The sequence below is a fragment of the Bacillus sp. RO2 genome, assembly GCF_012911845.1.
Classification (GTDB): domain Bacteria; phylum Bacillota; class Bacilli; order Bacillales; family Bacillaceae_I; genus Sutcliffiella_A.
This window is the reverse complement of the sequence record NZ_JAAXCU010000046.1, coordinates 1-54,235: the sequence shown is the minus strand read 5'-3', so window position 1 is coordinate 54,235 and position 54,235 is coordinate 1. Positions and strand designations below refer to the sequence as shown.

At 39.2% G+C, this 54,235-nt stretch carries 70 protein-coding genes and 2 pseudogenes (1 of these 72 cut by a window edge); 49 read left to right on the top strand and 23 right to left on the bottom strand.

Translation table 11 applies throughout. The annotated features are described in order from the left end of the window. A protein-coding gene (locus HF078_RS14120) for a S41 family peptidase (RefSeq protein ID WP_169291736.1) crosses the window boundary here: on the top strand, nt 1–421 show its 3' end. It extends 1,349 nt beyond the left edge of the window; the window shows 421 of its 1,770 coding nt (coding positions 1,350–1,770); its start codon lies beyond the left edge, outside the window; the stop codon is at nt 419–421. Nucleotides 422–480: 59 nt separating this feature from the next. On the opposite strand, the gene proC is transcribed toward HF078_RS14120, so the two are convergent. Then, nucleotides 481–1,320: a pyrroline-5-carboxylate reductase gene (gene proC / locus HF078_RS14115; RefSeq protein ID WP_169291735.1), complete on the bottom strand. Its 840-nt coding sequence runs from the start codon at nt 1,318–1,320 to the stop codon at nt 481–483. A gap of 558 nt (nt 1,321–1,878) precedes the next feature. Here proC and HF078_RS14110 point away from each other — a divergent pair. The 4 genes from HF078_RS14110 to HF078_RS14095 all read left to right on the top strand — a co-directional run bounded on the left by HF078_RS14110 (nt 1,879) and on the right by HF078_RS14095 (nt 5,338). Beyond that, nucleotides 1,879–2,856, top strand: coding sequence for an MBL fold metallo-hydrolase (locus HF078_RS14110; protein WP_240951761.1), 978 nt, complete (start codon nt 1,879–1,881; stop codon nt 2,854–2,856). Between the two features lie 3 nt (nt 2,857–2,859). Next, entirely contained in the window at nt 2,860–3,651 is a 792-nt protein-coding gene (locus tag HF078_RS14105) for an SDR family NAD(P)-dependent oxidoreductase (RefSeq protein ID WP_169291734.1), read from the top strand. 51 nt (nt 3,652–3,702) lie between these two features. Beyond that, nucleotides 3,703–4,302: a DUF3221 domain-containing protein gene (locus tag HF078_RS14100; RefSeq protein WP_169291733.1), complete on the top strand. Its 600-nt coding sequence runs from the start codon at nt 3,703–3,705 to the stop codon at nt 4,300–4,302. Nucleotides 4,303–4,579: 277 nt separating this feature from the next. Continuing rightward, nucleotides 4,580–5,338 (top strand): ankyrin repeat domain-containing protein, encoded by a 759-nt coding sequence (locus tag HF078_RS14095; RefSeq protein WP_169291732.1) that lies wholly within the window; start codon nt 4,580–4,582, stop codon nt 5,336–5,338. Here the strand turns inward: HF078_RS14095 and HF078_RS14090 are convergent. Together HF078_RS14090 and HF078_RS14085 are read right to left on the bottom strand one after the other, a co-directional pair. Further along, complete coding sequence (locus HF078_RS14090) at nt 5,314–5,829, bottom strand: hypothetical protein (protein ID WP_169291731.1); 516 nt, start codon at nt 5,827–5,829, stop codon at nt 5,314–5,316. The genes HF078_RS14095 and HF078_RS14090 overlap by 25 nt on opposite strands. Before the next feature lie 81 nt (nt 5,830–5,910). Next, complete coding sequence (locus HF078_RS14085; RefSeq protein ID WP_169291730.1) at nt 5,911–6,108, bottom strand: YqzH family protein; 198 nt, start codon at nt 6,106–6,108, stop codon at nt 5,911–5,913. Nucleotides 6,109–6,290: 182 nt separating this feature from the next. On the opposite strand from HF078_RS14085, the gene HF078_RS14080 reads away from it, so the two are divergent. Beyond that, a complete protein-coding gene (locus tag HF078_RS14080; protein WP_169291915.1) occupies nt 6,291–7,547 on the top strand; it encodes a Y-family DNA polymerase in 1,257 nt (418 codons plus the stop codon). A 42-nt stretch (nt 7,548–7,589) separates the two neighbouring features. Continuing rightward, entirely contained in the window at nt 7,590–7,913 is a 324-nt protein-coding gene (locus HF078_RS14075) for a YolD-like family protein (protein ID WP_169291729.1), read from the top strand. Between the two features lie 268 nt (nt 7,914–8,181). Here the strand turns inward: HF078_RS14075 and HF078_RS14070 are convergent, their stop codons facing one another. Further along, the gene (locus HF078_RS14070; protein WP_169291728.1) at nt 8,182–8,421 is read right to left on the bottom strand and encodes an HPr family phosphocarrier protein; all 240 of its coding nucleotides are present in this window, start codon (nt 8,419–8,421) and stop codon (nt 8,182–8,184) included. Nucleotides 8,422–8,521: 100 nt separating this feature from the next. Here HF078_RS14070 and HF078_RS14065 point away from each other — a divergent pair, with 100 nt between their 5' ends. Next, nucleotides 8,522–9,349: an SPL family radical SAM protein gene (locus HF078_RS14065; RefSeq protein WP_169291727.1), complete on the top strand. Its 828-nt coding sequence runs from the start codon at nt 8,522–8,524 to the stop codon at nt 9,347–9,349. Nucleotides 9,350–9,380: 31 nt separating this feature from the next. Here the strand turns inward: HF078_RS14065 and HF078_RS21305 are convergent. Together HF078_RS21305 and HF078_RS14060 are read right to left on the bottom strand one after the other, a co-directional pair. Continuing rightward, a pseudogene (locus tag HF078_RS21305) lies at nt 9,381–9,644 on the bottom strand (SunI/YnzG family protein). A gap of 59 nt (nt 9,645–9,703) precedes the next feature. Continuing rightward, nucleotides 9,704–10,195: a hypothetical protein gene (locus HF078_RS14060; protein WP_169291726.1), complete on the bottom strand. Its 492-nt coding sequence runs from the start codon at nt 10,193–10,195 to the stop codon at nt 9,704–9,706. 120 nt (nt 10,196–10,315) lie between these two features. Here HF078_RS14060 and HF078_RS14055 point away from each other — a divergent pair. From HF078_RS14055 to HF078_RS14020, 8 genes and pseudogenes are all read left to right on the top strand, one after another. Beyond that, nucleotides 10,316–10,933: pseudogene (locus HF078_RS14055) on the top strand (HAD family hydrolase). A gap of 243 nt (nt 10,934–11,176) precedes the next feature. Next, nucleotides 11,177–12,049, top strand: coding sequence for a DMT family transporter (locus HF078_RS14050; RefSeq protein WP_169291725.1), 873 nt, complete (start codon nt 11,177–11,179; stop codon nt 12,047–12,049). Between the two features lie 18 nt (nt 12,050–12,067). Beyond that, nucleotides 12,068–13,600, top strand: a complete 1,533-nt coding sequence (gene nikA, locus HF078_RS14045; protein WP_169291724.1) for a nickel ABC transporter substrate-binding protein — start codon at nt 12,068–12,070, stop codon at nt 13,598–13,600. Nucleotides 13,601–13,664: 64 nt separating this feature from the next. After that, on the top strand, nt 13,665–14,615 hold the full coding sequence (nikB, locus tag HF078_RS14040) for a nickel ABC transporter permease (RefSeq protein ID WP_169291723.1): 951 nt from the start codon (nt 13,665–13,667) through the stop codon (nt 14,613–14,615). After that, the gene (gene nikC / locus HF078_RS14035; protein ID WP_169291722.1) at nt 14,615–15,469 is read left to right on the top strand and encodes a nickel transporter permease; all 855 of its coding nucleotides are present in this window, start codon (nt 14,615–14,617) and stop codon (nt 15,467–15,469) included. The genes nikB and nikC overlap by 1 nt, the downstream gene beginning before the upstream one ends. Continuing rightward, a complete protein-coding gene (locus HF078_RS14030) occupies nt 15,466–16,293 on the top strand; it encodes an ABC transporter ATP-binding protein (RefSeq protein WP_169291721.1) in 828 nt (275 codons plus the stop codon). Before nikC ends, HF078_RS14030 begins: the two co-directional genes overlap by 4 nt. Further along, entirely contained in the window at nt 16,290–17,060 is a 771-nt protein-coding gene (locus tag HF078_RS14025; RefSeq protein ID WP_169291720.1) for an ABC transporter ATP-binding protein, read from the top strand. Before HF078_RS14030 ends, HF078_RS14025 begins: the two co-directional genes overlap by 4 nt. A 22-nt stretch (nt 17,061–17,082) precedes the next feature. Further along, nucleotides 17,083–18,414 (top strand): MATE family efflux transporter, encoded by a 1,332-nt coding sequence (locus HF078_RS14020; RefSeq protein ID WP_169291719.1) that lies wholly within the window; start codon nt 17,083–17,085, stop codon nt 18,412–18,414. A gap of 59 nt (nt 18,415–18,473) precedes the next feature. Here HF078_RS14020 and HF078_RS14015 read toward each other — a convergent pair whose 3' ends face one another. After that, nucleotides 18,474–18,686, bottom strand: a complete 213-nt coding sequence (locus tag HF078_RS14015) for a CDGSH iron-sulfur domain-containing protein (protein ID WP_010194231.1) — start codon at nt 18,684–18,686, stop codon at nt 18,474–18,476. 166 nt (nt 18,687–18,852) lie between these two features. Between HF078_RS14015 and HF078_RS14010 the strand changes: the two genes are divergently transcribed. The 12 genes from HF078_RS14010 to HF078_RS13955 all read left to right on the top strand — a co-directional run bounded on the left by HF078_RS14010 (nt 18,853) and on the right by HF078_RS13955 (nt 27,130). Further along, the gene (locus HF078_RS14010) at nt 18,853–19,188 is read left to right on the top strand and encodes an iron-sulfur cluster biosynthesis family protein (protein ID WP_169291718.1); all 336 of its coding nucleotides are present in this window, start codon (nt 18,853–18,855) and stop codon (nt 19,186–19,188) included. After that, nucleotides 19,185–19,433 carry a DUF2552 family protein gene (locus HF078_RS14005; protein WP_169291717.1) on the top strand — a complete coding sequence of 83 codons (249 nt, stop codon included), beginning with the start codon at nt 19,185–19,187 and terminating at the stop codon, nt 19,431–19,433. Before HF078_RS14010 ends, HF078_RS14005 begins: the two co-directional genes overlap by 4 nt. A 393-nt stretch (nt 19,434–19,826) precedes the next feature. After that, entirely contained in the window at nt 19,827–20,192 is a 366-nt protein-coding gene (locus tag HF078_RS14000; RefSeq protein WP_169291716.1) for a cupin domain-containing protein, read from the top strand. A gap of 14 nt (nt 20,193–20,206) precedes the next feature. Further along, entirely contained in the window at nt 20,207–20,875 is a 669-nt protein-coding gene (locus tag HF078_RS13995) for an HAD hydrolase-like protein (RefSeq protein ID WP_169291715.1), read from the top strand. A gap of 96 nt (nt 20,876–20,971) precedes the next feature. Next, nucleotides 20,972–21,592 carry a signal peptidase I gene (gene lepB, locus HF078_RS13990; RefSeq protein ID WP_169291714.1) on the top strand — a complete coding sequence of 207 codons (621 nt, stop codon included), beginning with the start codon at nt 20,972–20,974 and terminating at the stop codon, nt 21,590–21,592. Then, a complete protein-coding gene (locus tag HF078_RS13985; RefSeq protein ID WP_240951760.1) occupies nt 21,585–22,373 on the top strand; it encodes an aminoglycoside adenylyltransferase domain-containing protein in 789 nt (262 codons plus the stop codon). Before lepB ends, HF078_RS13985 begins: the two co-directional genes overlap by 8 nt. Further along, entirely contained in the window at nt 22,370–22,870 is a 501-nt protein-coding gene (locus tag HF078_RS13980) for a GNAT family N-acetyltransferase (RefSeq protein ID WP_169291713.1), read from the top strand. Before HF078_RS13985 ends, HF078_RS13980 begins: the two co-directional genes overlap by 4 nt. A 61-nt stretch (nt 22,871–22,931) precedes the next feature. Then, on the top strand, nt 22,932–23,297 hold the full coding sequence (locus tag HF078_RS13975) for a hypothetical protein (protein ID WP_169291712.1): 366 nt from the start codon (nt 22,932–22,934) through the stop codon (nt 23,295–23,297). A gap of 1 nt (nt 23,298) precedes the next feature. After that, the gene (locus HF078_RS13970; protein WP_169291711.1) at nt 23,299–23,763 is read left to right on the top strand and encodes an NUDIX hydrolase; all 465 of its coding nucleotides are present in this window, start codon (nt 23,299–23,301) and stop codon (nt 23,761–23,763) included. Between the two features lie 63 nt (nt 23,764–23,826). Beyond that, a complete protein-coding gene (locus tag HF078_RS13965; RefSeq protein WP_169291710.1) occupies nt 23,827–24,498 on the top strand; it encodes a DUF421 domain-containing protein in 672 nt (223 codons plus the stop codon). 411 nt (nt 24,499–24,909) lie between these two features. Beyond that, nucleotides 24,910–26,841 carry an endonuclease MutS2 gene (locus tag HF078_RS13960; protein ID WP_169291709.1) on the top strand — a complete coding sequence of 644 codons (1,932 nt, stop codon included), beginning with the start codon at nt 24,910–24,912 and terminating at the stop codon, nt 26,839–26,841. Nucleotides 26,842–26,983: 142 nt separating this feature from the next. After that, nucleotides 26,984–27,130, top strand: coding sequence for a hypothetical protein (locus tag HF078_RS13955; RefSeq protein WP_169291708.1), 147 nt, complete (start codon nt 26,984–26,986; stop codon nt 27,128–27,130). Nucleotides 27,131–27,612: 482 nt separating this feature from the next. Here HF078_RS13955 and HF078_RS13950 read toward each other — a convergent pair whose 3' ends face one another. Next, nucleotides 27,613–29,544: a S8 family serine peptidase gene (locus HF078_RS13950; protein WP_169291707.1), complete on the bottom strand. Its 1,932-nt coding sequence runs from the start codon at nt 29,542–29,544 to the stop codon at nt 27,613–27,615. Between the two features lie 297 nt (nt 29,545–29,841). Here HF078_RS13950 and HF078_RS13945 point away from each other — a divergent pair, with 297 nt between their 5' ends. From HF078_RS13945 to HF078_RS13935, 3 genes are read left to right on the top strand one after another with little or no spacing between them, the layout of a single operon-like run. After that, nucleotides 29,842–30,603, top strand: a complete 762-nt coding sequence (locus HF078_RS13945) for a Nif3-like dinuclear metal center hexameric protein (RefSeq protein ID WP_169291706.1) — start codon at nt 29,842–29,844, stop codon at nt 30,601–30,603. 21 nt (nt 30,604–30,624) lie between these two features. After that, a complete protein-coding gene (locus HF078_RS13940; protein ID WP_169291705.1) occupies nt 30,625–31,050 on the top strand; it encodes an NUDIX hydrolase in 426 nt (141 codons plus the stop codon). Next, nucleotides 31,040–31,780 (top strand): DUF5694 domain-containing protein, encoded by a 741-nt coding sequence (locus HF078_RS13935; RefSeq protein WP_169291704.1) that lies wholly within the window; start codon nt 31,040–31,042, stop codon nt 31,778–31,780. The genes HF078_RS13940 and HF078_RS13935 overlap by 11 nt, the downstream gene beginning before the upstream one ends. A 44-nt stretch (nt 31,781–31,824) precedes the next feature. Here HF078_RS13935 and HF078_RS13930 read toward each other — a convergent pair whose 3' ends face one another. Then, entirely contained in the window at nt 31,825–32,544 is a 720-nt protein-coding gene (locus tag HF078_RS13930; protein ID WP_169291703.1) for a DUF459 domain-containing protein, read from the bottom strand. Nucleotides 32,545–32,667: 123 nt separating this feature from the next. Between HF078_RS13930 and HF078_RS13925 the strand changes: the two genes are divergently transcribed. Then, nucleotides 32,668–33,132, top strand: a complete 465-nt coding sequence (locus HF078_RS13925) for a YjdJ family protein (protein ID WP_169291702.1) — start codon at nt 32,668–32,670, stop codon at nt 33,130–33,132. Nucleotides 33,133–33,173: 41 nt separating this feature from the next. Here HF078_RS13925 and HF078_RS13920 read toward each other — a convergent pair whose 3' ends face one another. Beyond that, nucleotides 33,174–34,655: an esterase/lipase family protein gene (locus HF078_RS13920; RefSeq protein WP_169291701.1), complete on the bottom strand. Its 1,482-nt coding sequence runs from the start codon at nt 34,653–34,655 to the stop codon at nt 33,174–33,176. Nucleotides 34,656–35,193: 538 nt separating this feature from the next. On the opposite strand from HF078_RS13920, the gene HF078_RS13915 reads away from it, so the two are divergent. Both HF078_RS13915 and HF078_RS13910 read left to right on the top strand, forming a co-directional pair. Then, nucleotides 35,194–35,586, top strand: coding sequence for a DUF2085 domain-containing protein (locus HF078_RS13915; protein WP_169291700.1), 393 nt, complete (start codon nt 35,194–35,196; stop codon nt 35,584–35,586). 34 nt (nt 35,587–35,620) lie between these two features. Further along, complete coding sequence (locus HF078_RS13910; RefSeq protein ID WP_169291699.1) at nt 35,621–36,310, top strand: hypothetical protein; 690 nt, start codon at nt 35,621–35,623, stop codon at nt 36,308–36,310. Between the two features lie 20 nt (nt 36,311–36,330). Here the strand turns inward: HF078_RS13910 and HF078_RS13905 are convergent, their stop codons facing one another. The 3 genes from HF078_RS13905 to HF078_RS13895 form a co-directional block, all read right to left on the bottom strand. Beyond that, nucleotides 36,331–37,083, bottom strand: a complete 753-nt coding sequence (locus tag HF078_RS13905) for a hypothetical protein (RefSeq protein WP_169291698.1) — start codon at nt 37,081–37,083, stop codon at nt 36,331–36,333. Continuing rightward, nucleotides 37,073–37,291, bottom strand: coding sequence for a helix-turn-helix transcriptional regulator (locus HF078_RS13900; protein WP_169291697.1), 219 nt, complete (start codon nt 37,289–37,291; stop codon nt 37,073–37,075). Before HF078_RS13900 ends, HF078_RS13905 begins: the two co-directional genes overlap by 11 nt. Nucleotides 37,292–37,414: 123 nt before the next feature. After that, nucleotides 37,415–38,041, bottom strand: coding sequence for an alpha/beta hydrolase (locus tag HF078_RS13895; RefSeq protein ID WP_169291696.1), 627 nt, complete (start codon nt 38,039–38,041; stop codon nt 37,415–37,417). 148 nt (nt 38,042–38,189) lie between these two features. Between HF078_RS13895 and HF078_RS13890 the strand changes: the two genes are divergently transcribed. From HF078_RS13890 to HF078_RS13875, 4 genes are all read left to right on the top strand, one after another. Further along, a complete protein-coding gene (locus HF078_RS13890) occupies nt 38,190–38,684 on the top strand; it encodes a hypothetical protein (protein WP_169291695.1) in 495 nt (164 codons plus the stop codon). A 212-nt stretch (nt 38,685–38,896) separates the two neighbouring features. Beyond that, a complete protein-coding gene (locus tag HF078_RS13885; protein ID WP_169291694.1) occupies nt 38,897–39,352 on the top strand; it encodes a GNAT family N-acetyltransferase in 456 nt (151 codons plus the stop codon). Nucleotides 39,353–39,470: 118 nt separating this feature from the next. Beyond that, a complete protein-coding gene (locus HF078_RS13880) occupies nt 39,471–39,770 on the top strand; it encodes a hypothetical protein (protein WP_169291693.1) in 300 nt (99 codons plus the stop codon). 252 nt (nt 39,771–40,022) lie between these two features. Continuing rightward, a complete protein-coding gene (locus HF078_RS13875) occupies nt 40,023–40,562 on the top strand; it encodes a DinB family protein (protein ID WP_169291692.1) in 540 nt (179 codons plus the stop codon). 49 nt (nt 40,563–40,611) lie between these two features. Here HF078_RS13875 and HF078_RS13870 read toward each other — a convergent pair whose 3' ends face one another. Next, entirely contained in the window at nt 40,612–41,946 is a 1,335-nt protein-coding gene (locus HF078_RS13870) for an alanine/glycine:cation symporter family protein (RefSeq protein WP_169291913.1), read from the bottom strand. A gap of 57 nt (nt 41,947–42,003) precedes the next feature. After that, the gene (locus HF078_RS13865) at nt 42,004–42,633 is read right to left on the bottom strand and encodes a LysE family translocator (RefSeq protein WP_169291691.1); all 630 of its coding nucleotides are present in this window, start codon (nt 42,631–42,633) and stop codon (nt 42,004–42,006) included. Nucleotides 42,634–42,761: 128 nt separating this feature from the next. Between HF078_RS13865 and HF078_RS13860 the strand changes: the two genes are divergently transcribed. Both HF078_RS13860 and HF078_RS13855 read left to right on the top strand, forming a co-directional pair. Further along, on the top strand, nt 42,762–43,838 hold the full coding sequence (locus HF078_RS13860) for a YqcI/YcgG family protein (protein ID WP_205831630.1): 1,077 nt from the start codon (nt 42,762–42,764) through the stop codon (nt 43,836–43,838). Nucleotides 43,839–44,039: 201 nt separating this feature from the next. Further along, a complete protein-coding gene (locus HF078_RS13855; RefSeq protein ID WP_169291690.1) occupies nt 44,040–44,666 on the top strand; it encodes a nitroreductase family protein in 627 nt (208 codons plus the stop codon). Between the two features lie 61 nt (nt 44,667–44,727). Here HF078_RS13855 and HF078_RS13850 read toward each other — a convergent pair whose 3' ends face one another. The 3 genes from HF078_RS13850 to HF078_RS13840 form a co-directional block, all read right to left on the bottom strand. After that, nucleotides 44,728–45,498, bottom strand: a complete 771-nt coding sequence (locus tag HF078_RS13850; RefSeq protein ID WP_169291689.1) for an alpha/beta hydrolase — start codon at nt 45,496–45,498, stop codon at nt 44,728–44,730. Between the two features lie 130 nt (nt 45,499–45,628). Next, the gene (locus tag HF078_RS13845) at nt 45,629–46,051 is read right to left on the bottom strand and encodes a ferritin-like domain-containing protein (RefSeq protein WP_169291688.1); all 423 of its coding nucleotides are present in this window, start codon (nt 46,049–46,051) and stop codon (nt 45,629–45,631) included. A 109-nt stretch (nt 46,052–46,160) separates the two neighbouring features. Next, nucleotides 46,161–47,129: an alpha/beta hydrolase gene (locus HF078_RS13840; RefSeq protein ID WP_481748019.1), complete on the bottom strand. Its 969-nt coding sequence runs from the start codon at nt 47,127–47,129 to the stop codon at nt 46,161–46,163. 81 nt (nt 47,130–47,210) lie between these two features. On the opposite strand from HF078_RS13840, the gene HF078_RS13835 reads away from it, so the two are divergent. Together HF078_RS13835 and HF078_RS13830 are read left to right on the top strand one after the other, a co-directional pair. After that, nucleotides 47,211–47,942 (top strand): nucleotidyltransferase domain-containing protein, encoded by a 732-nt coding sequence (locus HF078_RS13835; RefSeq protein WP_169291687.1) that lies wholly within the window; start codon nt 47,211–47,213, stop codon nt 47,940–47,942. A 34-nt stretch (nt 47,943–47,976) separates the two neighbouring features. Beyond that, nucleotides 47,977–48,375 (top strand): VOC family protein, encoded by a 399-nt coding sequence (locus tag HF078_RS13830; protein ID WP_169291686.1) that lies wholly within the window; start codon nt 47,977–47,979, stop codon nt 48,373–48,375. Nucleotides 48,376–48,382: 7 nt separating this feature from the next. On the opposite strand, the gene HF078_RS13825 is transcribed toward HF078_RS13830, so the two are convergent. Together HF078_RS13825 and HF078_RS13820 are read right to left on the bottom strand one after the other, a co-directional pair. Beyond that, nucleotides 48,383–49,156 (bottom strand): class I SAM-dependent methyltransferase, encoded by a 774-nt coding sequence (locus HF078_RS13825; protein WP_169291685.1) that lies wholly within the window; start codon nt 49,154–49,156, stop codon nt 48,383–48,385. Continuing rightward, a complete protein-coding gene (locus tag HF078_RS13820) occupies nt 49,153–49,689 on the bottom strand; it encodes a GNAT family N-acetyltransferase (protein WP_169291684.1) in 537 nt (178 codons plus the stop codon). Before HF078_RS13820 ends, HF078_RS13825 begins: the two co-directional genes overlap by 4 nt. 130 nt (nt 49,690–49,819) lie before the next feature. On the opposite strand from HF078_RS13820, the gene HF078_RS13815 reads away from it, so the two are divergent. Then, on the top strand, nt 49,820–50,191 hold the full coding sequence (locus tag HF078_RS13815) for a VOC family protein (RefSeq protein ID WP_169291683.1): 372 nt from the start codon (nt 49,820–49,822) through the stop codon (nt 50,189–50,191). A 52-nt stretch (nt 50,192–50,243) separates the two neighbouring features. Here HF078_RS13815 and HF078_RS13810 read toward each other — a convergent pair whose 3' ends face one another. Together HF078_RS13810 and HF078_RS13805 are read right to left on the bottom strand one after the other, a co-directional pair. Beyond that, entirely contained in the window at nt 50,244–50,426 is a 183-nt protein-coding gene (locus tag HF078_RS13810) for a hypothetical protein (protein WP_169291682.1), read from the bottom strand. Nucleotides 50,427–50,454: 28 nt separating this feature from the next. After that, the gene (locus tag HF078_RS13805; protein WP_169291681.1) at nt 50,455–50,802 is read right to left on the bottom strand and encodes a hypothetical protein; all 348 of its coding nucleotides are present in this window, start codon (nt 50,800–50,802) and stop codon (nt 50,455–50,457) included. A 154-nt stretch (nt 50,803–50,956) separates the two neighbouring features. Here HF078_RS13805 and HF078_RS13800 point away from each other — a divergent pair, with 154 nt between their 5' ends. The 5 genes from HF078_RS13800 to HF078_RS20915 all read left to right on the top strand — a co-directional run bounded on the left by HF078_RS13800 (nt 50,957) and on the right by HF078_RS20915 (nt 52,840). After that, complete coding sequence (locus tag HF078_RS13800) at nt 50,957–51,154, top strand: hypothetical protein (protein ID WP_169291680.1); 198 nt, start codon at nt 50,957–50,959, stop codon at nt 51,152–51,154. A gap of 27 nt (nt 51,155–51,181) precedes the next feature. Continuing rightward, nucleotides 51,182–51,511: a hypothetical protein gene (locus HF078_RS13795; RefSeq protein ID WP_169291679.1), complete on the top strand. Its 330-nt coding sequence runs from the start codon at nt 51,182–51,184 to the stop codon at nt 51,509–51,511. Between the two features lie 195 nt (nt 51,512–51,706). Beyond that, the gene (locus HF078_RS13790; RefSeq protein ID WP_169291678.1) at nt 51,707–51,907 is read left to right on the top strand and encodes a DUF6366 family protein; all 201 of its coding nucleotides are present in this window, start codon (nt 51,707–51,709) and stop codon (nt 51,905–51,907) included. A 73-nt stretch (nt 51,908–51,980) separates the two neighbouring features. Then, the gene (locus HF078_RS20920; RefSeq protein ID WP_277350522.1) at nt 51,981–52,505 is read left to right on the top strand and encodes a phosphotransferase family protein; all 525 of its coding nucleotides are present in this window, start codon (nt 51,981–51,983) and stop codon (nt 52,503–52,505) included. Then, nucleotides 52,499–52,840, top strand: a complete 342-nt coding sequence (locus HF078_RS20915) for a phosphotransferase (protein ID WP_346775351.1) — start codon at nt 52,499–52,501, stop codon at nt 52,838–52,840. Before HF078_RS20920 ends, HF078_RS20915 begins: the two co-directional genes overlap by 7 nt. Nucleotides 52,841–53,158: 318 nt before the next feature. Here HF078_RS20915 and HF078_RS13780 read toward each other — a convergent pair whose 3' ends face one another. Next, the gene (locus tag HF078_RS13780) at nt 53,159–53,374 is read right to left on the bottom strand and encodes a hypothetical protein (RefSeq protein ID WP_169291677.1); all 216 of its coding nucleotides are present in this window, start codon (nt 53,372–53,374) and stop codon (nt 53,159–53,161) included. 137 nt (nt 53,375–53,511) lie between these two features. Here HF078_RS13780 and HF078_RS13775 point away from each other — a divergent pair, with 137 nt between their 5' ends. Continuing rightward, nucleotides 53,512–53,847, top strand: a complete 336-nt coding sequence (locus HF078_RS13775; protein WP_169291676.1) for a YnfA family protein — start codon at nt 53,512–53,514, stop codon at nt 53,845–53,847. Nucleotides 53,848–54,235: the final 388 nt, after the last annotated feature.

The window sequence follows — 54,235 nt, the reverse complement described above, 5'->3', positions numbered from 1 at the left end:
TAGTAGGGAGTTTGTCAAGTTTACTAATGGGAGTATCGAGCATCCTGGGCTTTTTACAATGACAGATCCTCTGACAGTAGGAGAAGAAAATAACGAACATTATAAGGGTAAAATTGTCATTCTTATCAATGAAGTCACCCAAAGTAGTGCTGAGTACCACGCGATGGCTTTCCGTACGGCTGAGAATGCAACGGTAATTGGCAGTACTACGGCTGCAGCAGATGGAAATATGTCCTTTTTTACGCTGCCAGGTGGCATAGAAACAGCTATAACGGGCATTGGAGTGTATTATCCGGATGGCACCGAAACGCAACGTGTCGGAATTATTCCGGACATCTATATGACACCGACGATCGAAGGAATAAAAGAGGGAAGAGATGAATTATTAGAAAAGGCTATAGAGATTATTAATGAACAATAAGGTCTTTTTACAGAGAAGCACTTGGAGCAGATACATCTCCAAGTGCTTTTCCTTAATTATTAGCTCGACGCCTTCTCCTTCAATTTCTCCGCCATTTCTTCTCCCATTTCTCTAGAACGTTCTGTCGCTCCTTCGATACAGCTCTCAAATGCTTCGGAGACTTTTCTTTCATCTAGCAATGAAATCCCTCGCTGTGTTGTGCCGCCTGGACTTGTTACTTCTCTTCTTAAGACTTCTGCATCTTTATCTGTTTCTTGCAGCATATGAGCTGCTCCAATCAATGTCTGACTAACAAGTTTTTTGGCAACATCCATATCCAAACCTTGAGCAAAGGCTGCTTTCTCCATCGCCTCTGCAATGTAGTAGATATAAGCAGGACCGCTTCCGGAAACGCCTGTTACTGCATGAAGTTGGTCTTCTTCCACTATGGTGCATAGACCGATTGCGGAGAACAACGATTGTACTAACGCCAGGTCTTCTTCAGTAGCAAAGGAGCCTTTTGCGATCGCAGTCGCAGATAGTCCAATGGCTGCTGACGTGTTTGGCATGGAGCGAATGACACGGAGCTCTTGTTCGAAAAGGTCTTGGATGACTTCAGTCGAAATACCTGCCAGCACAGAAACGATAAGCTGATCTTTTGTTACATAGGATTTTATTGCCTGGATTCCATCTTTTGCGTCCTTAGGCTTCATCGCTATGAAGATCACATCTGCATCTTTCACTACGGTCTCTTTATTTTCCAAAGTGACTACTCCATATTTACTTTCTAGGTTTTCCAGACGTTGTTGATCCTGTTTGTTCGTTACCGTAATATCCTCTTTTGTACAGATCTCCTGTTTCAGCAGTCCGGCCATAATCGCTTCAGCCATAGATCCGGCACCAATAAATGCTATTTTCATCGTTAACACGCTCCTTTTAGAATAAAAAAAGACCTATCTGTCCTGTATAAAAGGACGGATAGGTCTTATCCGCGGTACCACCTTAATTGGTTGGTTGAACCCAGCTTTGATTCCCGTATCGTGGGAGGACGATCAGGTTTACCTGATTGTTCCTGGGTAGGTTCAAAAGTGCAGGGGATGAGGAGGTCTTTCAGCCGGTGAACCTCCATCTCTTGTCATCTTGCAGCTTTCTACTGGTCCCATTCGTCACGTTATCATTTGTAATTTTATACATTATCTATCGGAAGCGGGGGAAAGTCAAGGGGGTATTTGTCATGATTATATAAAATTTTTGGAGAAAATTGCTCCCAAAATCCTAAATAGGGCTTGACGTTATTTCAAAAAAATGAACTGGGAAATTTTATTAGTTATTGAGGAATAACCCTTTCTTTTTTTCCTTATTTAGTGCATTCTATAATTGAATGGTTATTCAATTACTTTTTTGGGTCTATTATTTTGTTATAATTTTATTGTACATTTCATACATATATTCATACTAAAACGAATTAAAAGGGGATTATGATGAACGACGTTTCTTGTAAGCAAGAGATCAAACAAATTACAATCCCGACCCCGTTTGCGGTTGGGGACGTACATACCTATCTTATCATTACGGATAAAGTGACACTGGTGGATGCTGGTGTGAAAACGATGGAAGCTTGGGAAATCTTTCAGCGTGAGTTAAGTAGTCATGGACTGAAGGTTTTAGACATTGATCAAGTGGTAGTGACGCATCATCACCCAGATCACGTTGGGCTATTGGATTATTTTCCTTCTAATATTCCAGTATTCGGGCACAAGCGTGCACATCCTTGGATGACGCAGGATCACCGTTACTTTTCTACTCATGAAGCTTATTATAAAGAGATGTTTGAACGTATGGGTGTCGAGCAACGCTTTTATCCTGTCTTGAATGCTATTGATAAACCGTTACGTTTTGCTTGCCACAGGGGGCTCACTTCTTTCATTGGAGAAGGAGATCGCCTAGACGGCCTGGCAAATTGGAGGATCATAGAAACACCCGGTCATGCAAGCAGTCATCTCGTTCTATTTGATGAAAAGAGTGGAACCTTAATTGGTGGAGATTTAATCTTAGCGGATATCTCACCTAATCCATTGGTAGAGCCGCCTTATGTGGACGAAACGGAACGGAAGAAAGCCATGCTTGAATACATTCACTCTATTGAAAAAATGAGACGTTTGCCAATTCAGCGTGTGCTAGCAGGACATGGAGATATTGTTGAAAATGTCCCGGAGTTATTAGAGACACGATTGAAACAACAGGATAAGCGTGCAAATAAGGTTTTAAAGTTTCTCCAAGCTCAGCCTGCTACTGCCTATGAAATTTGTCAGTATCTTTTTAAATCTGTCTATGAAAAACAACTGCTACTGACACTTTCTGAAACGATTGGTCAGGTGGATTATCTTCTTGAAAAGGGCTTGATTATAGAAGATGCAACATCCAAGCCATATATGTATTCGGCAGGAGGGAAGTAAACGATGGCTAGTCTTCAAGGTAAATATATAGTTATAACCGGTGCTTCTGGTGGGATTGGGAAAGCACTTGCTCTTGAGGTCGCCAAGCGAGGAGCGACACCTGTACTCATGGCACGATCCTTGGATAAGCTGGAACAGGTTGCAGCCCAGATAAAGTTGAATTATCAGATAGAGGCACCTGTTTATCCTCTTGATGTACGTAAACAGACAGATATCGAGCAAACTTTCAAGCAATTATTGACCGAGATTCCTGCGGTTGATGTGTTAGTGAACAATGCTGGATACGGAAAATTTGATGAAATTGCCGACCTTTCTCTTGATGACATGAGTGGAATGTTTGAGGTGAATGTGTATGGATTGATTGCATGTACAAAGATGGTCCTACCGTCCATGCTCGAGCAAAATCAAGGTCATATCATCAATATTGCTTCACAGGCTGGCAAAATTGCCACACCAAAGTCGAGTGTGTATGCAGCAACGAAGCATGCTGTTCTCGGTTTCACTAATAGTATGCGAATGGAGCTATATGATACTAATATTTTTGTAACATCCGTTAACCCTGGTCCAATTAGAACGGAGTTTTTTGATATTGCGGATTCATCAGGTAGCTATAAGCAAAAAGTGGAAAAGTGGATGCTTGAGCCTGAATATGTTGCCAAACGGATAGCAGATGCGATGTTCACTCGTACCCGGGAAATTAATCTTCCTGGCTGGATGAACATGGCCAGCAAACTGTATCAGGTGTTTCCTGGAGTGGTGGAAAAATTAGGTGGCAAGGCTTTCCGACAAAAATAGTGTAACCTTTCTATCCTTCTTTCGTCCAATAGAGCGAGAGGTGAGAAGAAGATGAAAACAGTGAAATTTATGACATTGCTTGCTTGTTTCCTTCTTTTATTCGGTTGTGGAACAGCTGGCGGAAACGACAATAACAGCTCAGGGACCAACACGGATTCCGACGCACCAAATGAAGAACCTGCGGATGACGAGGAACAGGCAGTGGAGGACTTAACCGGGTATATCGTTTCTATTTCAAATAATGGTCAAACACGGATTTTAGTAACGGGACAGCACCCTAGTAGCAACGGTTCAGGCATTTCTGCTACGATTTACACCCTTGAAGAAAGCACGACATTGGAAAACTCGGAAGGAGAACCATTGGAAGCAGCTGATCTTTTAGTGGGAATGAAAGTGACTGTATGGAACTCAGGAATTGTAGCGGAATCCTTTCCGGCCCAGTCTGGTGCCATAAGAGTGGTGGTAGATGCAGACCAGGATGAAATGGAACAAAAGGCTATTGCCAAGGCATTGGAAGAAGTAGAAGCCGGCTATCCGTGGCACGTAGAGGAAGTGACTGAACAGAGTGAGCAATTATATAAGGTAACTTTGAAGAACCTGTTAGATGATAGCGAGCCGGTGGATATTGAGGTGGAAATGAAAGAGGGGTAATGCCTTTGTGAGACGTCTTGTGTGAATAGTGCAGGGCGTTTTTTTGTTTAGGGAGAGGGTTCTCTTAGTGAGGTTGGCTTGTCGAAGTTTGATGTAGTTTGTCGATTGGTATGTATTACCTTGAGTTTGGACAGTAAATGGGTGACTTTGGCTTGTATTCTGAAAGTTTCCGACAGTATTTACCTTAAAACGGACTGTAAATAAGTCTGCTTCGACAGTAAATGGTCTAGGACGGGTATTTCTTGTAACCTTACATATGAAATGGAGGCATATACATATGAATTTTATTTTAGAAGATGAGGATTTAGGTATCGAGGTCATTAAATCAATTAAATCCGGCGATGTTCCAGTGCTTAAACGTTTACTTCATGATCATCCCCACCTTTCGACGGCAAGAATTATCGCAAGAGGTTATCAGGATGAAAATTCTGAAGGATTCGGAGTGTCCCGCACATTGCTTCATGTGGCCACCGATTGGCCGGGTCACTTTCCGAACGGATCAACAATCGTTCGCACATTAGTGGAAGCGGGAGCAGAGGTGGATGCTAGATTTACCGGTCATCACACGGAAACTCCCCTTCATTGGGCTGCCAGCAGTAATGACGTAGAAGTTCTTCAGACGCTTCTGGATGCTGGTGCGGACATAAATGCCACAGGAGCAGTAATCGCGGAAGGCACCCCATTAGACGATGCAGTAGCATTTGGCCAGTGGAATGCAGCCCGCCTGTTAGTAGAGAATGGGGCACAAACCAAGCTCTGGAATTCAGCGGGACTGGGGATGCTGGATGAAGTGAAAGCATACTATGAAGAAAAACATATTCCTTCTTCATTTGAAACCACTCAGGCCTTCTGGTTGGCTTGCCACGGTGGTCAGTTTATGGTGGCAGAGTACCTTCTCGGCCAAGGAGCAAATCTTAATTGGATTGGTTATGACCGACTTACTCCATTGGATGCAGCTGTTCGCAAAAACACAGATGTGAGGCTAATTGAGTGGCTCCGTGAGAAGGGTGCTCACTCTGCAGGGGATATGGTGTAAGGTCTTTCTTGTTCAGGTTCTTTGGTTGAACTCTTACGGACGTACTTCTCCCACAGAGCCTGAAATCCGTACATCAATAAGGCTTTTATTAAAAATAGTCCATATAGCTGATGGCTGTTCATTTTTTTTAACTCAAATATCCCCATATTCTTAAATAATACGTATATTGGATATACAAATATGGCATCTACGACTGCATTCAATAATAAGTACAAGTAAAATCGTCCATATGTTAGACGTAATATCCACAGAGAGCCAGCAAAAAACGGTCCGATTATAAATGCAAACTCATTCACAAAATATGGCGGGATTTTTTTATAAATAGCCCACCATTTATACTTCTCGGCCACAATGCTTTCTAATGCAATTAATATAGACATAAATAATGTTCCGGGCAAAAAACGTTTAAAGTGCTTCCACCCAAGAAAAGGGAGTGTCAGAATGGAGATGAATACCATTATCCATAATACGAGTACAGGCTTTTTCTTCATGATGTCGCTCCTTTTCTAGATGAACTCTTCTTTTATCTTGTGTAACTACATCGGATTTATGAATTATTTTGTCGGGTGCGCTTACCACTTGCTCAAATATTCATACACCACATCATTGACCACATCAAACACATCTGAAGCGGGATTTTCGGCAACTACTCTGCTTACTTCCTCTGCCATTTTTTCGTACTCTCCCTCACTAAGCGGAACAGACTCAAAACCATGCTGATATTGAATAAAGCAATTTCGAATCATTTTTTTTACTAAATTTCTCTCCACGTCGTCACCTCATTTCCTTTATTATAAGGGTTTTACCCACTTAACAAGCATATGAAAAAGACATTTGTCGAAATATGTAGTGGAATTTACCATTGAAACCGAACGTATATTCGCTTATTATTGGGTGTATACTACTAATGCGAACATACTTTCTGTTTTAGTGAGGTGTGAAGGTCGTGGACATGGATTACAGCAAGATGCCAAACAACAAGATTTTATGTGTAGATATGAAAAGTTTTTATGCCAGCTGCTCTGCAGTAATGATGGGTCTTGATCCGCTCACCTGCTATTTGGCAGTGGTTGGGGATACGGAGCGACAGGGGAGCGTTGTACTTGCAGCTTCTCCCATGCTGAAAAAGGAGTTTGGAATTAAGACGGGCTCACGTCGGTTTGAAATTCCGAATGACAAACGCATTCATATTGTAAATCCCAAGATGGCAACCTACCTGCGCATTTCCACAGAAATCACACGACTTTTCAATCGATATGTCCCAAAGGACGCCATCCACACCTATAGTGTCGACGAAAGCTTCTTGCAAGTCGACGGGGTAGAGGCACTTTGGGGAGATGCAACCACGATTGCTGAAAAAATCAAAGAGGACATGGAGCGGGAATTTCAGCTTCCATGCGCCATCGGAATTGGTCCAAATATGCTCATGTCCAAACTTTGCCTGGATCTTGAAGCGAAAAAGAAAGGCATAGCTGAGTGGACCTATGACGATGTAAAAACAAAACTCTGGCCGCTTTCCCCCTTAAGTGAAATGTGGGGAATTGGATCCAGAGTACAAAAAACATTAAACCGAATGGGAATTTTCAATGTTGGACAGCTCGCTAATTACCCCCTCGAGCTGCTGGAGAAAAAATTCGGTGTGATGGGGAATCAGTTGTACCATCACGCCTGGGGGATTGATTTATCAGAGCTTGGCGCCCCCATTATTCAAGGGCAGATCAGCTTTGGAAAAAGTCAGATTTTAATGCGAGACTATACAGACCCAAAAGAAGTGAAACAAGTCATTTTGGAAATCTGTGAGGAAGTCGCCAGAAGAACACGGCATCACCGAAAAGCCGGACGTACTATTAGTCTTGGAATTGGCTACAGCCGCGATGAACTTGGCGGAGGGTTCTACCGCTCCCGAACGATGGAACGAGCAAGCAACGTCACCATGGACTTATATCGTACCTGCCTCGAACTATTTGAGGAAAATTATGAACCAAAAACCGTTCGGAAAATTGCCGTCTCGCTCTCCAATATTGTGGAGGATAGCGAAATGCAACTGAGCCTGTTTGAACTCGAACAGCCGAAAAAACGCGAACTGGGCTATGTAATGGACACCATCCGCGGAAAATACGGAACCAATGCGCTATTGCGGGCTGTGTCCTATACCAATGCCGGAACTGCGGTGCACCGAAGTAGGTTGGTTGGTGGGCATAAGGCGTAGAGAATTTGCTATAGCTAGAAACGTAAGAAAGGATGTTTATGAATGATACGAGATCGCGGAACCATTAAATGGACGTCCATGATGCTGCCGGAGCATGTCAAAATGCTGCGCGATTGGACCAAAGAGGATTTATACCAAACCAAGCCGGAGATTGATGAACAGCGGCTCGAAGAAATGAATGAGCTGTTTTGCGAAGCGATGGAAACGGGTAAAGAAGTAACCATTACCTATTATGAAAAAAGAAGATACCATCTGTTTGTAGGAGCGGTACACCATCTCGATGCCTACCATAGGCGCTTGCATGTGGTGGATAAATTCGGCGAAACAGGCTGTTTATGTGTAGATGACATTTTGGATATTTCTTGATAAAACAGGCTGTTTTCACAAATTTTGTTGCTTTCAAGAAGCTTTATACAGATAAGTGAATTGAAGCGGAAGGCACTCGACTCCGGCGGAAGGTACCGGTAGACTTGAAACCCCTGAAGCATTGTGAGGGAGGTTCAAGCACCGCCCCGCGGAAAGCGAGTGACTGCAGCGAAAAGGAACGGTAAAATTTTATAGCGAACAACATTATTTTTAGAAAACAGCCAAACAAAAACATCCTTCCCAATAAACGAGGAAGGATGATCCATTATTATTTCTTTTCAAAGTACCCAAGCGACAAGATTGCCTCAAATACTTCTTCGCCTTCATCAGAAGTAACTTCCACTTCCTGTCCTGGCTGAAGGGCAAGCGCCAAAACACCAAGCAAGCTTTTTGCATCCACTACCCAATGTTCTTTTTTAAATAAAACCGTTCCAGAATAAGAACTGATTGTATTCACTAGATTGCTTGCAGACTCGGCAAAAATAGGTTTTAAAACTGTAAGTACCATATGTATCTACCCCTTTTGTATTGTAATACTTTTAAGTATAAAGAAAATGATGGAAACAACAAGAGAAAAATATTGATATCATGGAAGAGGGAGAAAAAGGATGAGAGTGGAAGTAACGGAGAAGACCCCACAAAAACTTTTGACGAAAGCGAGCGGCTTTCTGAAAGGCTATACCCACACCCTTAACCCCTATATCGGCTGTGCCTTCGGTTGTTCTTATTGTTATGTAAGGCAAAGCCCTGTTGGTTTGTTCCGCAAACAAGAGTGGGGCACATGGGTGGATGTGAAAAAAGATGTGAAAGAAAAGCTCGCCAAAGAAATGCAGCTTTTAAGGAAAAAAGAGCAGCCCATCAGCATTTTTATGTCATCTAGTACTGATCCTTATCAACCGGTGGAACAAAAGGAAGAGGTTACCCGAACCCTTTTAGAAATAATGACAGAAGAACCTCCTGACTTTCTTTTTGTTCAAACAAGAAGCCCATTGGTGACAAGAGACATCGACCTCCTAAAGAAATTAGGAGACCGCGTAATGGTAAGCATCACGATAGAAACTGACCTAGAAGAGGTACGTAAAAGGTTTTCACCAGCAGCTCCACCCATACCGGCAAGGCTAAAAGCACTAAAAACGTTACATAAGGAAGGTATACCAGTCCAAGTAGCTATTGCACCAGCCTTGACATTTTCCGAAGAATTTGCGTTAAATCTGAAAGGGATAGTGGATAGGGTGTGTGTGGATGATTTTACAGGGGACGGAAGTGGAGGCAAGCGAACGGCCAGATTAGGTGTATATGAGAAATATGATACGGGAGAAAAGGCGAAGTGGGTGGAAGGAAATGTGCAACAGGAGGTTTTCGAGGTAATGCGAACAGTATTTCCTGAAGAACAAGTCATCCGAAGTCCGGAGGGGTTCTTTCCGCCTAAAGTATAGTGGAATTCAAAAGCTTAGGATGACAAGGACCCTAAGCTTTTGATGAAATATAAGACCGAATTTTGTCTCTTAAACCACCGTTACTTGTGAAAATTAAGTAGGTATCCGATTTCGTATGTATCACTACTCTGTCAGTATGACCTGATGGAAACCCGACACGAAGAGCATGTTTATCAGTCCTGCTTTATGTGGGATCATTTTCGACCGATATAATAGAAGAGAGAGGAACATTAATAGTACTAAACTGCCATTTAATGATTAGATCTTCCCCACTTTTGGTAATCTTAACTTCCATACCTAACACTCCAATCTATCTAGTAATTAATACGGAAGACAAGGAGGGAAGTTTCATTTTTATTCATACCCGCCATTTAAATCAGGTAGCTCCTGATACTTCTCCTTGGCTGCAACTAATTTATGTATGTAGTTCTCGAGGTTCATCAGATTTTTAGCGTCTCCATCATACTCACAAAAATTAGTATATGAAAACTCCTTCGTCTCCCCGTTCATTTGGATGTGCCAAGACGTGAATGAAGGAGGTTCTATTGCACACTGAAGCTCCCTACCAATATCCAAATCCCCCATTATGTTTATTTTTAACATTTCATTATAAATAAGCTCTTTCTCTTCGACTGTTAAAGGTATCTCAGCTTCTATGGTGCCGTCTATCACAAGATCTTTAATTATCATATCATTAAAAGTATCCACTTTTTGTTTGCCATAGGTACCGTATATAAGGCTGAATTCAAAATCACAAGGCATGACTTGAGAACTAACATCTTCATCGTAACTGCAAGCAGAAATGAAGAATAAAATTGGCAACCATATAATGTAAATGCGTTTCATTTAATAACCACCTATTCTATACAGACGATAAAATTGGAAGAAGGTTACTGTTATTCGCAGAAAAATGTAAAAATACGATACAATAGAAAAATAGTAATAAGAAAAAAAGGAGGATAACAAATGGACAGCATTATTTTTGATTTAGACGGTACATTATGGGATTCACGCGAAACAGTACTGGTTGCTTGGAATGAGATTCTGAAAAATGATGATAAGATCGAGAAAGAGTTAACAAGTGATGATTTCAAAACAACCATGGGGTTGCAAATGCATGAAATAGAAAAGATTCTCTTTCCAGATATGGAAGAAAAGTATCGTGCTCAATTGTCGAACAAATGTTGCGAAGCGGAGAGAGTGCTTCTAGAGCAAAAAGGAGGTTAGCTCTACGAACAATTAGAAGAAGTGTTAGAGAGCTTATCTCAAAAGTACAAACTTTTTATCGTGAGTAACTGCCAAGAAGGGTACATAGAAGCTTTTTATAACTATCATCAATTGGAGACGTATTTCATTGACTATGAGAATCCAGGAAGAACAGGGCTCTCAAAAGGTGAAAATATAAAATTAATCATAGAACGCAATCAACTTAAAAGCCCTGTTTATATAGGAGATACGCTAGGAGACCAACAGGCAGCGAAGGCAGCTGGCATTCCTTTTGTCTACGCTAACTATGGGTTTGGAGAAGTGGAAGAATATGATTATATCATTCATTCACTACGTGAACTTCAAACAATATTTTAGACGTAAATCATATTAAAACCTTGAGGATGTTCAGTCTTTCAAGGTTTTTTATTATGCATCAATACGTGTAGTTAAAAAATTGTTATTGACGGTTTAAAACGGGAGGTGTATAGTGAAGTTCGTAAATAGTAATCTTTACGTTTTGTAAGGTGAATTTCTGAATAGACCGGATCGGTTTGGTATTTAAATCGTAATAATACCGTTTTGTAGAAATGTGTAAGGGCTTTTCAAGGAGGGGGAGTATTGAACAAAGGGATCCTACTTGCCATTGCATCATCATTAACATTTAGCATCATGAATGTTTTTGTAAAAGCTGCGAGTGAAACCATTCCAGTGTCTGAAATAGTATTTTTTCGTAGCTTTATAGGAGCATTTCTTATTTTTTTCCTTATGAGAAAAGCAGATGTGGCGTTTTCTAAAAGCGGTGTTCCGATGCTGGTGTTACGTGGAGCACTTGGAGCACTTTATCTGTTGGCTTATTTTTTTACCATTGCTCACATTCCTCTTGGGGATGCCAGCATTCTTGCGCATTTATCGCCGTTCTTTGCCATCATACTATCCGGTTATTTTTTGAAAGAGAAAATGAACAGGAACATGTTTATGTTGTTTCCTATATTCATTGTGGGTGCAATGTTTTTGATAAACCCACTTAGTTATGATTCGTACACTGTTTATGCACTAGTCGGTGTTCTTAGCGCTTTTTTAGCGGCATGTGCAGCTACCTCGATTCGTTATTTGAGCACAAGCCATCATAGGTATGAAATTGTTTTTTATTTTCTGGCATCAGGTACACTAGTTTCTCTCCCTCTCATGTGGAATGAGTTTGTGTGGCCGACGCCTCTTGGATGGTTCTATTTACTCTGTATCGGAGTGGTGTCACTAATCGGACAGCTCGTATTAACGAGTGCTTTTACCCATGAAAATATCATGGTAGTAGAGGTAGTTCGATACATAGGAATTTTCTTTAATGTAATGTGGGGATTTGTTTTTTGGGGAGAGACATTAAGTGTTCTCTCATTAGTTGGCGGTGCATTAATCATTGGTGCATCCATTGTGCTTTCAAGACAGAAAATGCCTGAAGCTAAGATCAAACCGAGTCTTGTTAAGGCTGAATAGGTAAAAGGAGAGAAAAATATGAAATCAAAAAAGTCATTGGTATTTTCCATTTTAATCGTCATGTTATTAATCATTACAGGTTGCAGTAGTGCAAATGAAAAGACAACATCAAAAGAATCTAGTGAAAAGTCTGTAACGATGCTATTCAGTTTTGCTTCGGAAACAATGGATCCGCATCAGGATTGGATGGGAGTGCGTGCTGGAGTGGCAGAAACATTGGTTCGAATTGATGACAACCTGGATATTCAGCCTTGGCTGGCAGAAGCATGGGAGAGAAAAGATGAAAAAACCTGGACATTCAAAATTAGGGAAGGTGTCACCTTTCATGATGGGTCACCAGTGGATGGAGAAGCAGTGAAAGCTTCCTTTGAACGGGTGCTGGAAACGAATGAAGCAATTTCATCTAGTTTGAAAATCGAGTCAATGGAAGCGGACGGTCAGGAGATAACGTTCGTCAACACAGATGAATATCCGGCCTTTCTTTCAGAGTTAGTACATACAAATACCTCCATCATTAAAGCGGATGCTGAAAACATTGGGGAGCAGCCGATAGCGACTGGACCATTTAAAGTCGAAAGTTTCATCTCAGAAACGGAAGTGAACTTAGAAAGGTATGAAGATTATTGGGACGGAGCAGCCAAGTTGGAGCAAGTGAAAATCAAATTTAATTCAGATGGAAACGTTAGGGCACTCGCCCTTCAATCTGGTGAAGCAGATATTGCCTATCATCTTCCTCCCGAGTCGTTGGAGCCAATTGAAAGCAACGATAAACTAAGGGTTGAGTCGGTCCCAAGCCTTCGTGTTCATTTTTTACTCTATAACAATACTAACCCTGCATTGCAGGATGTAAATGTGAGAAAAGCAATGGACCTATTAGTGAATCGTCCAGTGGCAGTAGAGGAAATTATGGATGGTCACGCAACAGAGGCGGCTGGCCCATTTAATCCTAACTTTGCATTTGCGGGTGAAATGGAACCAACCAGTTATGACCCTGAAAAGGCGGAAGAGCTATTAACAGAGGCGGGCTATCAGAAGAACGCGGACGGAAAGATGGAAAAAGACGGAAAGGTGCTTACTCTAAAACTGGCCACGTATCCAGGAAGACCTGAGCTTCCCTTGCTTGCTCAATACCTTCAAGGGGAAGCGGCATCTGTCGGGATGAATATAGAAATTGTCACCATTGAAAACATTGATAGTTATTTATGGGAGCAACAAGATGAATGGGATATGGTGACATACTCTAACCTGACAGCTCCTCGTGGGGATGGAGGTTATTTCCTTAATGTAGCTTATCTACCAGAGGGAGCGTTAAATCCTGGCCAAATTAATATTCCGGAATTAAACAAACTAACCCAACAACTAAACACTACAGCAGATTCAGAAAAGAGAATAGAACTACAGAAAGAAGCTGTGAATATCATTCAGAAGGAGGTTCCTCATTCCTTCATCTTGCACCCGCACATTATCGTAGGGGTAAATGATAGAATCAAAGATTGGGAGCCAGGATCAGAGGAATATTATCTAATAACAAACAAGATGGATGTAAAATAAAATGATGAAGTGAAAGTATCCTAGATGCTTTCACTTTTCTTCATGCATAGAAACGGGTGGAAAAATGCGACAGGCAATTTCTATTATCGGTTCAAGGCTGTTTCAATTGATTATTATGATTTTGATTCTTTCCTTCGCAACATTTGTCCTGATGAAAATAACCCCGGGAGACCCGGTAAGGGCATTATTGAAAGTGGATGATGTTATATCCACCACTGAGGATAAGGAAAGGGTTATGAAGGAATATGGATTTGATAAACCGATTGTCATCCAATATGTTCAATGGTTAAGGAATGTAGCGCAATTGGATTTTGGAGAATCTATACTATCCAAACGACCAGTATTGGATATTATTCTAGATAAACTCCCCGCAACTTTCGCTTTGTCCATTGGAGGCTTGATAGCCCTATTTGTAATTGCTGTGCCACTTGGTGTGCTAGGGGCGGTATATGAAGGAAGGTGGCCTGATTATTTTAGCAGGTGGTTTGCCATACTCGGTGCATCTATCCCTAGCTTTTGGCTGGGGTTACTACTCATCTACTTCTTTTCATTAAAGTGGAACCTGTTGCCAGTTATGGGAAGGGGGACACTTGCACACTTTGTCCTGCCTTCTATCACACTGGGGATTGCCATGGCGCCTTTATATATAAAATTACTGAGGGAAAGACTCATTTCTACCTTGCAAAGTACATATATCGAATCAGCTTATGCTCGGGGATTGGGTAAGGGAAGAATCCTTTTAGTTCATGCATTAAGAGGTAGTCTTGTTCCGCTTGTCACTATGTTTGGGTTGAGTATTGGCAGTCTTCTCGGAGGGATCACCGTAATTGAGATACTATTCTCCTGGCCAGGTATGGGAGAAATGATTGTTCAAGCAGTGATGCAACGGGATTATCCGCTAATACAAGGATACATTATCGTGGTAGGTCTCTTAGTGGTCATGACCAATTTAATGGTTGATTTGCTCTATTTGATTATAGATCCACAGATTAGGCATGGAAAGGAGATGAGTTGATGAAAAGCATGACGATAAAATGGAAAAGTACTAGTCTTCTTGGCAATCCTAATCTAGTGATTGGTTCTATTCTTGCGACCATACTGGCTAGTGTCATTTTGTTCGGGAGTACAATAGCTCCCTACGATCCTTTCCAAATAGATATGGGTAATAGGCTAAAAGAGGCTTCATTCATTCATTGGCTTGGAACAGATCAAATGGGCAGAGATGTCCTGTCAAGAATTTTGTATGGAGCCAAGTTAACTATCGGGCTTGGCTTACTAGCGATTTTCCTTGCAATTGTAATAGGAGTTCCAATCGGCCTCATCTCCGGTTATATAGGAGGGAAAGTAGATGCCGTTTTTATGAGAATGATAGATGGAATTTTGGCATTTCCCGATTTTATTCTAGCAATAGCTATAGCCGGCATATTGGGTCCGAACCTGACCAATATTGTGCTTGCCATCATTTTAGTCAGGTGGATTATGTATGCGAGAGTGGTGCGAAGTTTGGTTATGGCAGAAAAGGAAAAAGAGTATATTCTTGTGTCTAAGATTTCTCATTCTAGTACTTGGAAAACCATTCGCATGCATCTTTTTCCTCAGGTATTGTCAGAGATCATTGCAATGGCAGCCGTTGACGTAGGAAAGGTGATACTCATGATTTCTACCTTATCTTACATAGGGCTTGGAGCACAACCACCTATTCCAGAATGGGGGGCAATGTTGAATGAAGGACGAGGATACTTTCAAGCAGTACCTTCCCTAATGCTTTATCCTGGTCTTGCCATCATGGTAACCGTCTTAACATGCAATTTATTGGGAGACGGATTAAAAGATCACTTTGACATTAGAAAGGGCAGTGATAATCAATGAGTGAACCGTTGCTTACTATTGAAGACTTAGTTGTGGAAAAACACAAAGAGTCTAAGGCAATCATCAGCAGATTAAATCTCCAGATTGCTAGAGGAGAAATGGTTGGATTGATAGGGGAAAGTGGTTGTGGGAAAAGCATGACTGCTAGAGCAATCCTGAACCTGCTACCAGGACAGATGAATGCAACAGGGAAGATTCACTATAAAAATAGAAATCTATTAGGTCTGTCGCATCAAGAATACCGTAAGCTGTTGGGGAAAGAAATTGCAATCATCTTTCAGGATTATAGAGGAAGTTTCACGCCTTTTATCCCCATAGGAAAACAAATGGTTGAGACCATACAGGTACATAATCCTCTATCAAAAAATGAAGCAAGAACTGTGGCTTTGGATGTTCTTGCAGAAATGGGACTGGAAGCGGAAAGAGTCTATAGAAGTTATCCTTTTCAATTAAGTGGAGGACAGGTGCAAAGGGCTGCAATAGCGATGTCCCTTGCGTTGAAGCCATCGTTGCTAATTTGCGATGAGGTGACGACTGCCCTTGACGTTATGAGCGGAGAAAAGGTATTGAATTACATTGAAAAAATGAGAAAAGAAACGGGGTGTGCCGTTTTGATGATCACACATGATCTTACCCAAGCATACAAGCGGACGGACAAGATATATGTGATGGAACGGGGTGAGATAGTAGAAAGTGGAACTCCTGAAGTGATTCGCTGTTATCACCAGCACCCATATACGAAAAAATTATGCGGTTGTCTATTGGCTCTACCAGGAGAAGAAAGCGAGTCGAAGCCAACTAACGAGAAGGTGATATCCATATGAGTCAATTAATCGTAGAAAAGCTCTCCATCCGTTATTCCAAAGGGGTAAAAGCTCTAGACAATGTGTCCCTCGCTGTAAACAAAGGAGAGTGTGTAGGGATAGTAGGAGAAAGCGGTAGTGGCAAGAGTACGCTTGCAAAGGTTTTATTAGGTCTTCAACCTTATAAGGATGGGCACATAACATTAAATGGGAATCAAATTATGCCCAAAAAGAAAGATGCGTTGCGGGAGTACAGGAGACAAGTCCAAATGGTGTTCCAGGATGCCAACAGTACGCTTAATCCCAAGCTTCCAATATGGAAAAGTATCATGGAACCGCTGGATAATTTTAAGGAAGTACAACCATCTTTCTTAAAAAGAGAAGAGGCAACCCGCAAAGAAATAGCAACGACACTCCTTGATATGGTCGGTCTAGACGCGCATCTCCTGGAGCGGCTCCCAGGGGAGTTGAGTGGAGGGCAAAAACAACGTGTCAGTATTGCAAGGGCACTTAGTCTAGAACCAGGCCTTCTAATTTGTGATGAACCTACCGCAAGCCTTGATGTTACCATCCAAAAGCAAATCCTTCAGTTACTAAAAGACCTTCAAGAAAAAACAGAAATGACGATACTTTTCATTTCGCATGACATAAGAGCCGTCACCTACTTATGCAACCAGATAATCGTCTTAAAAGATGGGCAAGTGGTAGATCGGTTCCCGTTGGAAGATCTCTACCACGATAATCGCCACCCATATACGAAGGCGCTGATCAAGGCTGCTTCGTTTTAAATGACAGAAAGGAAAGGAAAGTATGGAAATAGTATCAAAAGAGAGAGCAGCCTATAGTAACAAGGAGTATATGGGACTTGCATTACCTCTGATTATAGCAGGAATTACCACGCCCTTAATAGGAGCGGTCGATACTGCAGTTGTTGGAAGGCTGCCTGATCCATCTTCCATAGGTGGAGTCGCAATTGGTGCAGTCATCTTCAATACGATGTACTGGCTACTTGGTTTTCTTAGAGTAAGTACAAGTGGCTTTACAGCACAGGCACACGGTTCTAATAATATCAATGAAACCATATTAACTTTACTTAGGCCAATGTGTATCGCCATAATTTTTGGCCTGCTTTTCATTATTTTACAAAAGCCAATCCTACATATTGCATTAAAAGTAATAGGAGGGAGTGACGCGGTATCTTCCTTTGCCTCCACCTATTTCTCCATTCGCGTTTGGGGGGCGCCATTTATCCTTATGAGTTATGTGTTTATCGGGTGGTTAATCGGGATGGGCAAAGTACGGCTATCGCTTGCCACCCAATTGGTTATGAATTTAATGAATATAGTCCTTAGCATTGTTTTTGTATTGGTGTTAGGACTTGGAGTAGCTGGGGTAGCCTATGCCACACTTATCTCTGAAATAAGTGCTGTTCTCTTTGGTGGATTCATCATTGCCAGACATAACAGAATAGGGTTCTCCAAAGTAAAGCGTAGGATGGTTTTAGATCCAGAACCTTTGATGAAGATGGTAAAGGTAAATGGGAATCTTTTTTTAAGAACGGTATGTTTGTTGATCATGACCGGCATTTTTACATCCACTGGTGCCGCTATGGGAGAAGTGACCCTTGCTGCCAATGCTATTTTGCTACAAATTCATTATATAATGGCTTATTTAATTGGAGGATTTGCCAATGCGTCCAGTATTCTAGCGGGCAGAGCTATAGGAGGAAAAAATTCCTACCTATTTAGAAGAGCTGTAAATTTGTCTGCAGTTTGGGGGCTAGGAACTGCTGTAACATTGGCTGTCTTTATGTGGTTATTTGGGCATGGTGTTGTCGGGTTGTTTACCAGTATAACCTCGGTTAAGGATATGGCAATTGCGAACTTGGTTTGGATGGTAATATTCCCATTTGTCGGTTTTTGGGGTTTGCAACTTGAAGGGATATTTTCAGGGGCCACAGACGCGAAGTCAATCAGAGATTCTATCTTTCTTGCATTACTTGTATTTTTGCTGGTCATATGGTTATTCGTGCCTGTATATAAAAATCAGGGAATCTGGTTGGCTTTTGTTGTATTTAGTCTTGGTCGTTCTATCTTTTTATCCCTTTATCTTCCGAAACTTAAGCGTCTCCACTTTTCATAATGGAAAGAAGGGGGAAGTGTTTTCCCCCTTCAAGCTTTGCTGGTTACGGCTGCGCCAAATCAGTCGTTTAATACTTGGGCAGCCCGCACACAGGATTCAAAATTCCCTTTATGGGAAGCGTCACAGTAAGGTAGCTTTTTAGATAGGCCGCAACGGCATAAAGTGAATGCCGGCTTGTCCTCAAACTTGTTTCCTTCTGCATCAACTAACTCTACATCACCTGTTACACGGAAGCCTCCGTTATCCATTACTTTAATTGTTACTTTTGACATTGGTAATCTCCTCCTTCTGATAAAGATATTAGTATCGTACCTACAATTATCCATTTTGACAACAAGAACTTATCCACTACCATCCTTTCCAAATGCCTTCTAGTTATACAAATCAGCAATATATGGTACAATCATGCTAACAATGAAACAGTTGGAGGCATGAAACGTGAAAGTAACGTTCACAGAGAAAGCAGCAGAAAGAGTAAAAGCAAAGCTTGAAAACCAAGAAGGAAAATGGTTGAAGCTAAAATATGATACAGATGGATGCGGATGCGTCGTTAGCGGAGTTTCCGCACTATGGATCACACCTGAAAAAGACGATGATGATGTGGAGTTGGAAACAAACATTGGTCCATTATTAATGGAAAAGTCCAAGCTAGTCTTTTTTGATGAGGACATGACAGTCGATTTTGTAGAAAGTGCAAACTGCTATATGTTGAAATGTCCGAGCCAGATTCTAAATCCACGAATGAGTTTATTGATAGTGGAGGGAGCAAAATGAGCAATGGGGGTAAACTTAACTCGTTGAAGAACGTGGCTCGTTCCAAAACGTGGGCGTCATTCTTAAATCATAATCATCCTTACAGCTTGCTACACTGGTCGATTGGTGGCATCAATCATGAAGACAAAGATGTATGGCTGCTTCAGGATGAAGTAACATTTGAGGTTCAAGAGTTTGAGAACCTGGATGTGGCAGTGGAATGGATCTCGGAGAATATGGACGGGATTACGGATGTACTAGGTTAAGATAAGTGAGGTCGAAAAAGTCGGGGAACTTTATTCTTCGGCTTTTTTGTGTTGGGATTATCATATCAACGAAGGTATTTGTCGTATTGTGTCATTTGGCTTGTATTGTGTTGAGTTTGGACAGAAAATGGTGCACTTTGGATTGTATTTTTAAAGTTTGGACAGTATTTTACTCCGAACCGACAGTAAACAGTGAGTTTTGGACAGTAAATGGTGTTGGTAAAAATAAAGACTAGTAAATTGATAGAAATCACCTATATTCTCGGTAAAAATAGAACCAATTATTTACACCCCTCCCAATTACAGTTATAATTTTCAGAATGGAGCCAAAAATATGAAAAGGTCATACAAATTGAGGCTGCTTTTAATTGTATAAGGTGAAAGGAGAATACAATGAAATTTTTCCGATTTGAAAAAGAAGTAGGTTCTCCAATAAAACAATTCGATTCCCAAGAGGCACATTACATAAAGGTATTGAGAAGCAAGCAGGAAAACAATGTGGGATTTATACAAATAGATGTTGGCGGAGTGGTGGGAAATCATCAGGCAACCATGCAGCAGTTGTTTATTGTTGTCCAAGGGGAGGGCTGGGTAACTGGAACAGACAGGGAACGCATCTCTATAAAAAGTGGAGAGGGAGTCATGTGGGACAAGGGAGAATGGCATGAATCAGGTAGTGAGAACGGGGTGCTTGCGTTGGTAGTTGAAGCCAAAACATTAGATACCTCCCTTCTTCAAGAAAGAAAAACAACAAGATAAAGGAGTGCATAACAATGCAAGCAATCATCTTTGATATGGACGGAACACTTTTTCAAACAGATAGAATACTAGAGTTGGCTTTAGATGATACATTCAAGCTGTTAGTAGAAATGAATATTTGGGAGAAAGAAAAACCTACTCCCATTGATACATATAGAAGAATTATGGGAGTACCACTGCCAGTAGTATGGGAAAATCTTTTACCTTCCTATTCACTTGAAGTAAGGAACGCGGCAAACCAAATTTTCCATGAAAAGCTAATAAACCACATTAAGAATGGCAATGGGGCTCTGTATCCAAAAGTCCAGGAAGCACTAGAGTATTTGAAAAAGCGGAATGTTGATCTTTACATAGCAAGCAATGGGCAAACCCCTTATCTTCGTGCAATAGTGGAACAGTATAATTTGACGAAGTGGATAACAGAGGTTTTTAGTATCGACAAAATTGAGTCTTTGGACAAAACAAAGCTTGTAGGGGAGATAGTGAAGAAGTACTCCATTCAACATGGTGCGGTTGCTGGGGACCGCCTATCGGATATAAATGCGGCAAAGGGAAATGGGTTGACGGCAATCGGATGCAGGTTTGATTTTGCACAAGAAGAAGAACTTGCCCATGCGGATTTGGTAATCAGTAGTTTTGAAGAGTTGAAAAATATCCTCCATGAAAAAGTTGAAAGTAATTAATAAACATTGGAACTTTTACCCTACAACTTCGTATTAATAGGACAAGTAACGAATTAAAAATTTTTTCAAATCGTCGAAAGAATAAGGGTGATACATATGAAAACAGAAAAAATTAAAAAAGAATTATTCAGTTGGGGGAAAGCTTGCGTAATCGGCCTCGTTTTCGCGTTTCTTGTCAGCGCATTGGTTGTTCAGCCGTTCACCGTTAAAGGGAGTTCCATGGAGCCTACGTTAGAAGGGGAGGATATCTGGAGCAACAAGGATGATGGTGATAAAGTATTAATCTTTAAAAGCGGGTACATGGTTGGGATAGATCCAAAGTACAATGATATTGTTGTCATCGACAGTCGGGTGGAGCGAGAAAGAAGCTTGACGGATAATTTTAAGGAAAGTCCATTAGTCAACGCTTTGTTAAATGAAACACAAGGAAAAAACTACTGGATTAAAAGAGTGATTGGTGTAGAGGGAGATAAGTTGGAATATCGCGGAGGAACTGTGTATCGGAACGGGGAAGCACTAGAAGAAGAGTACATACAAGAAGAAATGCTATACCCATTTGAGGAATTGACAGTTCCGGAAGGTCATGTTTTTGTGATGGGGGATAACCGTAATGACAGCAGGGACAGTCGTGAAATAGGCTCTATTCCAAAAGAAAACGTGATGGGAAAAGTCGTGCTGAGATATTACCCATTCAATCGGGTGGATACAGTTGAATAATACGAATATGGAAAACTACTTTAACAATTTAACAGATACTATCAGAGCCATCACAGAAGATAATTTCCTAGGAATTTATATCCATGGATCTCTGGCAATTGGTGGCTTCAACCCTAATCGCAGTGATGTAGACTTATTGGTAGTCTTGAAAAATTCGTTGGACATCGCTACGCAATGCCAATTAGCAAAATTCCTGCTTGCCAATTCAAACGACCCATACCCGATTGAAATCAGCTTTTTAACACAAAACCAACTTAATAATTGGACTCATCCATGTCCCTATGAATTTCACTATAGTGAAGGGTGGAGACAAAGCTTTGAGCGGGAACTATCAGCGGGTACATACGGAGCAATAAACAATGATCATAAAGTGGACCCTGATCTGGCAGCTCACATCACTATACTAAATCATAGCGGCATATGCTGGGAAGGTCCTCCGATAAAAGACGTTTTTCCCGTTATTCCCGAACCTCACTATTTATCTTCAATCCTTGCAGATTACCATGATTGTTTAAAAAACGTAGAATCGGACCCCGTATATTGTGTGCTGAACTTGATAAGAGTTTATTGGTACGTAAAAGATGGAGTGATTTCTTCTAAGCTAGAAGCAGGGGGACATGGGCTGACTTCGTTTCCACTTGAATATAAAGAGACAATCCAAAAAGTGTCTGAGAGCTATCAAGGCCTTAGGGTAAAAGAATTTCAGAGAGAAGAGTTAACGAGAATAAGAGATTACATTCAAGGTGAGATAGAAAAATGTGAGGAAGGGTCAATCATATGAAAATAAGAAACATAAAAGACGAAGACTTTCTCCGTATATCCAAGAACCTTAACACATGGTGGGGCGGCAGGGACATGGTCGACATGCTGCCACGATTATTCATTCATCATTTTAAAAACACGAGTTTTCTATTAGAAGACAACGAAGAGATAATTGGGTTTGTGATAGGCTTCGTTTCTCCTTCAAATCCAGAACAAGCATACATACATTTTGTGGGGGTAAACCCCAAGTCGCGTAAGAAAAATATCGGAAGAACACTTTATGAACATTTTTTTCAGTCAGTTAAGGAAAAAGGGTGTAAAGAAGTGCGTTGTGTAACATCACCTGTCAATAACATATCCATTAACTTTCATACAAAAATGGGATTTTCAATGAGGGATGGGGACATGGTGATAGAAGGCATTCCCATTCATAAGGACTACGACGGGATCGGTCAGGATCGGGTGGTATTCATTAAGTCATTAGAAGTTTGGAGTGGATCTCATTTCAAAAATTAAAAACATACATCTTTTTATTGTTTATATAATAATTTCTCTTAGCCTCTTGATATTTACGAATATGAACAACTTCAATTTAACAGGATACTCGTATCAGTTTCATGAAAATGATGTTCTAACTATTGAAAAAGGATATTTAATAAAAAATCAAGTGATACAAACTCCTACCAATGAAGCAATACAAGCAATCGAGCTGATATCAGAAGCAGATACTTATTGGAATGTAACTTTTACGTTCTTTTTCATGTTTATTATTTTGATATTCAAAAATTCTTACAAGCCATTAAGACCTGAAAGTAGTTGGAAAAGGTATGTAACTTTCTATTCTATTTTCTTAATCGCTTTTCTAATTTGGATGATTAGTAGTCAAATATCTCTAACGGTACAAATCTCAACCATAATAAATGATTTCAAAGGAGGCGAATAGAATGGATGTCGTTTTCCATACAGAAAAAGCGGTTTTTAATTACAGAGTGGCAGGTATCTGGATACAGGACGGCCGTATCCTCCTTCACAGAGCAAGCGGAGACAAAATCTGGTCCCTTCCAGGTGGAAGAGTAGAGATGAATGAAGCATCTCCACTCAGCCTGCAACGGGAATTTAAAGAAGAACTGGATTTATCTGTAAAAATTGAAAGGTTAGTTTGGATCGTTGAAAACTTCTTTGAATACCGTGAAAAGAAAGTGCACGAAATAGGCTTTTATTATCTTGTTTCAACTGAGGATAAACAAGAACTTAGTAAAGGACCATTTCATGGGATGGAAGGAGAAAGGTTGGTTTACGAGTGGGTACCCATTTCTGAGCTAGAAGATGTAGTTTTATACCCCGAATTTTTGAAGAAATCGGTAAAGGATATACCTGAAACCACCGAGCATCTAATTGCAAGCAACTGAATCACAGGATATTATCCATAAATATGGACATCATATTTCGAAAAGAGATATGAGGAGTTAACCATGATTCTGCTATTAAAAATATTGACGATATACATAATTACGATAGCCATTATGAGATTAATGGGGAAATCCACTATCGTACAGATGACCCCATATGACCTAGTAGCCATTATTATTGTTGGAACTGTGGCATCAGAACCGCTAATCAGTACAGAATACCTACCTACGCTCGGTGCTCTTGCTGTGCTTGTTATCATACACATAATATTTTCGAAACTAACCCTTTGGCAATGGGGCAATCGTTTCTTTCTGGGAGAACCGACCATCCTCATTAAGCACGGACAAATAGTAGAGGATAATATGGAAAAAACCATGGTATCCATCGCACAGCTTCTTTCCATCCTAAGAAGTAAAGGGTACCCGAAAATCTCTGACATTGACTATGCCATTTTAGAACCGATTGGGGAGATAAGCATCATTCCAAAGCCGGAAAACACCCCTGTGACGGTGCAACATCTTGAAATATCTATTGATGATGAGGGATTGCCAATTTCAGTTATCATTGATGGGAAAATTCAATATAAGAATCTAAAGTTGCTGAATAGATCCAAAGAGTGGCTGCTAGACCATTTAACAATCCGACAAATCGACGTGAAAGATATCCTCTACGCCTATGTTAATGAGAAAACTAAGAAATTGATCATTAATAAACGGAATAACATACAAAATTAGGCGTGACTTTCAAAACGGCATCCATTATAATGTAAGTATCTTCAAACAGAAGGAGTTTGTTTTATGGAAAAGGTAGTTCTTAACTAAACGTAATCAAATACGTGCGATATGAGGAAAAAGTTCGATAATGTCGAGCTCTGTTTGATTATGCTTTTTTTCTCATAGCGGAATGTTAAGAACACGGGTTTGCGCCTGCTCCATAAAATGATAGTTACAGCATGAGTATAGGTATTTTTCTACCTATTGTGCATTTAAATTTTAAAACTACCATTCAAAACGCAAAGGACGAGTGTTGTTCTTTGTGTTTTTTTATATGCTTAGATTTTTCTCGCCCTGCTCTTAACATTTCCTTGCACGGTTTTAGTGACTGCATCCAATAAACTGCTTACTAATTACTAGGAGGAAAATACAGTGAACAACGAAACAATTCAGGCTTTACAATTTACAGATTTAAAGAAAGACGTGGCATCTTTTGCAATATCAGAGCCAGGAAAAAACGCTGTCTTGGCATTAGAACTATCCATTAATAAAAGACAGATTGAAGCATGGCTAAACGAAGTGACAGAAGGAATAAAGATACTTGCCATTAGTTCAAGCGTACCAATTCACGGTCTGCAAGGCATTGAGTATATCCTTAAAAATCTTCACAAGGGGATTACGTTCAGACCAGACCAGCTGATGGGACTACATGATTTCCTAGATACCATTGAAAAGCTCAAACGTTTTATGAAGGATAAGGAGTACGTAGCACCTGTCATCACCAGCTATATTTACTCTGTTTCGGAGCTTTCTCATGTTATGGAAGAAATAATCCGTTGCATACGAAATGGAAGGGTAGACGATTACGCAAGCAAGGAACTGCTAAAAGTAAGAAAGCAGATATCTACCTTGGAGGAGCGCATCAAGAATCGTATCGAGCAGCTAGTGAAGTCGACAAAGTACAGTAAGTATCTTCAGGAAAGCCTTGTTAGTACCAGAAACGGTAGGTATGTCATTCCGGTCAAAAAAGAATACAAAAATAATATTAAGGGTTCGGTTCTGGATGTTTCTGCTTCCGGATCCACCGTGTACATGGAGCCAGAAGAAATTAGCATCATTCAGGACTCCATAAGTATGCTGAAGTTTCAAGAAGAGGCAGAGGAGGAGCAAATACTATTTGCGCTTACTGGCTTAGTCCAGGAGCACGAAAAAGAAATCAAATTGGCGATGGATTTGATGGTCAGCTATGATGTGATTTTTGCAAAGGCAAAGCACAGCTTATTGCTTGATGGAACGGCACCGCAGATAAATGAACACCATGTAATCCGATTGGAAGGTGCTAGACATCCGTTACTTGGAAAAAATGCAGTGCCTTTAAATTTGGTTATCGGTGAAGATTACGATGCGCTTGTCATTACAGGTCCTAATACCGGAGGAAAAACAGTCACGATTAAAACGGTTGGACTTCTAACGCTGATGGCCCAATGTGGCATGCACATTCCTGCTGAAAAAGGCAGCGAAATAGCAATCTTCCATCAGGTTTTGGTTGATATAGGAGACGGACAAAGTATTGAACAGTCTTTAAGTACTTTCTCATCCAGAGTGAAAAACATTATTGGAATTTTAGCTGAGTCCACACCTCAGACATTGGTCCTGCTTGACGAACTCGGTTCCGGAACAGACCCTGCAGAAGGGATGGGACTTGCTACTTCTATTTTAGAAGAGCTATATAACAAAGGAACAACGATGTTGGCCACCACCCACTATAGTGAAATTAAGGAATTTGCCAATGAACAGGAAGGCTTCTGCAATGGCTCGATGGAATTCAATGTGGAGACCCTTAAGCCGACTTATCGTCTTATTGTCGGAAAAGGTGGGGATAGTCAAGCATTTGCTATTGCGTTACGCCTTGGCATGCATCCTAAGTTGATCGAACGGGCACATAAAATCACGTACAAAGAAACAAAAGATTACACAGATAAATCGGAAAAGCCAAGACATGAGCTCGACAGGCAACTAGCCATGAATCAAAAATACGTTAGGAAAATGAAGCATCCAGAAAAAGAAAAAACAAAACAGGACATCATTTTTAAGAAAGGTGACAATGTAAAGATCCCATCTATCGGCGAGTTCGGTATCGTTTATAAACCGGCTGATGAGAAAGGAGATGTGCAAGTGATGGTAAAAGGACGCCTGGAAACTTATAACCATAAGCGACTTTCCCTGTACATTAAAGCAGAGGATTTATATACGGAAGACTATGATATGGATATCGTCTTTGAATCAAAAGAAAACCGTAAGCTTCGAAATAAAATGAAGAAACGCCATATAGATGAGGTTATCTTAGAGGAGTCAGACGACTGATATTTAGGGGATGTAAAGCGTACGTAAACATTGTTTAATTGGTGTTAATTATTGGTAAAAAACCTTTTCTTCGGCTGAATTTTCTGTATGATTAAGCTTGTAATCCACTAAAACAAGCATAGCTCAAGGAGGAAGTTCAATCATGAAAAAAATGTTAATGGCTTTATCATCTTCCGTATTATTATTAGCTCTTGCCACTGGATGCGCTGCTGAGAATGAAGAAATGAACAACAACGAAACGAACATGGAACAAAATGAAACGAATACTGGGGAAACAAACGAAGAATAGGTTGAGTGAATAATAGCATCTGGGAATGGCGGCTCTATTAATTGGAGTCGGTGTGCTCCTGGGTGCTTTTTTATGTGTGAGAAAATGGTTCGGTCAAATTGAATAACTGTTCGGACATTTCAAAGACGAAATAGTGGTGGGTTCGGACAAGGAATGACGGTTTTCGGTCACTTTTAAGCGAGGTTTGGACATTTAAATTTTCGGTTCGGACAAAAAGACAAAAACTTCGGTCAACTTTGGAGAAACTTCGGTCAAAAATGCGGAATCTTCGGTCAACTTCACAAAAACTTCGGACAATTACCATGATTTAAGCTTATACTTCAGCCAAAGCGGACACTTTCAGGGTACATAAGGACAAAACAACTATCCAATGAGCAGCTATGCAATTCAGCCTATCCAACCTCCCCCTAAAATCAACGAAAAACCACCGCACCCGAAAGTCCTCAAACTCTCGGTCACAGTGGTCTATCCAAAAATCAATTTTAGTTCACAATCGCCAATGAAAACGCCTGTGGTCCTTGAGGTACATTGTATGCCTGAACCTCTACCGTATATGTCCCACTTTGTGGTGCATTAACGAATACGTTTTCTACGTTATTACGGCCGTCCCAATTATTATTGTAAGGAGCCGTAAAGTCGTTTCCTACATACTGAGTTCCGTTTGGAGCAGTAATTACTAAGTCAAGATCATTCACCAGCGTTACAGAAGCAGATGTGCTTGCAGGAGCATCAGACCAAACTAGAGAAATCTTAAGTGGTTTGCCTGCAGTTGCTGTGAAGGAATATGTTGCCTTCTGGCTTGTGGACAGAGAGGTTGTCTCGTTCACAAATGATGTGTTTAAGGACTTATCCAATGTTACACGGCCCCAGCCTTGGTTGCCGTTCGGGAAGCCAAGACCCACATCCGTTGCACCAGCAATCAAAGCTGCCTTCAATAGGGATGGCTTAGGTGTGATGCCTCTGTTTTTGATAAAATGCTCGCGTAATTGTGCCACGTTTCCAGCAACAATCGGTGTTGCCATGGAAGTTCCGCCCATGTATGCATATTTGCTGTCATGATTTGCCCAGAAAGAAGAATCCGGTGCAAGGGAAGATCGTGCTGATAAGATAAATGTTCCTGGAGCCATTACGTCCGGCTTGATACGACCGTCACGAGTCGGTCCACGGGAAGAGAATTGTGCAACATCATTGATGTTGTCCGCATATGATCCAAAGCTTGGACGATAATTCTCTGTTGCTCCTACAGTAATGGCATTTTTCGCGGTACCTGGTGCATTAACAGTACTGCTGCCTGGACCTTCATTCCCAGCTGCAAAAAGGACCGCCATATCATTCTTACGAACATAGTCATCGACATTTCTGGAATCAGTCGTGTAAGCACCGTTTACCGCAGCACCCCATGAGTTCGTATGAATTCTTGCTCCAGCACTGTACGCTTGGCTAAACAATGTACTCAGGTTAGATGGAAGGCCTCCCAATCCACCGCCGCTATCCATGATGGATTGAAATACTAAGTTTGCTTGTGGTGCCATTCCTTTATTGCTTGTCCCATTTCCAAGAACAGATCCGGCAACGTGAGTACCGTGACCATTCGGATCATCGGAATTATTCGTTCTTCCTAGAGCATATAATGCGGTGATTTTACCGCGGAAAGCTTCATGCATGGAGCTGTCGTTACGGCCAGTATCAAGTCCTGTATCCGCAACAGCAACTGTTTGACCTTGCCCGTATAACCCATAGCTGCTCTGGGCAACATCGGCTTTAACAATCCCTCTCGCTACATCATTTAACACTGTATATTCTGGTCTTGGGGAAATATAGAGTACGTTATTATTTGCGGCATAATCAATAAGTTCGTCTATGCCTTTGAAGTTCATTTCCTTGTTATTTTGTTTTGCGTCAAGTGCAACAGCTTTTACTAAAGCAGAAGCACCTTTTGTAAATAATAGTGGATCTACTTTATAAAGAGGCAAATACGGCTCTACTGATTCTAAGTGAGCGATGCCGTTTGTTGCCTTCGCAACATCACCTTTGTATTCCACAATGTAAGCATAGTCCGGTATGTAATCTACAATCGTTGCACCAGTAGATTCCAACTCTTTTCTCGTTTCTTCTAAAATAGGACCATCAAACTGCACAATGTACAGGCTATTGTCTTTTGGCACGACTTCAAGCTTCTTTTTCAGGCCTTTTGGGATTTTAACATTTTCTGTATTTGCTAGAAAAGAAGCTTCACCTAATTTTCCGTTTTTAGAAACTGCTTTCTTATCTGTAATCTGGCTAACTCCTTTGAAATCTAATTCAAAGTTGCTTGCTCCCCCAGTTGATGGACTGCTTAGCGCAACAGTTGATAGAATAGTTGCAGCTGATAAAACGGATAAAAACACTTTCTTAGATTGACCCTTTTTCTTCATCCTCATGCTCATCTCCTCTCAATTGGTAACACATGAATAATTTAACATATTAAAAGAAAAATTTATATTGGGAAAATTCAGAATAAAAGACTGAAATAATAGCATCAAAAAGCATTTAATTTCCCAATGGAAAAGATTTGTAGATTTATGTTCATAAAATAGATATAGAGTTGTTAATCCAAGCAGTCTATTTGACTTGTTTGGACTTAATTGGAAAATAAGTATTGAGTTAATGATTGTGATTTGAAATAATTGGTATTAATGAAATGTTAGTATGCTGACTACTGGGAGGGAATTATGGACATCACAAAATTTAACGCCATTATCAATGAGCTTTTTCCTAGAGAATTATTAGAAGAATTCGATGACGATTACGGGTTTACCAACACATCCAATAACACCATAAAGACGATTGGATTTTCAACCAACCTTTCAATTGAAGTGATTGAACAGGCAAAAGAAGCAAAGGTTGACTTAATCATAACCCATCATGACGCATGGGGTTTTATTTATGGATTGAAAGATGAATGTATTAAGAGGTTAAAAGATTATAACATCAGTCATTTCTGGATACATGGTCCACTAGACTACATTGAGTTCGGTACGTGTACTTCATTGATGAATAAAATTGGTATTGATAATTTCATACGTTTTTCTGAATACAAGCACTCTAGTGTACCTGGTATAGGTGAGTTTAACGAAGCTAAAAGTTTCGAACAACTTGTAGAAAAAATGAGAAATGAACTGGACGAGCCTGTAAGAGCGTGGAAAAACCATGGGAACAAGGTAAAGAAAGTAGGTGTATTGACTGGAGCAGGACATTCAACTGATCAAATTAAATTTGCTTTGGAACAAGGGTGCGATACATACATAACTGGAGAGGCAAGTTTATATACCATTCAATATGCTAAGTTTGCAGGTGTAAATCTACTTGTTGGAAGTCATACCTTTACGGAGATTTTTGGTGTGGAGAGTTTGGCCAAGAGAGTGAAAGAAACGGACGAAGGGATTTCCCTGCTTGAGTTGAAGGAAGAACATTTTGAATTGAATCACGTATAAAGAAGGTGAGGCAAATATCTTATGAAAAAGTGGCTTGGTTCAGCTGGAGTATGCATAAATGACAAGAATGAAGTGCTTATGGTGAGAGCAAATGATAATGTGGGGTGGGCTTTGCCATCTGGGGGCATAGAAACTGGTGAAACACCAGAGGAGTGTTGTATTAGAGAAGTGATGGAAGAAACAGGATATAGGGTTGTTATCTTGGAAAAACTTTTAATAAAAGAAAAAGTTATGAAGGATTATGAAATTCTAACTCATTACTTTAAAGTAGAAAAAATGGGAGAGAGTATGGGGATAGATGATCCAGATAACACCATCATTGAAGTAGGATGGAAATCTATCACTGAACTTGAGAAAATTGAACATACATATCCTGAGGACATTGAAACTATAAAAAAATTCGGGCTGAAAAATAATAAAATTACGGAGCAATTCGATGATCAATAAACCTTCTATCATGTTATTAGGTACCGATCATTTTGAAAAGTCTGCGGTTCAAGACTATGGAAAAACGGAAGAGTTGGACATTTTTTCTCAAAGTAAAAAACTGGAGATAGACAAAGTTATAACTTGTCTAAAAGAATATGCTCCTACAAAAATAGTATTGGAATATCCGTTAAAGTATCACTCCAGATTAACAGACGAATACCAAAAATACTTAGAAGGAAACATTAAGATATCTGCTAATGAACGACATCAAATCGGATTTCAATTAGCGAAAGAGTTAGGTCACTCAAATGTATATGCAGTAGATTGGAACGAAGAAGAAGGTGTACCAGATATATTCGGGTACATGCAAAAGCATGAAACACAAAAATCCAGGCAAATATTTATGGATATAGAAAAAATGATAGGAGAAGCCAATGAAAAATCTTACACCTCAACTATTGGGGAGTTTCTATTATTTTTGAATGGGACTGAACAAGTGAGGAAGAGCCATCAGCTATATATGGATATTGCGTTGATAGGAGAGAATGACAATCCAATTGGAGCTAATTGGGTCGCAAATTATTGGTATTATCGTAATTTACTAATCTATAAAAACATAAAAAGTCTAACCTGCGAAAATGATCGTTTATTAGTCATATATGGGGTAGGGCATGTTTACTTGTTAAATCAATTAGTAACAGAAGGGGACTGCTACACTATTGACAATGTTGGGGACCTCTTAGTATGAATGAACACTAATTAAAAAACGCTCAAACCTGAGCGTTTGCACTGTTAAAAATCATATTCATCGATAATCTTCTTAGTAATCAAATCATATCCCTTTTCATTAGGATGCAAGGAATCACTGAAATACTCCTTTGATTTTTCGTTAAAAAGATCATTAGTGGAAATAAATTTTATGCGTTCATAGTCATTCACCAACCTTTGACTATTTGTGTTCCACTCATCAATGATACTTTCGTGTTCAGCAGAATCTGGATAGGAATTGTATAACCCGAGAAATAATATCGGAACGTCTTGATTTTCTTGACGGATTGTCTTAACGATATCTTGTATGTTCTTCTCGTATTCCACAGCGCCTTTTTTGATTTTTTCTTCATTGATTCCTTTTAAGTCGCCACCATTGCTTTGGATGAGATCATTGGTGCCAATAAAGAGAATGATATAATCAGCGTTTCGGATGTCCTTCTGAATGTTAGTAAGCTTTACTTGCTTTACAACACCGTCTGATTCTTGTCCAGGGATACCGTAGTTTTTCAATTTAACATTTGTCTCTTTTTCTTCTTGGATCAGCTTCTCCAAATTTTCAACGTATCCTTCACCGGACTTGTCACCGACTCCATAAGTCAAGGAATCACCTAGTGTGACCATAGTCTTTGGTGAATGTTTAGATTTATTTGTTTGTGTATTATCTTGATAGCCACTATAAAGTCCTGCCCCTAAAAGAGCAACCACAATTAAGGCGGCAGTATAGATGATTGTTTTTTTCATAGGTGAACCTCCTCAATGTTGTAGTAGTTCCCTGTGGTAAAAATAATTAAACTGATCAATTGAAACTTTTTCATTTTCAGATTCGTTCATTTTAATAGAGAATTGTTTTAGGAGGGAGATTAAATGAGTTATAGAAGAACCATTCCATTCGGCTTGGCCATTATGTTTTTCTGCATCGCCACTTTCGCTTCTTGGTATGAAGGGAGCGAGTTGGTAGATAATTCGTTCGAATGGAAACATACGGCAGTTATTACATCCTGGTTAAATGATGGGGAAGTAGAGAGGGGAAATATATCTCAACTAGATTACTTCGTTTACTCTATTAAATTCAAGCCCATTTTTCCAGTTATCATGATGCTAAGTTTTATTTATATAGTCTTTGTAATTGGTCAGAAATTACTGCAGCCTGGAGTAAAACTGAACATATTTATGAGTATTCTTGGTGTTTGTTTACTATCTGGAGCGGGATTGATATCCGGGTCTCCAACTTCTGGAGCAAAAGTTTTTATGATGTCACAAGTATTAATCGGAACTTTACTTATTGCTCTAGCAGTATTCCTTCAATTTAGAAAAGTACAATTAGACTGATGTGAAAAGTGCTCTCCCATAAAGGGAGAGCACTTTGCAAATCAATATCTATTGCCGTTCTTATCTACATAAACGGATTTCACGATTGTTCGTTCAAATGGATTTCCGTCTTTTGTGGTACCTTTCACATCAAGCGTAATAGTGTAGACGCCTACCTCTTTGAAGTCCACGTCTACCTTACCTTTATTGGCAACCTTCATCCCGAAGTCTGCTTTCGCCTTACCATCTTTATTAATTTTCACATCTACCTTCATATGTTTTACTTTTTGCCCTTTATTTTTCAGTTCAAATGTGGCATCTTCCAAAACAACCTCTTCATTAAGGTCTGTGTGGAAGCCAACGGTCATTAAATAGGCAGCTTTATCTTTCTTCGCTTTTACTGTCCATTGTCCTTGTTCAGGGGAGGAGATTTGGAACGTATGGTGGTGTCCGCCTTTAAAAATTTCCTGATCGATGGAATGGGCAAAATTCGTATATACCTTTCCGGACGGACTAATCACTTCAACATCTTTAGTTTTCTTGTCGCTCAGCCAATCTAGGTCAATTTTTTGTACATTTTCCTCCACTGTAAAGGTTTGTTTCACTTCTTTTTGGAACTGACCGCCACGATGAAGTGCACTTATGTTGATTGGCTCCTGTTCCATTGGTTCGACTGTTGCAGCTGCCTCGGCAAGTGCAAAGCCGGCTGTCTGAGTAGTTGTAAGGTATGGACGGAAGTATTGGAATGTACCTCCTTCACGGACTGTGGTATGGTTCCAGTTGCTTACCCGAACCTGGGTACTGTAAGTAAGACGGGAATTATTGACGGTAACCGCACCATCATTAGATCCATAAGAACTTAAGTATAATCCACCCCAATAAAGAGCAGATCCAAACCCGCCCCAACTGGTTCCTGCTAGGGTATATATTTTATTGCGGTTCCTATTTGTATGATTATCCATTTGAGGTCGGTAGCTATTCATATAACCAGTTTGAAGCGAGTAGGTTGCATCATTTTTACTACCAAGAATACTTGCAAGCCAGCTTGCCCAGCCACTGTAAGCAAGGTCTGCCAGCTGCGATCCATAATGAGGGGTGGATAGCGTGATGAGATTAGAAACATAAGGATGCGCTCCATAGTGAACAAGGGCGTTTTGTGCATCAATGCCGCCTTTGCTATGCGCAACTATCACTATCTTCTTTTGGTTGAAATGATTGGATATATCACGGATTCGACTATTGATGATAGCACCATTGTCCCACATGTTCTTATCGGGATGAACATCGATGAACGCTGTTTCATATCCGTTATTTAAGGCTGTTTGATACATATTATTGTTTTCCCACCAAGTCTTTGATGAGCTATTAATTCCGTGAACAAATACAAGAACCGGTTTGTTCGGATCGACATTATTTGGTGTATCACCTACATACCACTGACCTGGCACACCACCAGGATTGTCTTTCCCACCAATGGTGCCGGCATTCACGGATACTGGTACAACTAGCAAAGCTACTAACAATAAAATCACCAACCTTCTCATTTCAACACTCCTTTTGAATAAATTAGGAGATATCTCCCCATCTATTCTATCGGAAAAGGGAACACTTTCAGAATAGATTTTATCAAAATGAGCGGAAGGACTTGGAGTAGTGCCTATATTAATAGGAAAAAAGATACATATTCGACAGAAAGAAGCAGGATTTTTAGGTTGTTGGAAGAATTATATGGAGTGGAGTATATGTGTATTCAACAAATTAACTTACAACAAAAGAGGGTTGCAAATGATTTTTATTTTATGGGCTTTACTATGTATAACTTCAATAGGAAGTATATATGGCATTGCCGTAGCCAATTCAACGTCAGAGCTAATAGCTAGTATCATTTTTCTTGTACTAAGTATGATCGGACTGTTTGCGAGCATCCATTACTATATGAAAAGGCGAGATAGGAGGAATAGGAGTAGCGGGGGATGGGATTGTCTTTATTGTGATATTCCATTTCCAATGTCATCAGGCAAATCAAGCGGAATGGATTGCACAGACTGTGACTGCAATCCATTTAACTAAGGGGAAGGGCAAATGAAAGAATATTTTGATGCCGTAATCACCTTACGCTTTTTTCCTTGTCATAGAAAAAAGGAGCGCTCACTTGTAATAAGGGGAAAGCAATTCCCTATGTGCTACAGATGTATGTCAATATTGTTGGGGTACTTAGCTGTGGTTCCATTACTATGGCTAGCAGCAGACGTCTCGTTTATTAAACTTTTTGTAGTTGGTGTTCTCCTTAACTTTCCAATGGTTATAGATGGATATACACAGCTACGAGGCTGGAGAGTGAGCAACAATTTCCTCCGATCATTAACGGGGTTAATCAGTGGCATGGGTATGTCATGCATCATTGTAGCAGGCTCTTTTCAGTTTCATCGAGCGATTAAAGGTTTTGCTAATCTTATAGAATTTTTTATGGCTTGAGTGTGGGCAGTTTATTAGAAGTGGGGAAATAAAGATGAAAACAGTAGGGCGAGCGTTAGTTTACTTATTAGGCTGTTTAGTGGTTCTAATTTTAAGTTTTTTCCTATACAGCTTAATAGGTTATCTTCAATACTTGGTTTTTGTAACTGAGGATTATATGTTATGGGTATTTAAATACCCTGCCTCTAGATTTATGATCATTATTGCTCTCTATTTATTTCTTATATTCTTATATTTTTTCTATAGGAAATATAGGGAGAAAACTCAGGTCACTAGAAAGCGTAGAGTTTTATGGATCAGCTTCATCGTAACTAATATTATTGGATTTTATATTATCTTTTCTTCGGTTACAGTAATAACAGATCAAAAAATCATTGACCATTCATTCCTACATCCACAAGGGAAGGAGTATGACTTTCATGACGTGGTCAAAGTAGATGCTGGTGTCCGTGGTGCCAGGTATTACATTCCATTCACACACAGTAAAGGGGATTTTTATTATAAGATCGAGCTCATTGATGGAAAGAAAATAGATTTGAATGATGAAGCTGGCGGTTATGAAGATGAAGATGAACATCCAACCTTTATATTGAATAAAATTGATGCCCGTTTAATAGAGATGGGGATAACTAAAGAATCAAGCATGGAGAATTTTCATTACACAACAGAAAGTTTGGATAGGATGTATACAGATCAAATAAAAAGCATATTGGAAAGAAAATAAGGCATTGCGCGTAGCAATGCCTATTTGCATGTGAATTTCATGAGGCTCCATAAGTTGCCACTTTCCACAACTGCGGTACCTCCCTCGTCCATACAAGCTTCCATCTGAGGAAGTATACTTTGTGAATTAGAGTGAATCTGAAAAAGCCTACCAACAGAAAAAACTACAATAATAAGACTAACAATGACAATGCCTCGAACCACTCTTTTATTAGCATTAGAGAGTTCTTGATCCGTCTTTTTGCTTTTAGTGGCGAATGTATAATTGCCAGAATAATATAGATTAATTTCCATGTAAAAAAGAAGGTTCTGGAAGATTATAACAAGCAGTATGGCCATTATAAATACTGAACGCTGCAGAGGGATAACCATCAAAAGTACAAGTACCGGAAGCGCATTTGCAAAAAGTATGTAAACCTTTTTCGTGGCATTTTTTGATACTTGTTGAAGCATTTCATCATCTTCCAATATCTCACCAGGTTTGTAAAAAACAAAGAAGTACAGCTTTTCTCTAGGATTCTCCTGATTATATTTTCTATATCTATAATAAAATGCAATATAGAAAGAGATAAGTAACAAGATACTCACGAAGAATAATTGAATGGACAGTATACCCCAATTAAAAGAAGTTTCTGATCCGTTTACCACGAAAAAAGCATCAAAATTGTGTATCATTAGATCAATCAGCTGGACAGTACTAAATGTTAATGGCATCAAAAGAATGCTAAATGCGATTGTCCAAAGTGGCAGCTGAATCCGTAAATCATTTTCCATATTCCTCATCCTCTCCTTCTAACCAAAATAATTCATCCGCCGTTACCTTCAGATGCTTAGCAATTCTTAACGACAAAGCGATGGATGGTGAGAATTCACCTTTTTCAATAAACCCGATTGTTTGCCTCGTTACCCCGACTAAACTACCCAATTCAGATTGAGAAAAGCCATGACGAGCCCTTAACTCCTTCACTCGATTACAAAGCATATGGTTCTCCTTTGTGTTAACTTTTATTTACTTAATGTAAAGTATTATTAACATATTGTCAATGATACTTAACCTATGTTTCGTTAAAAAACAGTACAAGAGGTGTCTTGTACTGTAATTGATTTAATATGAAAATTGAATAACGCTGTTTATTACCTCTTTAAGCATATCAATGGAACCTAATACATCCTCTTTATTCTCAAGACTATGATCTCCGTTTTTTATTAAAAGTGTTCTTAATGCTGGCTTAGAATTTAGGTTTGCAAATCGCTCTTCCCGGTAGCAGAAATCATTGTCCCCAATAATACAAAGGGCATTATTTTCATTCTGTAACATAGCTTGGTATACCTCATCTCTATGTAGCAATGGAGTGAGCCATATTAGATGTGCTTGTTTGTAAGCTGGATGTTCCATCAGTTTTGACAAAGCTATAGTACCAATTGATTTTCCTATCATTACACATTGATCATAGTTTTTATGTTTCAGGGTTTCCTCTAAAGTAAGTAGAACATTAGCAGTAAATCCATCTGCATCAAAAGGGTTAAGTTCCTCTTCGCTAAACCGATAATTGACCTGAAGAACATCATATCCTTTATTGAAATAGTGTCCTGAGGAATAATGCAACAATGGTCCTTGAGAAGTGTAACCTGCTCCTGGTAATATGATGGCAAGTTTTGTAGAGGTTTCTTTTTGTTTCAAAAAATTAGAAGGAAATACTTTGACTTCTGATTTCTGATTTTCTAATATCATCGTTTCACCCCAGAAATAAGTTTGAGTGAATTATATCATGTATATTAGCAGATTAGGTAAAAATTGTTTTAATATCCTATTTTTGTAGTCTGTTATTGGAACTTAATGCTAAAATAAGTTATTAGATTCAGTACAAGGAGAGGGATATATGAAGTATTTTTCTTATGAATTATTCCTTGCGCAAAATAAAGAGAGTATAAGCGTATTAGAACAAGAGAAAATTCAAAAGCAGTGGAATCATAATGTTTTCGATTATAGGACTGCGTATAAAAAATTGTCTGACAGGATGCCATCTAATGTCTATCATCACTTTTCCGGTCGGGGTTTTCATGATTATCAATTAATAAGTTTAGAAATAGAGCATAAAAGCCTGCTGGAAATGGGTTTAAAATTTACTTTAAGCAATGATGATGGTTTAAGTAAAATTATCTTAGTATTTCATGATGTGTCCTATTTTGAATACATTCATGAAAACTATCACAACGAACAACCTGTAATGAATCGTGATATATATCAATGGTTATACGAAGAATTTATAAATGTAGACCCATTCACAATTTCCTTTGAAGTGATCTTTTCTTCAGGTGCTTCCATAGCTTTAACATTCCCCAATCTTGCAGTTTCACTAAAGGAGGAGAGATGATGTTTAATGGAATTATTCTTGCGATATTAGTAGTTTTGTTTTCTGTTCTTTTCGGTACCATGGGGATGGAAATCATGCTTTACACTTTTCTTATTGCCTCTATGTGTTTTAACATTTATATAGTGATACAACTAAAAAAAGTTAGTAATGAAGTAAAAAAATTCAACTCAATGAAATAGTTTGGTAACAAAAGAAAAGAGGAGAGAAACTAAATGAAAATTAAGATTGATGATGTTACACACCCGACTGTCATTGCTTTTGTTGAGGAGCATATGAGAAATTTAAATCTGCTCTCTCCACCAGAAAGCAACCATTATTTGGACTTAGAGGCTTTGAGAAAACCGGATGTTACTTTTTGGAGTGTGTGGGAAGGGGAAGAAGTTATTGGATGTGGAGCTTTGAAGGAATTAAATGCAATGAGTGGTGAGGTTAAATCCATGCGTACGTCTTCGAGTCACTTAAGAAAGGGGATTGGAAGGCAGATTCTTCAATCTATTATTGATAAGGCTCATGAACGTGGGTATCAGAATTTATATCTTGAAACAGGTTCAATGGAGGCTTTTTATCCTGCACAAAAACTATATAAAAGTTTTGGATTTAACTATTGTCAGCCGTTTGCTGATTACGTAGAGGATCCTAATTGTGTTTTTATGAGAAAAATTTTATAAAATATAGAAAAATAGGAAGGTTTTGTTAAGTGTCTTAGCGAATTTATTATTGCAACTAAATTTAAGTAGTTAGGTGGAATTCGCTATTAGTATTGCAATGGTAGATGTAAAAGTCAAAATGAATGATCATGATTTAAATGACAGGGAAGTTAAAATCCTTGAGGTGTTCTTACTCAATTTAGCTGCTCAATCAAATGCTACTTCAACTAAGATGGGAATGGCATTGAATCCTCTCAAAAAATTGGAACATGACGAGATTTTGCATTATCGGTTTGCCTGGCAAACTTCCATTTCTGAAGAATTGTATGGGGAATTCAAAGAGGGACTGGAGCGAAGAATCTCAGGGGCTTTTAAAATGTGTGATCTTCCAGAAGGTCAACTGCTATTTAAGGAAAACGCTTATATCGTGAGTACATAAAACATAAACTGCGTAGGGAGTTATGGTGTTATTTGTCGGTTTGCACGTAACTACTAGTTATTGGACAATAAAGTGTCCAGTTCGGATTATATTTTTAATTTTTCGACAGTATATGGTTAAGTTTGGCTTGTAAGTGGGATGTTTTGGACAGTAAATTGGCGAAGTGGAATAATAGATGCCGTAAAAGCCTCTAGCACTGAGTCATTTTAATCTAAAAGTAACCATCTTATCTAAAAGGGGGTACTATTTATTATGACAACAACAAAGGATAAAACATTTATTTTGGAGTCTACTGAAGGTTATACACATGAGATTGGTCGACTCTTAGCTATGATGGAGTATGCAAGAGGGACTAAGATAGATGCTACTCAACATCTAACAGTGGAAGAATTAGACTATAGAATAGATGGTCAGGGAAATTCTATAGGCAGTTTACTATTACATATCGCATGCGTGGAAGAAGTTTATCAAATTCTCACCTTTGAAGAAAGAGAACCTACAGAGCAAGAAATGGAAAAGCTAATGGCGGGTTTAACTTTGGGTGATAATGCCTTTAAAGAATCCAAAGGTAATGCTGCATCATTCTACCTAGAAAAACTGAATAAAGTCCGGGAGACGACAATGCACCAACTAAAGCAAAAAGAAGATAGTTGGTTGGATGAAGAGTTCCCGTTTGGACCTAAACATAAAGCAAACAATTATTTTCGTTGGTTCCATGTCTTTGAAGATGAATTGAATCATCGAGGGCAAATTAGATTAATATCGAGTCATATGAAAAGGATTAAAGACTAAACCAGTAAAAGGTGCTCATCCCTTCCCGGAGGCACCTTTTAATCTAAAGCTACTTCACAAACTCCTTAAGGTACTCATCCTTCGCTTTCTTCACCACACCGCTCAAAAACACAATCCCAATGATATTCGGTACCACAATGAAGAACAGCAGCAAGTCCAACAGTTCCCAGACAAACTTTAATCCACCAACAGCACCAATAATAATTGCAGATAAATAAACGAACCTCATAACATAACGCATTTTGCGACCAAATAATAATTCAGCCTGACTTTCCCCGTAAAAGATAATCACCCCAACGGTAGCTAAGACGAAGAACACTAGAAAAATGGAAATGGAGAGGGAGCTGAGCCAATCTGGCAACGTGGTTTTCATCGCATAGGACACCATAGACGCAGCTTTCTTTACACCTACTTCTTTCCAGACATCTGTTATCAATACTGTAAGCCCGGTGAGGGTGCAAATGACCAAGGTATCGATAATTACTGCAATCATCCCCCAGAATGATTGTCTTACTGGTTGGTCCGTATCAGCAGAAGCGTAGGCGATTGCAGATGTCCCCATTCCGGCCTCGCTAGTGTAAAGTCCACGCGCAAGACCCCATCGCATGGTCTGAACGACAGTTGCTCCTGCGAAAACACCCACAGCAGAAGTTGGAGTAAAAGCATCCTGAACAATTAATGAAAAAACTCCTGGAAGCTTGCCAATATTCATGCAAATAATAGTTAATGTCAACGCAACATAGGTAAGAACAAATATTGGGAGCAATCTTGAACTAATTTTACCGATTCGATCAATACCACCAAACACGATAAAGGCAGTGGCGATGGCTAAAGTAATTCCTACCACTAACAATGAGATATTGTATTCATTTTCCAATTGAACACTCACACTATTGGACTGAACCATGACACTTGGTACCACCTCAAGCATCAATCCAAATGCATAAAACCAGCCAAGTTTGTCCCAGCGCAAGCCTTTGGAAAGATAGTAAAAAGGACCGCCAACCCATTTTCCGTCTTTATTTTTTTCACGGTATGTAATTCCTAACACAAGTTCTGCAAAAATGGTAGACATACCAATGAATGCTACGATCCACATCCAAAACAGAGCTCCTGGACCTCCAAAAGCGATGGCAACCGGAACGCCGACAATATTGGTTGCACCAGCAGTGGCGCTCAATGCAGAAGTAAAAGCGGCAAACGGACTTATTCCTCCCGCTGAACCCTCTGCTTTTTTCCCTATTTGCCCTAGTGTCATTTTTACAATGTGAGGAAAGTAAAGAAAAGGGAGAAAGCCAAGTCTGACCGTTAAAAAGAGTCCAGCAATTACAAATAGAACAATCATTGGGAAACCCCAGATAAATTCAGTAAACGTCGATAGCATGTGCTTCAAGTATATTCCCCCCTCTAAACTATCTTTTTCAAAAGGGAGGAATCTATTCTACAAAATGAGGTTTAGAAATTTTGACAAGAATGGGAAGGCGGAGGCAGTTAGAAAAATTCCAGCACCGAGATTAACGGCTTTAAGTATTCTTTCTTTAATAAACGCACGGGCAAAATGAACCGTAAAGGCGATATTTAAATTCCAAAGGAATATTCCGAGTAACAAGGAGAGGCAACCGACCAAAGCGATGAACCAGCTCTTCTCGGAGAGTGATTGGATGGAAGAACCGAAGATTCCAAACCAGAATACAAAGTTAATGGGATTAAAGGCAGCAATGCTAAATCCAACAATGAACGAATTTCTCTGAGTGGGTTGTCCGAGTTCAAGAATTCTCCTTTTGGCGAATGATCCATAAATAGTGGTGATACCAAGGTATAGTAATAAGCTTCCTCCTATCCCATACATACATAACTCCACGAATTCAATTTGGAGATAGGGAGCCATTCCAATTAAGATAATCATTAAAAAAATGATATCAGCTGTCATACCGCCTAATCCTACAAGCCATGATGCATAAAACCCAGATGAAATTCCGCGTTTGATCATCTCTAAATTTATTGGCCCAACTGGAGCGGCCAAGCTAATTCCAAGTACCATAAAGTGCAGAACGGTCCAAATTATATCCATGTGAATTACTCCTAACTACAAGACTTGTCCATAAATTTATATGTAAAAGAAAAGCTGTTTCATGCATAGATGGAGAGATTTGTTCGTATTTATAATTAGTATTTTGTTTAACTAAAGGGGGAGAATGGATGCAACAATTAGATTTGGAGGCATTATATTCGCTAAAGAATATTCCTCCATGGGGAAGGCATGTCTTCTCTGAATTTTCGAAGGATATGTTGTCGGAGAGTCGTCCGTTTCCATGTGTATTCGGAGTAGAAGGGTTTAAACAAGGTTCGCTCCGTTTTACGTTTATTGAAAGTCCAACTTGTCCCAATGCAATGGAGAAATTGGCCGATGCATTGAAATTATATCTGGAAGAAGCGAGGGAACTTGGAAAAAACACATCGTTTGTTGCTTTCTTCAAGCCAGAAGAGAAAAAAACGTTGGAACAGTATGAAAAACAATTTTGGGGTATACTTCAACATCTCCATCAGTTGGATGAGAAGGAATGGCCGCAAAATATTCCTGCAGACCCAGATCATCATTTATGGGAATTTTCCTTTCATGATGAGCCTATATTCGTTGTATGTAACACTCCTGTACATGAAAAACGGTCAAGTAGGAAAGCTGCAACGTTTATGATCACTTTTCAACCAAGATGGGTGTTTGACGGAATAAATGGAGAGACGCAGATTGGGAAACTGTTTCAAAAAACGGTCAGGGATCGTTTGGAAGTGTATGATAGCGTGCCTGCTCACCCTTCCCTTAATTGGTACGGTAAAAAAGAAACAAGAGAATGGAGGCAATACTTTTTGATGGATGACAATAATGTGGAAACATCACAGTGTCCGTTTCACGCGTCTTTGGAAAAAGAGAAAGGCAGTACTGAAAAAGTTGCTTATTCTTTTCCCTCTGATTTTAATGAATTTCGAGTAGAACGCGGGATTGCTGGCAGCCTTGAAAAAGTAACGATGGAACTGTTACCGATCAAGGGAACAGGATATGTGGAAGTTCAGAAAGATGAGCCTTTCAAAGCACATCCTACTCATACCCATCCAACAAACGAGATTTTACATATACTGGATGGTAGTGTTTCGTTGCAGGTGGGTGGAGACCTCGTTACTTGTCAAAAGGGAGATCGTATTTACTTACCAAAAGACACGGTACATGGTTCCTTAGCAGGCATTGATGGATGTTTATATGTCATTGCGGTACTGAAATAATGTACTAACTCCATTCTCTTTAATTGGAATGGAGTTTTTCTGTTGTACGGGGAAGAATATATATAAGTGGTCATTCCATAACTTTCAAATAATAGCTGAAACTTCCATTTATCTCGAAAGTATATATTTTGACATTGAGATATTCGTGTGTTAAAAATAATTAGTAAATAAAATTCAACCAGAAGAAGGAGAGAGTTCTTCATGAATAACACAACTACTAAATCAGCCATTCAAACGATGAAAGAACGTCATTCAGTACGTAAATATACACAATATGATATGCCACAAAAGGATCTTCAAGACATATTAGAGGCAACCATTACGGCTCCATCTTCATGGAATCTGCAGCACTGGAAGTTCCTTGTCATTCAATCGAATAGTCAGAAAGAAAAACTATTACCAATTGCCTATAACCAACAGCAAGTAGTGGATAGCTCTGTAACTATAGCAATTTTAGGTGACCTAGAAGCTAATCAAAATGCGGAAAGAGTATATGGAGAAGTGGTGAAGAAAGGTTTCATGACTCCAGAAGTAAAAGAAATCTTAACAAATCAAATTCATGGAGCATATACAAATAATCAGTTTGCGCGTGATGAAGCAGTTATGAATGGTGCACTTGCTTCTATGCAGTTGATGCTAGCTGCAAAAGAAAAAGGATATGATACCGTACCAATGGGCGGATTCGATAAAGGAGCATTTAGAAAAGAATTTAACATCCCAGAGCGCTATGTCCCTGTCATGCTAATATCTGTTGGAAAAGCGGCTGGAGAAGCACACGGTACATTGCGATTCCCACTTGATGAAGTTGTAACGTATGAAACTTTTTAAGTAGTAATAATCAAAAGGACTCACTTTTATAACGTGAGTCCTTTTGTATTAGAGCATCATTTTACTTATATAAAAATTCAAACATGACTGGAAGCCTCTCGCGCCAAGCCGCTTCGTTATGAACCGCATCCTCCACAACATCAAAGCGCACGTTCTCGATTTTCTCCGCCAACAAATCATACACTATTTGACTGGAGTCGATGTAAATTTGATGATTGATAAATGAAGTATCTTCCTTTGTACCAACATCCAAATAAAATCGTTCGACTTTACTTAAATCACGTTCTTTTATGTATGCTTCCATTTCAGGTTGATTAATCCAATAGGCAGAAGAAAGGGAAGCAATCTTCTTATAAATATGAGGGTATTTACATGCAGCGTAAGTGGAAATTAGACCACCCATAGAGCTGCCAGCCATCGCAGTCTCTTCCGGAAGTGTTCGATATTTTTCATCAATCAAAGGCTTTAATTCAAACGTTAGATAATCAATATATTCTTTGCCTTTACCCCCTGTAAGGTTCTCATCATTGAAAAGCCTCTGTCCAAGCTCTTTATTTTCCCATGGCGCATATTCGTTAAATCGCTCATACCCTTCATGATTGCAATCAATACCTACCACAATAATTTCAAGGTCTGACTGTTGTTCTAAATAATCCTTAATTCCCCAGCTCACTCCAAAGCTTGCTTCACTATCAATGAATAAGTTTTGTCCATCGTGCATATACAAAACAGGGTATCGCTTGTCGGATGTTCCATATCCTTTAGGTAAGAGGACACTTACTCTTCGTTCAGAGTGAAAAGGGGTGATATTAACGTTAAAATATTCTAGCATGATATTACGCTCCTCCGTATTTATATTACTTTTATTATAGTAGTAAATATGAAAGGAAGGTAGAAAAATTTAGAGATAACTTACCTACATAAGAAAGGACAGTGACATTCGCACCGTCCTCGTTCCATACTTATTTTAAATGTTTCCTCAATAATTCAATATGCTGCTTATGCTCGTTCAGTATAGACTGAACGATATTCCTGCTCTCCAAATCCAAATCACCCTTTACAAATTCGGCCATCATATCGGACCCGAATTCCTCACCATGTATGGCACCTTCAATAATTGCCCGAGAATCCTTCGGGTAGCCTTTTACCTGTTGAACTCTTTCCTGAAAAGATCCGACAAGGCCAACATCATCGACTGCCTCGCCTCCCAAGTTCTGAATTCTTTCTGCTACAAAAATAGCATGCATCTTATGGTTCTGCTGAATCGACTGCAAATCCTTCTTTATCGCTTCATCCTCTGTATTTTTAATATAATGTTCATACGCATGAATGCCCATAAATTCGCCTTCCAAAAAAGCATTTAATTCCTTAATTTGCTCGTCCATTTCTTTCACTCCTTCAAATTTGTCGCTATTCTTATGATTCAATTTACAATAGGAAATTATTCTTAGGAACAAAAAAGGAGCAACCATTGGTATGATTGCTCCTTAGGAATTACTTTTCGATTCCAAACCCGATTTCGTCCAAAAATTCATCAATCGCCTTTTCGTATTCCTCGCGATTTTCAGAGTAACTCATCGCATGCATCCCGTTTCTAGCTACATACAATTGCTTTTTCCCTTTCTTCTTTTCGAATAGTTGCTGGGTCATCATAATGGGAATAAAGTCGTCAGGTTCACTGTGGATAAACAGGACTGGATTTTCAATGTTTTCTATAACGTTGATTGGTGAGACATCTCGGATGGAGTACTTATCCCTTATGCGTAAAAAAGTGTTGGCAATTGGCATAACAAGCTGCTTCGGAATTTTGAAATCCGCTTTTAATCGATAGGTCAATTGTTCCTCTAAATCAGAAAACGGACAGTCCGCTATATAAAAATCAGCACCATCCTCAATGGCTCCTGCATACATCAATAGCGTGGCAGCACCCATGGATTCCCCGTGTATCCCGACGATTGCCTCACTTCCCGCTTGTTCGCGAACCCAATCCACGACGGCTTTCAAATCGTGCTTTTCATAAAATCCATAACTTGTTGTCTTCCCACCAGATTTTCCATGTCTTCGGTGATCATATAAAACGACATTCCAGCCTCTTTCCAGAAAGATATTCATGTATTTAATGGAATTGAGGGTGTTCTGCGTCACACCATGACTGAAAATCATATAACGTGTAGACCCAGGTACATCAAACATTTCCCCGTAAATATTGTAGCCAAGGGGGGAGGGGATAGTAAGTTCTCGTTTTGGCAATTTGATATAAATGTCTTCTTTAAAGTGTCCGAGCAGTTTTTCCCGATGTAAAATTTCTTCATTTGTTTTTTTACGAATGTACATGACTTTATTGGTGAAAAAAATGCCGACAAATAGAATATAGGAAAGTAAAATGCCCATAACAATTAAAATGCGTTTTAGCTGTTTCACCGAAAAACCTCCAAAAAGGATATATATACCATAGTTTATCATTTGGATCAGCTAGAAGGGAAATTTTTCTTAAAAATGATCATTTGTTTATGATATGCTTTTGAGAAAAGAGGTGTTTAAGAGATGGAATTTCAACGATTATCTTCCGTTCAAGCTGCAGAGAAAATTATAGGTAAACTTTTTCCTGATTGTGAAGGAGCCATACTTGCTGGCAGCGTGGTGCGGGGTCAGGAAAGCGCAACATCAGATTTGGATATTGTGGTCTTTGATCAAAAGTTACCCGCTTCTTATAGAGAATCTTTTGTCGAGTTTGGATGGCCGATTGAACTATTCTGCCATAATCTAGAGTCCTATCAAGCATTTTTTAAAAGTGATGGTGAAAGGGCAAGACCATGTTTGCCAAGAATGATTTCAGAGGGAATCGTTCTCAAGGATAAGGGTATTTTAGATGGAATAAAACAAGAAGCGGAAACACTTTTACATGCTGGTCCAGAAAAATGGGACACAGCAACCATTAAGTTGAAACAATATTTTCTTACCGATGTACTTGATGATTTTATTGGATCTTCAAATCGATCTGAGTCAATATTTATTGCTGGGACCCTTGCGGAGCTTGCGGCGGAGTTTACATTAAGATCCAATAATAGGTGGATTGGTTCCTCCAAATGGATTATTCGTTCTCTTGCTGAATTTGATGAGAACTTCGCAGAGGCATTTACGCAAGCATTTGATTTATTTTATAGTAAGAATGATAAAAGCAAGGTAATCCATATTGTGGAGAATATATTGGAACCGTATGGTGGTAGGTTGTTTGAGGGTTTCTCACTAGGTAAGAATCAAAAAGTGATATACTAGCACTAAAACTCTTTAGAAAGGGTGTGTAACCAAGATGAAAATATCAGACCTACATCATGTCAGCCTAGCAGTAAATGACATTGCAGAGGCAAAACACTTTTATGGAACACTTCTTGGGTTTCCTGAGTTAAAACGACCAGACTTTGATTTTCCTGGAGCATGGTATCAGGTGGGGACTGCGCAACTTCATTTGATTGAAAATAAACAGGCAGAAACATTGAGGCACGAAAAAAATATCGACAGTAGAGATGGACATTTTGCCGTCAGGGTTGATGATTATAAACAAACGGTGCAATTTCTTCAAAATAAAGGCATTGAAATAGTGCAAAAACCTCATAGCAAAAGCGGTTTTGCACAAATCTTTTGTATGGATCCCTCCAATAATTTAATTGAATTCAACGTGGATCAGAAGGACTTAAAAGAAAAGGAGTAGTCATTGTTTAACTACTCCCTTTTTTTTGGCAAACATAGACCATTTGTGGACTTTTTGCGGTTAATGAGTTTTTATTCCAGCCTCCGAATTCATGCAATACTTTAAATCCATGTTCATTTAAAAGCCGGCGCATCTCCAATGGGAATACATAACGTAATGAAATTTTATCTTTCTCTATTGATTCTAAATTTGTGTCCTTAAGAAACTTTCTTTCCGTCTCGCAGTGAAGGATTTGTGTCAGAGGGTTATAAGTTTCTCTGTGATACTCGATTACCTGCATACCATTTGAATGCTTAAAGTGCTCTTCATACTCATCCACCTTTGATAACTCATCCATAATCGGATTTCTTGTATCAAAAATGAATATCCCTCCATTTTCTAGATGTTGGTGGACGGATTGTAAAAGTGCATCTTGCACTTCATTGGTCAAGAAATGTTGAAATGAGTTACCACTCATGAACATTAACTTAGTGGATTGTTTAAGGGATAACTGAGTGCAATCCTGTAAGAACCATTGAATAGTCAAATTCTTATCAGTAGCTTTGGTTTTAGCACGTTCCAGCATCCCTCCATGAATATCCACACCAATCATTTCATGTCCCTGTTCAGCCAGTGGAATAGTCAACCTTCCCGTCCCACACGCCAATTCAATAATGGGACCACTCTCCGGTACCCATTCTAGAATTAGTGGCAAATCTACTAAATAGTCTTCATGTATTCGATCATACTCGATGGCGTCTTCATATTTCTCTAAGTTTTCTCTGAAAATACTATTCATCATGCCACCTTTTTGTTTCTTAAAACGGTAATAAACCCATCTAAAATCTCATGACTTAGAAAAAAGCCCTTTCGTTTATAAAACTCAAGTGCCTGCTCATTTCCATTGGATACAAAGATAAAATAATCTTCCACTTCATTGAAACTCTGTAGCCAATCCATCGACATGGTAAACAGCTTTGAACCAATTCCGTATTGGCGGTATTTGTCCTTTATGTAGAATTGAGACAAGCATCCAACATGCGTTTTCCCAACGGATTTCATGTCAAAAAAAGTGGCAAATTCAGACGAATAGACCTCTTTTGGAGAAATGTTTGAATAAACATAGCCAATCACTTCATCTTGATCTTTAACTACCACCACATAATTGTGCTGAGCTTTTTCTACAGACGGAATTAATCGCGTTTCATATGTCATGTCGTCAAAACGCTCTGGTGTAATATGCGCCAATGATTTCTGGTATACCATTAATTCATTACATATCTCTTTACAAGTTTCTAACCTATCAATTGGTAATATTTCATATGTAAAATTCACTATTATCACCCCTTTAAACATTATAGTATAAAAAAGTGAAAATTCTCTACTTTCTCTATCTATGTTGTTGCTATAATAAGAGAGAGAAATCTTTAATCGGCTGGGGGATACCTAGCCAGAGGGAGGAAGCATGAAACTAGGAGCATTTTCAGTCAGTTTAACGGTTAAAGACATACATAAATCAAAAGAATTTTATGAGTGTCTAGGCTTTGAAGTATTTGGTGGTGAGATCAGCCAAAACTGGTTGATTATGAAAAATGAAGATTGTATTATCGGCCTTTTCCAAGGGATGTTTGAGAAAAATATTTTGACATTCAATCCAGGCTGGAATCAAAATGCAGAAAACATGGATGCATTTACGGATGTCAGAGATCTTCAAAAGAGTCTCAAGGAAAAAGGAATTAAAATTCTTACAGAAGCAGACGAATCCAGTGAAGGCCCAGCTAGTTTCACCATAGAAGATCCAGATGGCAATCCTATCTTAATTGATCAACATAGATAAAAAAAGTCGACTTGAATAGGGAGGATATCCCTCATCAAGTCGATTTTTTATTTTAACGATTAAAAATTTCATCCCAGCTATTTACCATCTTCCAAGAAAATTTAGGCAACAATTCGAAAATATTTTGATCGGTTAATGTAGCCGCAACCATAATGGTTGTGAGAAAAAAACCTGTAATCAAAATTAGTAATACGTATGTTTCCATAGACTTTTTGAGCTCGGTTTTCTGATTCAATGTCTTTCCTCTTTTCAGTGATTTAGTTTTAATTAGTATCTAAATCACTGAATCGGTTAGGTAACTCCCCTGAAAAAAAGTAAGGGGTAAGGTATAGGTGGGGATTTGCTAGGTTATTCCTTTTGATTGAATGCTTGCATGGAAATTGATGAATTTCTATTGATTTATAAGGTGATGGTTGAAAAGTAAAATCCTTCTTATTTTTTTGCCAGCCATTAGTACCCGGAGCCTGAACTGCCGGTTCAATTTGCATATTACTATGAGGTGTTATGGCATCACTGGATAATGGAAAAGAGTGTGCAACTTCTCCATACGCCAAATAAGGAAAGAATAGAAATAAGATAGCTATAATTATGTAAAGGCGCTTTTCCATCATGATCTCATTCCTTGGCGTGGTTTTTAAGAAACATTTTACTCCCATAAATTACAGAAGGCAATATCATAAGGAATGTAATGTAAAAAAATGAAATATGTAATTTTATGTTAAAGTTGTTATAGATTAATAGAAATTGAATAAAAGGGGAGTTTGGATGGTAGATGGTGTTCTTACATTAAAGTTTCTTGTTAGTTTGATTGTTTTTGGAGTATTACTAATTGGAGTGGTTAAGCTATTACTTCGCAAAAGCCGGTTCGGACCACTCATTGTTACATTGGTGTTGTTTGTAGGAGGATACTTCCTGTATGACCAGATAAGGTCGACTACGTCAGATACTGCTGTACTTGCTTAATATCGTGAAGATAGTGAAATCAGGCATATGAAAATTAATAAAGGTACATTTGACTCAGGCTTATATACATACAAAGAAAGCATTTTACTAGAAGATGAGAAAACAATCCGAGATATTTTGGAAGATTTGTCGGGTCTTACTTTAAAAAGGGAAGCCAATAAGGAACGAGGTGGAGCGGAATATGTGCTTGAGTTGCTGGTATCAAACCCTAACGATAACATCATTGAAACAGGCACCATCCACATAACAGTTGGAACAGAGTATATAAACAATTACAAAATTGTCAGCGAGAAGGATCATCTAAAGACAATTAAAGAGCTGGAGGTAAGAGAGGATTTGGAATGGGAGAAGGAATAAATGAGTTTATTCCTTCTCTTGCGTTTTCTTGTTACGTGTAAAGGAGGTAGCAATTGCAGCGAAAATATCACCTAACAATGTTAGAAGAGCGGCCAATGTTTAAACACCTCTTTTAATTGGTTTTAGAGTCAGAACTTTCTTATAATTTTAACATAAGTCTTACGAGGATAGTGGACATTATTAGGAGGTTTTTAAGTGGGAGAAAAAAGTGCTAAGAGGAAAAGGGAGAAATTCAGACAAAAGGAATGGAAAAAGAATCCTGGTGGAGTCCTTAACGACGGTTTTGCAAGGTCCATGGTCGGAAGCTTGGTTGATCTTGTAGGATCAGTAGGTTGGAAAATGACAGGAATTTTTATTATCTTGGTTGTTGTACTTATATTGGTGGCAATATTTTAAAAATGTAATAGACCAAAAATTAGTTATGAGGGATAATATAATGTCCATACGTTAACAAAGGGGATGTGTTTAATTGGCTATAATTATGGAGCAAGAAATTCCGTTCATGAAAGATGCAAAAAGTATACAACAGCTTACCAAGGGTTTTTCGAACGATCAGAAGTTCGTAATTGATGATAAGTACCTTATTAGACTGTTTCCTTTAGAAGATGCAGATGATAGAAAGAAAGAATTTGAAACTATAACTATGTTATCCTCAGTTTCAGATTTTGTACCAGAAGCTATTGAATTTGGGGTACAGCAAGCCCTGGGGTTAGCTTATATGGTATTAACATATCTGCCAGGTAAGGATGGGGAAGAAGCGTTAAGTAGTTTGACAGAAAAAGAGCAGTATCACGTTGGGTTTCAAGCGGGGAAAGAGCTAAAAAAATTGCATGAGTATCCTGCGCCTGAAGGAACCGAACCATGGAACATACATAAAAGAAGAAAAAGTGATAGATACATAGAAGAATTAAAGCTACTAGAAGATTTAGACACCGTGGTTGTTAGTAAACTTATTAGTTTTATGATGATTTTCACCCTTTCAACCTCATTGTAAAGGACAAGGAGTTCAATGGGTTTATCGATTTTCAGAGGATGGATTGGGGAGACCCTATACATGACTTACAAAAACTCGGCTTTTTTGGTGTAAAGGTCAGTGTCCCTTTTTCCATTGGTGCCATTGATGGATATAATGGCGGAGAGGAAATCAGTAAGGATTTTTGGCAACTATTTGCCCTTTATAGTGCGATGCATGCAGTTTCATCATTTGTTTGGGGGAAGAAAATGGGAGACGAGCAGTATGATCTATTGTCCCGGTATGCCATGGATGTATTTAGGGATCATGATAATTTTAAGGAGAATATTCCTCGTTGGTATAGGGAGATTAGGTGATTTTTATGGGAATAGGGCTATCTATTAGACAGTTCTGTAAGTTTGGAAGGTGCTTTGGTTAAATAGACCGCTTCTATTAGACAGTTTGACGGGTTCTTGAGGTGCTTTGGTCAAATAGAGTGCTTCTATTAGACAGTTCGTCGGGTTTTTGGGATGTTTCGGTCAAATAGACGGGTTCTATTAGACAGTTCGACGGTTTTATGAGGTGCTAAGAGTAAATAGATTGGTTCTATTCGACAGTTTGTCATATACGGAGGTGCTTTTGTTCAATAGAATGGAAAAAGGGGTTCTTCAATGAAGAACCCCTCCTGAAAGATTCTATTTCTTCTTCTTTTTCGACAAGTCCACAAAACCTTTTTTTACTACTTTTTCTAAAGCAACATGAATATTAATATGTCGGTCATCAATATGGCTTACACTCAAAACTTTCCCTTTGCGCCCCTTTATCTTTAATTCCTCATCCACGTTCGGCAGCTCTTTCCGATACTGACTTAATACTACATTCTTATTTTCCATAAAATAAACGAAATACATAGAGAACTCACCTGTTTCATTTTAGAATGGGTTATAGGAGCTTGCTCTTATAACACTTTTTACAAATTATGTTTGGAAACATTGTTTTAGACCTCATTTGGAGGTATGGTTGGTAGAATTGAAATGATTATTAGGGAATGTCTATATTGGTCCAGACGTTTGCACTGTTTATCTTGGCTGGAATAGCGGAAATTGGTGGGGGCTATTTGATATGGTTGTGGCTTAGGGAAGGGAAATCTGCTTATTTGGGATTGGCTGGAGGAATTGCATTAGCGCTATATGGGGTGTTGGCAACGTTTCAAAGCTTTCCTTCATTTGGAAGGGTTTATGCTGCTTACGGTGGTGTATTTATTATACTTTCTGTACTTTGGGGATGGGGAGTGGATAGAAAGACTCCGGATTTGTTCGACTGGATCGGAGCCGGTATCTGCTTGGTCGGAGTTTCAGTCATGTTATTTGCACCTAGAAATTAGTGGTGAGGAATGAGGACAATGTTAGCCTATATTAAGAGATGCCGGGGTTCATAGAAGGTCAATGTGGACAATGTTAGCCAAAATTAGGAGTTCCCGGGGTTCATAGAAGGTCAATGAGGACAATGTTAGCCTAAATTAGGAGATGCCGGGGTTCATAGTAGGTCAATGAGGACAATGTTAGCCTAAATTAAGGGATGCCGGGGTTCATAGAAGGTCACTGCGGACAATGTTAGCCACAACTAGGGGATGCAGGGGTTCATAGAAGGTCAATGAGGACGATGTTAGCCAAAATTAGGAGTTGCCGGGGTTCATAGAAGGTCAATGAGGACAATGTTAGCCAAAATTAGGAGATGCCGGGGTTCATAGAGGGTCAATAAGGACGATGTTA

What these genes read in the sequence shown, in the direction of transcription:
- HF078_RS13780 (WP_169291677.1), bottom strand. Translation starts at nt 53,374, where the DNA reads ATGTATTTCGTTTATTTTATGGAAAATAAGAATGTAGTATTAAGTCAG.
- HF078_RS14005 (WP_169291717.1), top strand. Translation starts at nt 19,185, where the DNA reads ATGAGCAATGGGGGTAAACTTAACTCGTTGAAGAACGTGGCTCGTTCC.
- HF078_RS13905 (WP_169291698.1), bottom strand. Translation starts at nt 37,083, where the DNA reads ATGGAAAATGATTTACGGATTCAGCTGCCACTTTGGACAATCGCATTT.
- HF078_RS13945 (WP_169291706.1), top strand. Translation starts at nt 29,842, where the DNA reads ATGGACATCACAAAATTTAACGCCATTATCAATGAGCTTTTTCCTAGA.
- HF078_RS13795 (WP_169291679.1), top strand. Translation starts at nt 51,182, where the DNA reads ATGAAAATTAATAAAGGTACATTTGACTCAGGCTTATATACATACAAA.
- HF078_RS13940 (WP_169291705.1), top strand. Translation starts at nt 30,625, where the DNA reads ATGAAAAAGTGGCTTGGTTCAGCTGGAGTATGCATAAATGACAAGAAT.
- HF078_RS13815 (WP_169291683.1), top strand. Translation starts at nt 49,820, where the DNA reads ATGAAACTAGGAGCATTTTCAGTCAGTTTAACGGTTAAAGACATACAT.
- HF078_RS13840 (WP_481748019.1), bottom strand. Translation starts at nt 47,129, where the DNA reads ATGATAAACTATGGTATATATATCCTTTTTGGAGGTTTTTCGGTGAAA.
- HF078_RS13875 (WP_169291692.1), top strand. Translation starts at nt 40,023, where the DNA reads ATGACAACAACAAAGGATAAAACATTTATTTTGGAGTCTACTGAAGGT.
- HF078_RS14110 (WP_240951761.1), top strand. Translation starts at nt 1,879, where the DNA reads ATGATGAACGACGTTTCTTGTAAGCAAGAGATCAAACAAATTACAATC.
- HF078_RS13925 (WP_169291702.1), top strand. Translation starts at nt 32,668, where the DNA reads ATGAGTTATAGAAGAACCATTCCATTCGGCTTGGCCATTATGTTTTTC.
- HF078_RS14015 (WP_010194231.1), bottom strand. Translation starts at nt 18,686, where the DNA reads ATGTCAAAAGTAACAATTAAAGTAATGGATAACGGAGGCTTCCGTGTA.
- HF078_RS13800 (WP_169291680.1), top strand. Translation starts at nt 50,957, where the DNA reads ATGGTAGATGGTGTTCTTACATTAAAGTTTCTTGTTAGTTTGATTGTT.
- nikC (WP_169291722.1), top strand. Translation starts at nt 14,615, where the DNA reads ATGAAAAGCATGACGATAAAATGGAAAAGTACTAGTCTTCTTGGCAAT.
- HF078_RS14060 (WP_169291726.1), bottom strand. Translation starts at nt 10,195, where the DNA reads ATGAAACGCATTTACATTATATGGTTGCCAATTTTATTCTTCATTTCT.
- nikB (WP_169291723.1), top strand. Translation starts at nt 13,665, where the DNA reads ATGCGACAGGCAATTTCTATTATCGGTTCAAGGCTGTTTCAATTGATT.
- HF078_RS13835 (WP_169291687.1), top strand. Translation starts at nt 47,211, where the DNA reads ATGGAATTTCAACGATTATCTTCCGTTCAAGCTGCAGAGAAAATTATA.
- HF078_RS13965 (WP_169291710.1), top strand. Translation starts at nt 23,827, where the DNA reads ATGATTCTGCTATTAAAAATATTGACGATATACATAATTACGATAGCC.
- HF078_RS13855 (WP_169291690.1), top strand. Translation starts at nt 44,040, where the DNA reads ATGAATAACACAACTACTAAATCAGCCATTCAAACGATGAAAGAACGT.
- HF078_RS13880 (WP_169291693.1), top strand. Translation starts at nt 39,471, where the DNA reads ATGAATGATCATGATTTAAATGACAGGGAAGTTAAAATCCTTGAGGTG.
- HF078_RS13995 (WP_169291715.1), top strand. Translation starts at nt 20,207, where the DNA reads ATGCAAGCAATCATCTTTGATATGGACGGAACACTTTTTCAAACAGAT.
- HF078_RS13950 (WP_169291707.1), bottom strand. Translation starts at nt 29,544, where the DNA reads ATGAAGAAAAAGGGTCAATCTAAGAAAGTGTTTTTATCCGTTTTATCA.
- HF078_RS13805 (WP_169291681.1), bottom strand. Translation starts at nt 50,802, where the DNA reads ATGATGGAAAAGCGCCTTTACATAATTATAGCTATCTTATTTCTATTC.
- HF078_RS13915 (WP_169291700.1), top strand. Translation starts at nt 35,194, where the DNA reads ATGAAAGAATATTTTGATGCCGTAATCACCTTACGCTTTTTTCCTTGT.
- HF078_RS14020 (WP_169291719.1), top strand. Translation starts at nt 17,083, where the DNA reads ATGGAAATAGTATCAAAAGAGAGAGCAGCCTATAGTAACAAGGAGTAT.
- HF078_RS14065 (WP_169291727.1), top strand. Translation starts at nt 8,522, where the DNA reads ATGAGAGTGGAAGTAACGGAGAAGACCCCACAAAAACTTTTGACGAAA.
- HF078_RS13845 (WP_169291688.1), bottom strand. Translation starts at nt 46,051, where the DNA reads ATGGACGAGCAAATTAAGGAATTAAATGCTTTTTTGGAAGGCGAATTT.
- proC (WP_169291735.1), bottom strand. Translation starts at nt 1,320, where the DNA reads ATGAAAATAGCATTTATTGGTGCCGGATCTATGGCTGAAGCGATTATG.
- HF078_RS14000 (WP_169291716.1), top strand. Translation starts at nt 19,827, where the DNA reads ATGAAATTTTTCCGATTTGAAAAAGAAGTAGGTTCTCCAATAAAACAA.
- HF078_RS13975 (WP_169291712.1), top strand. Translation starts at nt 22,932, where the DNA reads ATGAACAACTTCAATTTAACAGGATACTCGTATCAGTTTCATGAAAAT.
- HF078_RS13970 (WP_169291711.1), top strand. Translation starts at nt 23,299, where the DNA reads ATGGATGTCGTTTTCCATACAGAAAAAGCGGTTTTTAATTACAGAGTG.
- HF078_RS13890 (WP_169291695.1), top strand. Translation starts at nt 38,190, where the DNA reads ATGAAGTATTTTTCTTATGAATTATTCCTTGCGCAAAATAAAGAGAGT.
- HF078_RS13830 (WP_169291686.1), top strand. Translation starts at nt 47,977, where the DNA reads ATGAAAATATCAGACCTACATCATGTCAGCCTAGCAGTAAATGACATT.
- HF078_RS13885 (WP_169291694.1), top strand. Translation starts at nt 38,897, where the DNA reads ATGAAAATTAAGATTGATGATGTTACACACCCGACTGTCATTGCTTTT.
- HF078_RS13900 (WP_169291697.1), bottom strand. Translation starts at nt 37,291, where the DNA reads ATGCTTTGTAATCGAGTGAAGGAGTTAAGGGCTCGTCATGGCTTTTCT.
- HF078_RS13870 (WP_169291913.1), bottom strand. Translation starts at nt 41,946, where the DNA reads ATGCTATCGACGTTTACTGAATTTATCTGGGGTTTCCCAATGATTGTT.
- HF078_RS13955 (WP_169291708.1), top strand. Translation starts at nt 26,984, where the DNA reads ATGAAAAAAATGTTAATGGCTTTATCATCTTCCGTATTATTATTAGCT.
- HF078_RS13930 (WP_169291703.1), bottom strand. Translation starts at nt 32,544, where the DNA reads ATGAAAAAAACAATCATCTATACTGCCGCCTTAATTGTGGTTGCTCTT.
- HF078_RS13865 (WP_169291691.1), bottom strand. Translation starts at nt 42,633, where the DNA reads ATGGATATAATTTGGACCGTTCTGCACTTTATGGTACTTGGAATTAGC.
- HF078_RS14070 (WP_169291728.1), bottom strand. Translation starts at nt 8,421, where the DNA reads ATGGTACTTACAGTTTTAAAACCTATTTTTGCCGAGTCTGCAAGCAAT.
- HF078_RS13850 (WP_169291689.1), bottom strand. Translation starts at nt 45,498, where the DNA reads ATGCTAGAATATTTTAACGTTAATATCACCCCTTTTCACTCTGAACGA.
- HF078_RS14090 (WP_169291731.1), bottom strand. Translation starts at nt 5,829, where the DNA reads ATGAAGAAAAAGCCTGTACTCGTATTATGGATAATGGTATTCATCTCC.
- HF078_RS14095 (WP_169291732.1), top strand. Translation starts at nt 4,580, where the DNA reads ATGAATTTTATTTTAGAAGATGAGGATTTAGGTATCGAGGTCATTAAA.
- HF078_RS14080 (WP_169291915.1), top strand. Translation starts at nt 6,291, where the DNA reads ATGGATTACAGCAAGATGCCAAACAACAAGATTTTATGTGTAGATATG.
- HF078_RS13980 (WP_169291713.1), top strand. Translation starts at nt 22,370, where the DNA reads ATGAAAATAAGAAACATAAAAGACGAAGACTTTCTCCGTATATCCAAG.
- HF078_RS13860 (WP_205831630.1), top strand. Translation starts at nt 42,762, where the DNA reads ATGCAACAATTAGATTTGGAGGCATTATATTCGCTAAAGAATATTCCT.
- HF078_RS13935 (WP_169291704.1), top strand. Translation starts at nt 31,040, where the DNA reads ATGATCAATAAACCTTCTATCATGTTATTAGGTACCGATCATTTTGAA.
- HF078_RS14100 (WP_169291733.1), top strand. Translation starts at nt 3,703, where the DNA reads ATGAAAACAGTGAAATTTATGACATTGCTTGCTTGTTTCCTTCTTTTA.
- HF078_RS14025 (WP_169291720.1), top strand. Translation starts at nt 16,290, where the DNA reads ATGAGTCAATTAATCGTAGAAAAGCTCTCCATCCGTTATTCCAAAGGG.
- HF078_RS14105 (WP_169291734.1), top strand. Translation starts at nt 2,860, where the DNA reads ATGGCTAGTCTTCAAGGTAAATATATAGTTATAACCGGTGCTTCTGGT.
- HF078_RS13920 (WP_169291701.1), bottom strand. Translation starts at nt 34,655, where the DNA reads ATGAGAAGGTTGGTGATTTTATTGTTAGTAGCTTTGCTAGTTGTACCA.
- HF078_RS13775 (WP_169291676.1), top strand. Translation starts at nt 53,512, where the DNA reads ATGTCTATATTGGTCCAGACGTTTGCACTGTTTATCTTGGCTGGAATA.
- HF078_RS13895 (WP_169291696.1), bottom strand. Translation starts at nt 38,041, where the DNA reads ATGATATTAGAAAATCAGAAATCAGAAGTCAAAGTATTTCCTTCTAAT.
- HF078_RS14075 (WP_169291729.1), top strand. Translation starts at nt 7,590, where the DNA reads ATGATACGAGATCGCGGAACCATTAAATGGACGTCCATGATGCTGCCG.
- HF078_RS13910 (WP_169291699.1), top strand. Translation starts at nt 35,621, where the DNA reads ATGAAAACAGTAGGGCGAGCGTTAGTTTACTTATTAGGCTGTTTAGTG.
- HF078_RS13825 (WP_169291685.1), bottom strand. Translation starts at nt 49,156, where the DNA reads ATGATGAATAGTATTTTCAGAGAAAACTTAGAGAAATATGAAGACGCC.
- nikA (WP_169291724.1), top strand. Translation starts at nt 12,068, where the DNA reads ATGAAATCAAAAAAGTCATTGGTATTTTCCATTTTAATCGTCATGTTA.
- HF078_RS14030 (WP_169291721.1), top strand. Translation starts at nt 15,466, where the DNA reads ATGAGTGAACCGTTGCTTACTATTGAAGACTTAGTTGTGGAAAAACAC.
- lepB (WP_169291714.1), top strand. Translation starts at nt 20,972, where the DNA reads ATGAAAACAGAAAAAATTAAAAAAGAATTATTCAGTTGGGGGAAAGCT.